The sequence below is a fragment of the Caulobacter sp. SLTY genome (assembly GCF_009905535.1).
GTDB lineage: Bacteria > Pseudomonadota > Alphaproteobacteria > Caulobacterales > Caulobacteraceae > Caulobacter.
In genome coordinates this window covers 1-57,013 of the sequence record NZ_JAAALA010000005.1, presented here as the reverse complement: position 1 = coordinate 57,013, position 57,013 = coordinate 1, and the positions used below count along the sequence as shown (strand labels likewise).

Sequence of the window (57,013 nt, the reverse complement as noted above, 5' to 3'; positions counted from 1 at the left end):
TCGCCGGCGCCGCCGTCGAGGGTATCGTCGCCGCCTTCACCGATCAGCAGGTCGTTGCCGCCGAGGCCGGTCAGGACGTTGTTGTTGTGGTCGCCGTCCAGGGTGTCGGAGATCTGCGAGCCGATGACGTTCTCGACGCCGGTAATGATGTCGGAGCCGCCGTCACCCTGGCTGCGGTTCACGTTCTCCGGCCGCAGCAGGTAGACGCCCACCCCGATGCCGTTGGCGACCGAGATGTCTTCGTAGGAGACGGTGTCGATCCCGTCGCCGCCACGGATGGTGTCGTTGCCAAGACCACCCAGCAGAAGGTCGTCCCCGCCGCCGCCTTCCAGGATGTCGCTGCCCGCGCCGCCGCGCAGGATGTCGTTGCCCGAGACCGCGCCGAGTTCCGGATCGGACGCCAGGTCCGCCGTGAAGGTGATCGGGCCCGAGCCTCCCTGGTCGCTGGTCATCCAGACGATGCCGTCGCCGTAGAGGGTGTCATTGCCCTCGCCGCCGACCAGTTCGTCGTTACCCTCGGCCCCGGCCAGGACGTTGTTTCCGGTGTCGCCGGTCAGCACGTCGTTGAAGGTCGAGCCCGACAGGTTCTCGATGCCGTTCAGGGTCACCGTGCCGCCGGAGGTCGCCTGGGCGACGCCCTGCAGCAGCAGGGAGGCGACCACGCCGCTGGTGAAGTCGTTGTTGTTGAAGAAGCTGGCGGTATCGACGCCGTTGCCGCCATTCAGCACGTTGGCGCCGGCCGAGCCGGTCTCCAGCAGGTCATTGCCGTCGGCGCCGTTCAGGGTGTCGCCGCCGCCGATGCCCCATAGCCAGTTGTCGCCGCTGTTGCCGCTCAGGGTGTCGCCGAAGCTGGTGCCCGAGACGTGCTCGACGCTGATGAAGGTGTCCAGCCCATGGCCGGTGTCCTGCTGGCCGACGATGCTCAGATCGACGGTCGCGCCGGTCTGGGGGTCGGTCGGGATAAGGAACATGCTGGCCCGGTCGATGCCGTCGCCGCCATCAAAGGTGTCGTTGCCCTCGCCGCCGGACAGGAAGTCGTTGTCGGCGCCGCCCTGCATGACGTCATTGCCGTCACGGCCGCGCAGGAAGTCTTCGCCCGAGCCGCCGATCAGGGTGTCGTCGCCGCCCTCGCCGATCAGCAGGTCGTTGCCGCCCAGGCCGGTCAGGACGTTGTTGTTGTGGTCGCCGTCCAGGGTGTCGGACAGTTGTGAGCCGATGACGTTCTCGACGCCGATGATGAGGTCCGCGCCGCCATCGCCCTGGCTGCGGGCCACATTCTCCGGCCGCAGCAGATAGACGCCGACCCCGATGCCGTTCACCACCGAGATGTCCTCGTAGGAGACGGTGTCGATCCCGGCGCCGCCGTTGATCGTATCGTTGCCCAGGCCGCCGAGCAGCAGGTCGTCGCCGCCGGAGCCGATCAGGGTGTCGATGCCCGCCCCGCCGCGCAGGATGTCATTGCCGCTGTTGCTGGGGTTGTTGAAGAAGGTGGCGACGTCCTCGATCTGGGTGATCGGGCCTGAGCCGCCCTGGCTGCTGGTCATCCGGATGGCGCCGTCGCCGAGCAGGATGTCGTCGCCCTCGCCCCCGTCCAGGGTGTCAGCGCCGCTGTTGCCGGCCAAGACGTTGCCCCCGGCGTCGCCCGTCAGGACGTCATTGAAGGCCGAACCCGACAGGTTTTCGATGCCGGTCAGGGTGACCGTGCCGCCGGAGGTCGCCTGGGCCACGCCCTGCAGCAGCAGGGAGGCCACCACGCCGCTGGTGAAGTCGTTGTTGTTGAAGAAGTTGGCGGTGTCGATGCCGTCGCCGCCGTTGAGGACGTTGGCGCCAGCCGAGCCGGTCTCCAGATTGTCGTTGCCGTCCCCACCGTTCAGGGTGTCGCCCCCACCGACGCCCCACAGCCAGTTGTCGCCACTGTTGCCGGTCAGGGTGTCGCCGAAGTTGGTGCCCGAGACGTGCTCGACGCTGATGAAGGTGTCCAGGCCGTGGCCGGTGTCCTGCTGGCCGACGATGTTCAGATCGACGGTCGCGCCGGTCTGGGGATCGGTCGCGATCAGGAACAGGCTGGCGCGGTCGAAGCCATCGCCGCCATCGAAGGTGTCATTGCCTTCGCCGCCCTGCAGGAAGTCGTTGTCGGCGCCGCCCTGCATAAGGTCGTCGCCGTCCCGGCCGCGCAGGAAGTCCTCGCCGGCGCCGCCGACCAGGGTGTCGTTGCCGCCGTGGCCGACCAGGGCGTCGTTGCCGCCGAGGCCGGTCAGCACGTTGTCGCCGCCGTCCCCTTCCAGGGTGTCGGAGACCTGCGAGCCGATGACGTTCTCGACCCCGGTGATGATGTCGAAACCACCGTCGCCCTGGCTGCGGTTCTGGTTCTCCGCCCGCCAGAGGTAGACGCCCGTGCCGATGCCGTTCGCCACCGAGATGTCCTCATAGGACACGGTGTCGATCCCGGCGCCGCCGCGGATGGTGTCGTTGCCGATGCCGCCCAGCAGCAGGTCGTCGCCCGCGCCGCCCTCGAGGATGTCGCTGCCCTCACCACCGTACAGGGTGTCGTTGCCGGGAACCGCGCCGATGCCCAACGCGTCGAGGTCGACCGTCGTGGTAATCGGGCCGGAGCCGCCGGTCGTTGAATACATCCAGACGATGCCGTCGCCGTAGAGGGTGTCGTTGCCCTGGCCGCCCGACAGGATGTCGGCGCCCTCGGCGCCCGACAGGACGTTGTCGCCCGCATCGCCGGTCAGGGTGTCGTTGAAGGTCGAGCCGGAGAGGTTTTCGAACCCGGTGGCGAAGACGCCGCCGCCGACCGCCTGGTTGGTCCCCTGCAGCAGCAGGGAGAAGACCACGCCGCTGGTGAAGTCGTTGTTGTTGAAGAACGACAGGGTATCGGTCCCGCCGTCGCCGCCGACCAGCTGGGCGCCCGCCGAACCGATCTCGATCAGGTCATCCCCGCCGCCGCCATTGATGGTGTCGCCACCGCCCTGGCCCCACAGCCAGTTGGCGCCGGCGTCGCCGGTCAGGGTGTCGGCCAGGGTGGTGCCCGAGACGTGCTCGATGTTCACCAGGGTGTCCATGCCGTGGCCGGTGTCCTGGGCCACGCCCTGGATGTTCAGATCCACGGTCGCGCCGACCTGGGCGTCGGTCGGCAGGCTGAGGAAGAAGTTGGCGCGGTCGAAGCCATCGCCGCCATCCATCAGGTCGTTGCCTTCGCCGCCCTGCAGGAAGTCGTTGCCGATCCCGCCGTAGAGGTTGTCGTTGTCATTGCGGCCGCGGAGGATGTCGTCTCCGTCCTCGCCGTAGAGCGTATCGTCGCCGTTCTGGCCGATCAGCACATCCTGGCCGCCGCGGCCCCAGATGACGTTGGCCTGGTTGTCGCCGACGAGCTGGTCGTTGAAGTTCGAGCCGATCAGGTTCTCAATGCTGATCAGGGTGTCGGTTTCGTCGCCCGACAGGCTCTGGACACTGAAGACGTTCCCCACCACGCCTTCGTCGCTGTCGATGAAGGTGGCGGTGTCCGTGCCGTTGCCGCCGTTGAGGGTGTCATTGCCGGTGCCGCCGTTCAGCGTATCGTTGCCCTCGCCCCCCTCCAGGACGTCGTTGCCGCCCAGGCCGGTGATGGTGTCGTCATCCACGGTGCCGGGCAGGGTGTTCGGATCGTTGTCGCCGACGATATTGGCCATGTTGGTAGTCCCCCCAAAATAGTTCAGCCTACGCCGCTAACGCATTTCAAAGTTCTCCGAAAGTGAAAAAACATGGGTCAATTTCTGCGGGAAAAACTCGCGCAACCCTCACGCTGCAAGGCGTTGGACCAACTTCTCCCGCGAGGCGAACCGACGAGTTCTACAGCAGCCAGCGCCCGCTCTCGCCGGTGACGTTTCCGTTTATCTTCAACAGGTAGTCGGCCTTTGCGTCGCCGTCGGTATCGAGCGACAGGGTGGTGACCCCGCCGGCGAACTTCAGGGTCATCTGCCCCACCGAGCCGTCGAAGGCCGACGCCAGGCTGAAGGCCCCGTCCTGGCTGCCGGAGTCGATGGCCGACAGGTCGATGATGTCGATCCCGATCGCGTAGTCGCTGATGCTGTCCATCTCGACCGTCCGCCCCGCCGGCTCCCGGCTGGAATAGATCGATGCCGCCTCGACCACGAAGCTGTCGGCCCCGCCGCCGCCGGTCAGGATATCGTTGCCCGTGCCGCCGATGAGCCGGTCGTCGCCCAGCCCGCCGTTGATGATGTCGTTGAGGGCCGCCCCATCGAGGGTGTTGGCGCCGCTGTTGCCGGTGATCTGGTTGGCCAGGCCGTTGCCCGTCCCGTCCAGGTCGCCGTTTCCCTCAAGGATGAGCCGTTCCAGATTGGATCCCAGGGTCCAGCTGACCGTCGCGCGGACGATGTCGGTCCCTTCGTTGATGTACTCGGTGATGGTGTCGCCGAGGCTGTCGACGAAGAAGGTGTCGTCACCCTCACCGCCCATCATGCTGTCGTTTCCGATCCCGCCGTTGAGGATGTCGTTGCCCTCGTCCCCCCACAGGCTGTCGTTGTCGGCCCCGCCGTTCAGCTGGTCATTGCCAAAGCCGCCAGTCAGGGTGTCGTCGCCCGCATCGCCGTCGAGGATGTCGATGCCGCCTTCGCCGTAGAGCCCGTCGACGCCATTGCCGCCCTGCAGGCGGTCATTGTCGTCCCCACCCCAGATGTAGTCGTCGCCCTCGCCGCCCAGCAGCTGGTCGGCGCCGGCCTGGCCGTAGAGGAAGTCGGCGCCGTCCATGCCGCGGACGATGTCGGCGCCGCCGCCGGCGAAGAGGTTGTTGGCGCCGCTGTTGCCGTCGATCTGGTTGGCCAGTTCGTTGCCGATGCCGTTGATGTCGGCCGTGCCGATCAGCTGCAGGTTTTCCTGGAAGGCGCCCAGGCTGAACTGGACGCTGATGCGGATCCGGTCGGAGCCGCCGCCGGCAAGTTCGGTGACCACGTCGCCCGCATCATCGACGACATAGATGTCGTCGCCCGCTCCGCCGGCCAGGGCGTCGGCCCCGAGGCCCCCGTCGAGGAAGTCGGAGCCCAGGCCGCCAACCAGGTCGTCCGCGCCCAGGCCGCCGAACAGCCGGTCGTTTCCGGCGCCGCCGTCCAGCAGGTTGGCCCCGTCGTTGCCTGTGATGATATTGGCCAGGCCGTTGCCCACGCCGTCCAGGTCGGCCGCGCCGGTCAGGGTGAGGTGCTCGACGAAGTCGGCCAGGGTCCAGGTCAGCGAGGCGATGACCGTGTCCGTCCCCTCGCCGTCGGCCTCCTCGGTCGTGTCACCAGCGTCATCGACATAGAAGGTGTCGGACCCCAGGCCGCCGGTCAGGCGGTCGGCGCCCAGGCCCCCGTCGAGGATGTCGTCCCCGCCGCCGCCGCTAAGCCGGTCGTCGAGATCCGCGCCGGTCAGGCTGTCCACCCCGGCCCCGCCCGTTTCCACGATCGGCGCTTCGAAGCGGCCGTAGACCACATAGGCGCGGCCCAAGGCGCTGGTGGCGCCGACGAAGATGTCGTCGATGCCGTCGCCGTTGATGTCGCCGACCGCCATGCCGCCTCGGCCGGTGGACCATGAGCCGGTCATGGCGAAGCCGTTGACGCCGTTGAGGCTGGAGACGTTAAGGACGCCCGAGGAGAAGCTCTCCGAACCGTAGATCACATAGACCGCGCCGCCGTAGGTCGGCCCGAAGTTCGGGGCGGCGACGAGGATATCGGCCAAGCCGTCGCCGTTGATGTCGCCTGCCGAGGCGAGCTGCTCGCCCAGCCGGTGACCGTCGGCCGCGGCCCCGATGGCGAAACCGTTCGAGCCGTCCAGGGTGGCGAGGTTTACCCCCCCGGCAAAGCCGTCGGCCCGCCCGAAGACGACATAGGCCGCCCCCCCGTTGTTGCCGCCGGCCTCGCCGTAGGCGGCGCGGAGCACGAAGTCGTCGATGCCGTCCCCGTTGACGTCGCCCAGCGAGGCCACGCTGGAGCCGAGGGCGTCGCCGCCCGACACGCCCTGGATGCGGAAGCCCTGCGCCGCGTTCAGGGTCCCCAGGTCCAGGTCGCCCCCCAGGCCGCCCTCGCTGCCGTAGACCACGTAGACGAAGCCGGCATAGCCGCTGGTCGTCCCCGCCTTGGCGCCGATGAACAGGTCGTCCACCCCGTCGCCGTTGATGTCGCCGGCCGAGGACACGGCGATGCCGCTGTACTCGTAGTTGGTCGCGCCGTTGATCCGCACGCCCTGGGCGGCGGTCAGGCTGCCGACATCCAGCGACGTACCGAACGCCTGGCCTCCGTAGACGATGAAGGTCGCGCCGTTGAAGCTGACGAAGTCGGTTGAGGTCTGCTCCACCCCGACCGCGAAGTCGCCCACGCCATCGCCGTTGACGTCGCCAACGCCGGCGACGTTCATGAAACCGCGGCTGGGGAGCGGAATATTGATCTCGAAGCCCTGCTCCGCGGTCAGGGCGCCGATGTACTGCGTGCCCTCGAAATCCTCCTGGCCGTACAGGACGAATGCCGAGCCCCAGGTCTGGCCATTGAGCTCGAGGTAGGGCTGGGTGACGAGGAGGTCGTCGCGGCCATCGCCGTTGATGTCGCCCAGTGAGGTGATGTCCGTGCCAAGGCGGGCCATCGACCAGAATCCGTCGAACCGGGCCACGCCGTCGCCGATCGTCGGGGTGGCCGGGGCGGTGTAGCTCGCCGGCAGGCCACTGCGGCCATAGACGATGTAGACCGAACCGGAACTGGAGCCGACATAGTTGGAGCCGGGCGAGCCGAGGATCATGTCCATCAGCCCGTCGCCGTTGAAGTCGGCCAGGGCGACCAGGCCAAAGGCGCCGGCGTTGTCCGGAGAGTTGAGCCGGACCCCGTCCGTCCCGTTCAGGGTGTTGAGATTGTAGACTGCCGGGAACGCATCAGCCATCGAACGGTGCTCCTCACTCGGGACCGTCGATCACCCAATTTGGTGAGGGTCCCCCCGGATGGCGTCCTGCCGCAACCCGAAGGCGATGTCCTCATTTTAGTGACTTTTTGGAGTGAGCGTTTCTCAAACCACCGTTCTCCCAAAGAGCGGCGACACGGTCAGAGCAGCCAGCGGCCGCTTTCGCCGGTCACGTCACCGTTGATCTTCAGCAGGTAGTCGGCCTTGGAATCGCCATCGACATCCAGCGACAGGGTCGTCACCCCGCCAGCGAACTTCAGGGTCATCCGGCCCGCCACGCCGTCGAAGTTCGACACCAGGTTGAAGGCGCCGTCCGCGTCGCCCGACACGATGGCCGAAAGGTCGATGATGTCCACACCGATCTGGTAGTCGGCGATGGTGTCGACCTCCACAACCCGCCCCTGGGGCGCCAGGCTGGAATAGACCGACTCCTGCCGCACCACGAAGGTGTCCATCCCGCCTCCGCCGGTCAGGATATCGTTGCCCGTCCCGCCGATGAGCTGGTCGGCGCCCAGGCCGCCGTTGATGTTATCGTTGCCGGCCGCCCCATCGAGGGTGTTGGCGCCGCCATTGCCGGTGATCTGGTTGGCCAGCGCGTTGCCCGTGCCGACGAAGTCGCCCGTCCCCTCCAGGACCAGCCGCTCGAGCTGGGCGCCCAGCGTCCAGCTGAGACCGGCCCGAACCGTATCGATCCCCTCGCCGCTGTTCTCAAGGACGGTGTCGCCGAGGGTAACGATGTAGATATCGTCCTCCGTCCCGCCGGCCATCTGGTCGGCTCCATCGCCGCCGTTCAGGACGTCGTTGCCAGAATTGCCCACCAGGTCATCAGCCCCCGCCCCGCCGTTGATCTGGTCGTTGCCGCCATTGCCACGGAGGATGTCGTCCCCATCGCCCCCGTCGATAAGGTCCAGGCCCAGCCCGCCGAGAATGTCATCGGCGCCCGCGCCGCCCTCGATGCGGTCATTGCCGTCCGATCCGTTGATGGCGTCGATGCCGTCCCCGCCGAGGATCAGGTCGTCACCTTCTTCTCCGAAGAGGAAATCATTGCCCGCGCCGGCCTTGAGGATGTCGTTCCCACCGCCGCCTCTGATGAAGTTGGAGCCGCCGTTGCCGTCGATCTGGTTGGCCAGCCCGTTGCCCGTGCCGTTGTTGTCGCCCGACCCGGTGAGCTGCAGGTTCTCCACGTTGGCGCCCAGGATGAAGTCGACGCTGCTGCGCACCCGGTCCTGGCCCTGGTTCAGGCCCTCGGTCACCTGATCGGCGAAGTCATCCACCACATAGGTGTCGTCCCCCAGGCCCCCGGCCATCTGGTCCGCGCCGGTCCCGCCATCCAGCAGGTCGCCTCCGGCGCCGCCCAGAATATCGTCCGCGCCCTCGTCGCCGAAGAGCCGGTCGGCGCCGTCTCCGCCGTCGATGATATCGTCACCGCCCGCGCCGCTGAGAGTGTCCGAACTTCCCAGGCCATTGACGGTGTCGCCCAGCGTCCCGCCCTCGAAGACGTCGGCGTCCGCCGTGCCGGCGAAGTTCTTGAAGCTGGCTTCGCCGTAGATGATGTAGACCGACGCGATACGGGATGCGTTGTTGCCGGTCCGGGGGGCGACGACCATGAGGTCGTCAAAGCCGTCACCGTTCGCATCGCCGATGAAGCGGGGCGCAAGGCCGAACAGGTCGCCTTCCTCCGCGCCGTCGATCCGGAAACCGTTGCTGCCATCGAGAGTCGACAGATCGATGGTGGCGGCAAAACCTTCCGCACGGCCGAACAGGACATAGGCCGTTCCGGACTGCGCCCCGTTGAAGGCGGCGCCTCGGGCGCTGACGATCAGGTCCTGGTATCCATCCCCGTTGAAGTCGCCGCCGCCCGAAAGGCCGAGGCCCAGTGCGGTGTTCGGGGCGCTGCCGACGATCCGGAACCCGTTGGCGCCGTTCAGCTCGGAGGGACGAAGGTCCGTGTCCACCCCCGAGGTCGCGCCAAACACCACATAGACCTCGCCGCTGGAGTTGGGCGTGAAGGCGCTGGCGACCAGGTCGTCCAGACCGTCTCCGTTGATGTCGGCGAAGGCGACCCCCATCCCGACGCCGCCGCCGACAACCTCGCCGGCAATCCGGATACCCTCGCCTGGCGGCAAGGCCGCCAGGTCCGTCGACTCGAAGCCATCCTCGTCGCCCAGTAGCAGGTAGACCTCTCCGGCGCCGGCCGGCAGAGTGTTGCCGTCGTCGGATTGCAGCGTTCCGACCGCGATATCGGGCCTTCCGTCGCCGTTGAAGTCCCCGACCGCGACGTCAAAGAGAGGCTCATTGGCGTAGGTGATCGCGAACCCTTCGGCGGGGTCCAGCGCGTCCAGGTCCAGGTCAGCGCCATCCCCCTGGCGCCCATAGACGACGTAGATGATGTCGTCTTCGTCCCGGACCAGGATCATGTCGGCCAGGCCGTCGCCGTTGAGATCATCGATAATGTTGGCCTGCCGAATGGGCCGCGAAGAGCTCATGGCGAACCCGTCTTCGGGACCCATGTCGTTCGCGTCGACCACCGCGTCGAACGGCTCGGTCTTGCCGAAAAGGACGTAGACGTTGGTGTAGACCCCGCTGAACCGGCCATCGCCATCGCTGATGATCAGGTCATCGATGCCATCTCCGTTGACGTCACCGGCGTTTGTCCCGGTGTAGCCCACGCCGTTGGCGATCATCGCGCTGTCGCCGGCTGTGAAGCGGAAGCCGTTGGAGCCGTTCAGGGTCGCCAGGTCGATGCCGACCGGCAGGCCCGCCGCCGTGCCGAAGACGATGTAGGCCGCGACCTCCCCGAGGGCGTCGATCTTCGTTGAAAACAGATAGTCCTCGAAGCCATCGCCGTTCACGTCGCCGACGCTGTTTCCGAAGGTCAGCTGGTCGGCGGGGGCGGCCCCGGTGATCTCCACCCCGTCCGTCGGGGTGAGCGTCGAGAGGTCGAGGACGGCGGAGACGGGCATGGGGACGCTCTTCAAACAGGCGGCTGGTGCGCGCCGCGGCAGAAAAGCAGAGTTCCGAAATCCAGACCTTCTCAGGAGAGTTGTTTCGCCTAGTTTATCCTCATTATGGTGAACCGCTGCGGAGTGAGGTGAGCGTGGCGAAGGCGGGCGGCGAGGTTCGGTCCCAGGATTTGCGCGTGGCCGCGCCCTTTGCATTCTGGTCCGACGCGGCGCTTTCGCGGCTGGCGGCGTTGAGCAGCATGGTCTGGCATAACCCCGGCGAGGTGATCGCCCGGTCGCAGGAGCCGCCCCAATACCTGTGGATCGTCGCCGAGGGATGCCTGGAGGTGGCGATTACCGTGTCGAACGGCGACCGCTTCCTGGCGGACCTGTTGACCGCGCCGCAGGTGATGGGGCTGACACCGGCTCTGGATGACCGGGCGCAGCTGTTCACCGCCACCGCCCGCGGACGCACCCGGCTGGTCCGCATCCCGGCGGCCGCCTTCCGCGCCGAACTGGAGGCCGACGCCGCGCTGCTGGTCAAGATGCTGCGGCTGGTCTGTCTGCGCGCACGCATGGAGCACGACCGGACCTATATGAACGTCATCAACGACAACAACGCCCGGGTGGCCAAGGCCATCACCTACCTTGGCCGCCGGCCCAGCCTGCTCGAAGGGGCCGAGACCCCTCTGCCGGCGCCAATCACGTATGACGACATCGCCGACTTTCTGGGGCTGTCGTATTCGGCTGTGGTGCGGTCGGTGCAGGAGCTGATCGCCGCCGGGGCGGTGAAGAAGCAGTATCGCGGCTTCATCATCGCTGACCCCGCCGCCCTCCTGCGGGTCGTCGAGTCGCTGAATCCCCTCCACGCCACCGCCAGGGACTACCTGGCGCAGGCGCCGCGCGGCTGATGGCGGTCTGCTTCGCTACAGCAGCCAGCGGCCGCTTTCGCCGGTGACGTCGCCGTTGATCTTCAGCAGGTAGTCGGCCTTGGAGTCGCCATCGACATCGAGCGAAAGGGTGGTGGTCCCGCCGGCGAACTTCAGGGTCATCCGGCCCGCCACGCCGTCGAAGTTCGACACCAGGTTGAAGGCGCCGTCCGCGTCGCCCGACGCGATTGCCGACAGGTCGATGATGTCCACGCCGATCTGGTAGTCGGCGATGGTGTCGACCTCCAGGAGCCGCCCCTGCGGCGAGCGGCTGGAATAGACCGACTCCCCTCGCACCGCGAAGGTGTCGATGCCGCCGCCGCCGGTCAGGATGTCATTGCCCGTCCCGCCGATGATCCGGTCGGCGCCCAGGCCGCCGCCTATGATGTCGATGCCGGCCGCCCCATCGAGGATGTTGGCGCCGCTGTTGCCGGTGATCTGGTTGGCCAGCGCGTTGCCGGTCCCCGCGACGTTCCCGGAGCCCTCCAGGATCAGCCGCTCCACTTCGTCGGACAGCACCCAGGCTCCGGTGCTCCGGACCGTATCGACGCCGTCGTTTGCATACTCCTCGACGACATCCCCGGCCGCGACGATGTAGACGTCGTCCCCGGCGCCGCCGTTCATCTGATCAGCCCCGGCGCCGCCGGTAAGGATGTCATTGCCATCCCCGCCCTCCAGATAGTCGTTTCCATCCCCGCCGTTCAGCTGGTCGGCGCCCGAGTCCCCGAACAGCGCGTCGCCGTCCGCCCCGCCGTCCAGAACATCGGCGCCGTCGCCGCCCTGGAGCTGGTCAACCCCCGCCTCGCCCTGGAGGCGGTCCATCCCCGCGTCGCCGTAGAGCACATCGTCGCCAAGCCCGCCGAGGACCTGGTCGTCTCCATCGTCTCCGCTGAGGGTGTCCTCGCCCTCGCCGCCGCGGACCAGGTCATTTCCACCGTTGCCGTTGATGAGGTTGTCGCCGCTGTTGCCGTCGATCTGGTTGGCGAAGGCGTTGCCCGAGGCGTCGATGTCGCGTGTTCCGGTCAGTTGCAGGTTCTCGAGCGCGTCGCTCAGGCTGAACTCGACGCTGCTGCGCACCCGGTCCTGGCCCTGGCCAGCGAGCTCGATGACCACGTCGTCCACGCTGTCGACCACATAGGTGTCGTCGCCCAGCCCACCGGCCATCTGGTCCGCCCCCGTGCCGCCGTCCAGCAGGTCGCCACCGGAGCCGCCGATCAGGTCGTCCGCACCGGCGCCGCCGTAGAGGTAGTCCTTTGCGTCGCCTCCGTCGAGGATGTCATCCCCGCCCAGGCCGTTCAGGGTGTCCTCGCCGCCAAAGCCGTTGAGCGTGTCGGCGGTCGACCCGCCACTGGCGGTGTCGTTCCCCGCCGTGCCGTCGAACGCGGCCCGAACCGGTTCGCCAGGGATGAGGGCCCGGGCTTGCGGTTGTTCGCCGCCTTCCTCGGGGAGGGTCCGGAGGCTGAGGCGTTGGGCGTTGATGGCCTCGAGGGCGGTGGCTTTGCGAGTGGCGGTGAAGGCCATGGTCGGTCTTTCAGATTGCGCGCGCGCCGACGGATCGGCGAGGCAGGGCTTGGGGGCTCATCGCGGTGGGGATCGGCCGGCGCCGAGGCGTGGGCTCAGAGCAGCCAGCGGCCGCTTTCACCGGTGACGTCGCCGTTGATCTTCAGCAGGTAGTCGGCCTTGGAGTCGCCATCGACATCGAGCGAAAGGGTGGTTGTCCCGCCGGCGAACTTCAGGGTCATCCGGCCTGCCACGCCGTCGAAGTTCGACACCAGATTGAAGGCGCCGTCCGCATCGCCTGACGCGATCGCCGACAGGTCGATGATGTCCACGCCGATCTGGTAGTCGGCGATGGTGTCGACCTCCAGGACCCGGCCCTGCGGCGCCAGGCTCGAATAGACCGACTCCTGCCGCACCACGAAGGTGTCGATGCCGCCGCCGCCGGTCAGGATATCGTTGCCCGTCCCGCCGATGATCCGGTCGACGCCCAGGCCGCCGTTGATGTTGTCGTTGCCGGCCGCCCCATCGAGGATGTTGGCGCCGCTGTTGCCGGTGATCTGGTTGGCCAGCGCGTTGCCGGTCCCGGCGAAGTCGCCCGCCCCGTCCAGCACCAGCCGTTCGAAATTTTCGCGCAGGACCCAGTCGCCGGCGCTGCGAATCGTATCGACGCCTTCGTTGGCGCTTTCCCCGGCCACGTTTCCCGCCGCCACGAAATAGGTGTCGTCCCCCCCGCCGCCACGCAGTTCGTCGACCCCGGCGCCGCCGTTGAGGACGTCGTTTCCGTCGCCGGCGAGGAGGATGTCGTTTCCGTCGCCCCCGTTCAGCTGGTCGGCGCCGATATCTCCATAGATCACGTCGTTGTCAGAACCGCCGTCGATGATGTCGTTCCCATCATCGCCGCTCAGGAGGTCGGCCCCCGCCCCGCCTTCGAGCCGGTCGGCGCCCACGCCGCCGCGAATGTTGTCGGCCCCGTCGCCGCCGAGGATCTGGTCGTCCCCGTCGTTGCCGCGTAGGACATCGTCGCCCCCATGGCCCCGGATCAGGTCGGCGCCGCCGTTGCCGCTGATGTTGTTGACGCCGCTGTTTCCGTCGATCTGGTTGCCCAGCTCATTTCCCGAGCCGTTGATGTCGGCCGAGCCGATCAGCTGCAGGTTTTCCAGGGTGGCGCCGAGCGTGAAGGTCACGCTGCTCCTCACCCGGTCCTGGCCCTCGCCCGCCGCTTCGGTGACGACGTCACCCAGGCTGTCGACCACATAGTTGTCGTCGCCCAGGCCTCCGGCCATCTGGTCGGCGCCGGTTCCGCCGTCCAGCAGGTCGCCGCCCGCGCCGCCGAACAGGGTGTCAGCCCCTTCACCGCCGTAGAGGAAGTCCTTGGCGTCCCCGCCATCCAGCAGGTCGTCCCCGCCGAGGCCGGTCAGGGTGTCACTGCCGCCGAGGCCGCTGAGCCGGTCGTCGCCGGAGCCGCCGTCGAAGATGTCCGCGCCGGCCGTGCCGGTCTCGACCACCGCCGCCATGGCCTGGCCATAGATGACATAGGCCGCGCCGGTGGAGACGCCGTTCACGAACGCGCCCCAGGCCCCGACGATCAGGTCGTCCAGGCCATCCTGATTGACATCGCCGGCCCCATCGACCGACCAGCCGCTGATTTCCTGGGCCGTCGCGCCGACAATGCGGAAACCGTTGGTCCCGTCCAGGCTGGAGACCTGCACCACGGCCGCGAACCCGCCGGCGGCGCCGAACACCACGTAGCTGGACCCCGACTGGCTGCCGTTGCTGTCGGCGCCGGAGGCCCCGACGATCACGTCGTCGAAGCCATCGCCATTGATGTCACCCGCCGAGGCGACCGACCGGCCGGCGTAGTCCCCCGCCGCCCCGCCGCTGATGCGAAAGCCGTTCGTTCCGTCCAGGGCCGCGAGGTCGAGATCGGCCGCGAAGCCGTCGGCGGCGCCGAACACCACGAAGGCGGCGCCGGCGTTGCTGCCGTTTCCGTCGACCTGAGTGGCCCCGATGATCACATCGTCGAAGCCATCGCCGTTGACGTCTCCCGCCGAGGAGACGGACCCGCCGGTCCAGTCGTTCCACCCCACCCCGGAGAGGCTGAAGCCGTTGTCCCCGTCGAGGGCGGAGAGGTCCAGGTCGGCGCCGAAGCCCCCGGCGTCGCCGAACACCACATAGGCGCCGCCGTAATTGGCATTGGCGAAGCGCGCCCCGATGATCAGGTCGCCGACGCCGTCCCCATTGACGTCGCCGGCCGAGGCGACCGCATAACCGCTGCCGTACGCCTCGGCGCCACTGATGCGGAAGCCGTCGGGCCCGTCGAGCGCCGAAAGGTCGACCGTGGCGGAAAAGCCCTCTTCGGTCCCGAACACCACATAGCTTTCGCCTGAACCGCCCCCGTTGAGGATGGCGTTGTGGGCGCCGATGATCATGTCATCCAGGCCATCGCCGTTGACATCACCGGCCGAAGAGACGGACCGGCCGGTCTGGTCGCCCCCGCCGATCATGCGGAAGCCGTTGCTTCCGTTCAGGCTGGAGAGGTTGAGGTTGGCCGAAAAGCCGCCGTCGGCGCCGAACACAACGAAGCCTGAGTTGCGGCCGCCGATGAACAGGTCGGCGTAGCCATCGCCGTTGACGTCCCCCGCCGAGGAGACCGATCGGCCGGTATAGTCGCTCTCCGCCGTGCCGCTGATCCTGAAGCCGTTGGTCCCGTCGAGGTCGGCGAGGTCGATGCTGGCCGGGCGGGCAGAGGCGCTGCCGAACACCACATAGCTGGCGCCGGAGTTCTGGCCGTTCGGGTCCGCGACCCGGGCTCCGATGATCAGGTCGTCGATCCCGTCACCGTTGACGTCCCCCGCCGAGGCGACCGAGTAGCCGGCCTGGTCGATCTCGGCCACGCCGGTGATGCGAAAGCCGTTGGCGCCGTCGAGGTCGGCGAGATTGAGGGTGGCGGAGAAGGGCATGGATGGCTCCGGACGCGGGGATAACCGGAGCACCCAAGCAGGTTTCGCAAAACCGGATCGGGTCTGCTGACACGATTGGGCGCATTTTGAGGGGCGCCCAACCGGGTACTAGAGCAGGGCGCGATTTGATGAAATCAAATCACGCTGCTCTAGAGTCTTTGTGGTCGCGCGTTTGGTCCGATTACCGGTTCCCACTAATCGGAACGCGCTCTAGAGCAGCCAGCGGCCGCTTTCGCCGGTGACGTCGCCGTTGATCTTCAGCAGGTAGTCAGCCTTGGAGTCGCCATCGACATCCAGTGACAGGGTGGTCGTCCCGCCGGCGAACTTCAGGGTCATCCGGCCCGCCACGCCGTCGAAGTTCGAGACCAGATTGAAGGCGCCGTCCGCGTCGCGCGACACGATGGCCGACAGGTCGATGATGTCCACGCCGATCTGGTAGTCGGCGATGGTGTCGACCTCCAAGGACCGCCCCTGCGGAGAGCGGCTCGAATAGACCGACTCCTGCCGCACTGCGAAGGTGTCGATCCCGCCGCCACCGGTCAGGATGTCGTTGCCCGTCCCGCCGATGATCCGGTCGGCGCCGAGACCGCCATTGATGTTGTCGTTGCCGGCCGCCCCATCGAGAGTGTTGGCGCCGGCATTGCCGGTCAGCTGGTTGGCCAGCGCGTTGCCGGTTCCGTTGATGTCGGCCGACCCCTCCAGGATCAGCCGTTCGAAATTATTGCCAAGAACCCAGGCGCCCGCACTGCGAATCGTGTCGGTACCCTCGTTGGAGAATTCCAGGACGGTGTCTCCCGCCGCTACGACATAGGTGTCGTCCCCCGACTGCCCGTACATCTCATCGGCGCCGGCGCCGCCGGTGAGGACGTCGTTTCCCTCGCCCCCCAAAAGCTCATCGTCTCCATCGTCCCCGTACAGTTGGTCGTTGCCCGTCCCGCCGATGATCACGTCGTTGTCGGACCCGCCGTTGAGGATGTCGTTCCCATCATCTCCGCCGATGTTGTCAGTCCCTGCCCCGCCCTCGATCCGGTCAGCGCCCGCGTTGCCGGAAAGTCGGTCATTCCCATCGCCGCCGAGGACCTGGTCGTCCCCGTCGTTGCCGCGGAGGGTGTCGTCGCCCCCCTGGCCGCGGATGAGGTCGTTCCCGCCGTTGCCGCTGATGTTGTTGGCGCCGCTGTTGCCGTCGATCTGGTTGCCCAGCTCATTGCCGAACCCATTGATGTCGGCAGATCCGGTCAGCTGCAGGTTTTCCAGGTTGGCAATCAGAGTGAAGTTTACGCTGCTCCTCACCCGGTCCTGGCCTTCGTTCGCGGCCTCGGTGGCCCGGTCAAGGAACTCATCCACCACATAGGTGTCGTCCCCCAGGCCGCCGGCCATCTCGTCCACACCGCTCCCACCATCCAGCAGGTCGCCGCCGGCGCCGCCGATCAGGGTGTCCGCCCCTTCGCCGCCATAGAGGAAGTCCTTGGCGTCCCCGCCATTCAGCAGGTCGTCGCCGCCCAGGCCGTTCAGGACGTCCGAGCCGCCAAGGCCGCTGAGCTGGTCGTCCAGGATGCCGCCGTTGGCCGTGTCGTCGGCCGGCGTGCCGGCGAAGACGATCTGGTCCGCCTGGCCGAAGATGACGTAGGCGGCGCCGGAATTGGCGGCGCTGATGTCAGAGCTATAGGCCCCGACGATGAAATCATCGACGCCGTCACGATTGACGTCGCCGACCCCGGCCACGGCGAATCCGAAGTAACCATCGATCTGCAGACCGTTGATCCGGAAGCCTGTCTCGCCATCCAGCGTCGTCAGGTCGAGATTGGCGGCGAAGGGACCGGACCGTCCAAAGAGGATATAGGCCGAGCCGGAGTTGGCCCCGTTCGCGTCCGAATATTGCGCCCCGATGATCAGGTCGTTGAAGCCATCGCCGTTGATGTCCCCGGCCGAGGCGACCGAGCCGCCGACGTAGTCGCCCGCCGCCCCGCCCGAAATCCGGAAGCCGTTCGTCCCATCCAGGCTGGACAGGTCGAGATCGGCCGCGAAGCCGCCGCTGGCGCCGAAGACCACATAGCTGGCGCCGGAGTTGGATCCGGTGGCGTCCGCGTTGGTGGCTCCGATGATCAGATCGGCGATGCCGTCGCCATTCACATCGCCTGCCGACCCGAGGACTCGACCCGCCCTGTCGCCGGCTGCTGCGCCGACGATCCTGAACCCATTGGTCCCATCAAGGCTGGAGAGCGGGATATCGGCCGGAAACCCGGCGTCTCCGCCAAAGATCACATAGGCGGCGCCGGAGTTGAGACCGTTGGCGTCGGCCGTGACGGCGCCGACGAGCAGGTCGTCGAACCCGTCCGCATTGACATCACCCACCGAGGCCACCGACCAGCCGCTGTAATCCAAGACTCCCACGCCGCTGATCCGGAAGCCGTTGGCGCCATCGAGAGCGGACAGCTCGATCGCGGCATCGAACGGGTCCTCGCTGCCGAAAACAACATAGCTGGCGCCGCTGCGATCGGCGCCGGGGTCGGCGCCCCGGGCCCCGACGATGAGGTCGTCGACGCCATCTCCATTGACGTCCCCGGCCGAGGACACGGACCAGCCGACGTAATCCCCGGCCGCGGCGCCGTTGATCGCAAAACCGCTCGTTCCATCCAGCGTGGTCAGGTCAAGATCCGCGTCGAACCCCGCCGTGCTGCCGAACACGACATAGGCCGCGCCTGACCTGGCGCCGTTCGGCGCGACGCCGAACGCGCCGACCACCAGATCGTCGATGCCGTCTCCGTTGATATCGCCGGCGCTGGATACCGACTGGCCGGCGTAGCCCCGGTCCGGCAGCCCGGTGAGCCGGAAGCCGTTGCTTCCGTCCAGGGCGGCGAGATCCAGGCTGGCGCTGAATCCCCCGGCCCGGCCGAACACCACATAGGCGGCTCCGGTGTTGAAGCCCGGCGCGTCGGCAATGTAGGCGCCGATAAGGATATCCGCGATCCCGTCGCCGTTAATGTCCCCGGCCGAGGTCACCGTTCGGCCGGCCAGATCACCGGCTTGGGCGCCGACCAGCCGGAAGCCGTTGGTTCCGTCAAGGGTGGTGAGGTCAAACAGGGCGGGGAAAGCCATGGGCGTCTCTCGATCTTTGCGCAGGGGCGCTTCTCATTTGGCGGGGGTCGGGGGTCGGCTCAGAGAAGCCAGCGGCCGCTTTCGCCGGTGACGTCGCCGTTGATCTTCAGCAGGTAGTCGGCCTTGGAGTCGCCATCGACATCCAGCGAGAGGCTGGTCACGCCGCCTGCGAACTTCAGGGTCATCCGGCCCGCGACACCGTCGAAATTCGACACCAGATTGAAGGCGCCGTCCGCGTCGCCGGACGCGATCGCCGACAGGTCGATGATGTCCACGCCGATCTGGTAGTCGGCGATGGTGTCGACCTCCAGGACCCGGCCCTGCGGCGAGAGACTCGAATAGACCGACTCCTGCCGCACCGCGAAGGTGTCGATCCCGCCGCCGCCGGTCAGGATGTCGTTGCCCGTCCCGCCGATGATCCGGTCGGCGCCGAGACCGCCATTGATGTTGTCGTTGCCGGCCGCCCCATCGAGGATGTTGGCGCCGCTGTTGCCGGTCAGTTGGTTGGCCAGTTCGTTGCCGGTCCCGTCGGTATCGCCCGCCCCTTCCAGGACAAGCCGCTCGAAATTGGCGCCCAGAACCCAGTCATCGATGCTGCGGACCGTGTCGACGCCGGCGTTCGCTCGTTCCCTGAGGTCATCCCCTGCCGCCGCGAAATAGGTGTCGTCCCCCGCGTCCCCGTGCATCTCATCGACCCCGCCGCCGCCGGTAAGGATGTCGTTTCCGTCACCCGCCCGCATGAGGTCGTCTCCATCGCCCCCGTTCAGCTGGTCGTTTCCCGTCAAGCCGAAGATCACATCGTTGTCGGACCCGCCGTCGAGGATGTCGTTCCCATCGTCCCCGCTGATCTCATCAGCCCCTGCCCCGCCCTCGATGCGGTCGGCGCCCACGCCGCCGGAGAGTCTGTCAGCCCCGTCGCCGCCGAGGACCTGATCATCCCCCTGGTCCCCGTTCAGGAAATCGTCGCCCCCATTGCCCCGGATGAGGTCGTTCCCGCCGTTGCCGCTGATGTTGTTGGCGCCGCTGTTGCCGTCGATCTGGTTGGCCAGCGCATTGCCGGAGCCGTTGACGGCGCCGGCGCCGGTCAGCTGCAGGTTCTCCAGGGTGGCGCCGAGCGTGAAGGTCACGCTGCTCCTCACCCTGTCCTGGCCCTCGCCGGCCGCCTCGGTGAAGATGTCATCCAGGCTGTCGACCACATAGGTGTCGTCGCCCAGGCCGCCGGCCATCTGGTCAGCGCCCGTGCCGCCGTCAAGCAGGTCACCGCCGGCGCCGCCGATGAGGGTGTCCGCCCCTTCGCCGCCATAGAGGACGTCCTTGGCGTCCCCGCCGTCCAGCAGATCGTCGCCGCCCAGGCCGTTCAGGACGTCACTGCCGCCAAGGCCGCTGAGCTGATCCTCGCCTGCCGCGCCATCGACGGTGTCGGCGCCCGCCGTGCCCGCGAAGACGACCGGGTTGGCCTGGCCGAACAGAACAAAGACGGCGCCGGGCTCGCCGGTGGCCGCAATGGCGGGGGCTGAGATGAACAGGTCATCGACCCCGTCTCCATTGACGTCACCGGCCGCCGCGACCGAATACCCCGTCAGATGGCGCTCCCCATTCCCATCGATGCGGAAGCCGTTCGTTCCATCCAGGCTGGAGAGCTCCAGCTCGGCCGCGAAGGCGGAGGCGGACCCGAACACCACATAGGTCGAGCCGGACCGGAAGCCGTCGGGGCTCGCGCCCCAGGCTCCGACAAGCAGGTCGTCGAGGCCGTCGCCGTTGATGTCACCGGCGGAGGAAACGGACGCGCCGGCGCGGTCGCCCGTCGCCGCGCCATTGATGCGAAAGCCGTTCGTCCCGTCCAGCGTCCCGAGGTCCAGATCGGCGGCGAACCCGCCCGCCGCACCGAACACCACATAGGCCGCGCCTGATTTGTCGCCGTTTGTGTCAGCGTAGTAGGCCCCGACGATCATGTCGGCATAGCCATCGCCATTGATGTCACCTGCGGAAGCGACCGAGTTGCCCGTAGCGGCGAAGTCGCCCACCCCGACCATGCGAAACCCGTTGGTCCCATCCAGATCCGACAACGCGAAGCCGGGGGCGAAGCCCCCCGCGGCGCCGAACACCACATAGGCGGCGCCCGGATAATCGTCGCCCGGACCGCCCAACCTGAGCCCGATGATCACATCGTCGAAGCCGTCGTTGTTCACATCGCCGGCCGAAGCCACCTCATGGCCGGGCGTATGGGGCGTCGACTCGCCGATGATTTGGAAGCCGTCGCTGCCGTCGAGGGACGCCAGATCCAGGTTGGCGGGGAAGCCCGCGTCTGTTCCGAACACCAGATAGAAGTCGTCGTCCGCAAAGCCGATGATCATGTCGACCAGGCCATCGCCGTTGAAATCGCCGGCCGAGGCCAGGGACGGGCGCGTCCGTAGCGGGTGGGCAAACTGAAAGCCGTTGGTCCCGTCCAGGCTGGAAAGGTCGAGGTCGGCCGCGAACCCGCCCGCCGCGCCGAAGACAACATGGGCCAAGCGGGCGCCGCCGATGGCCAGATCGTCATAGCCATCGGCGTTGATGTCCCCCACCGAGGCGACCATGAAACCGCTGGCGTCGTTCGCCATCTCGCCGACGATGCGGAACCCGTTGGCTCCATCGAGGTCGGCGAGGTCAAAGATGGCCGGAAACCCCGCGGGCCCGCCGAACACGACGTAGGTGGCGCCGGCGTTGGATCCGTTTGTATCGGCGGCGTTCGCGCCGATAATCAGGTCGACATAGCCGTCTCCGTTGACGTCCGCGGCGTCGACCGAGCGGCCGGTGCTGTCCCCCGGGCCGACTCCGTTGATCCGGACACCGTTGGTTCCATTGAGGCTGGAGAGGTTGAGGACGGCGGGGAAGGGCATGGCGAACTCCGGACGCGGCGTAGCCGGAGCAGCCAAGCAGGTTTCGCAAAGACGGATCGGGTCTGCAGACACGATTGAGCGCATTTTGAGCCCCCGCGCCCCTCGCTCCCGATTGCCCAATCTGGTTAATGTCGCGGGCAAGGGTCGGGACGGGCCCGTTGTGGCGTAAGGGATCGCGGCGTGGACAAGGATAACGGCCGGCAGGCGGTGCGACCGGAGGATCTGCGCAAGGCCGCGCCCCTGTCGTTCTGGCCTGACGCGGCGCTGGAGCGGCTGGCGGCGGTGAGCACCCTGGGCTGGTACGAGGCCGGCGCGATGCTGGCCCGGGCATCCGAGCCGGCCACCGAGATGTGGATCGTCGTCGAGGGTTGCCTGGAAGCGGTGACCATCACTGCCGACGGGGTTCGCTACCTGGCCGACCTGATGGCCCCGCCGCAGGTGGTGGGGCTGGTGCCGGTGATCGATGACCGGGGCGTGCTGTTCGACACCGTGGTGCGGGTCCGCTCAAAGCTGATCAGGGTTCCCGCGGAAGCGATGCGGACCGAGCTGTTCGGCGATCCGCGGCTGTTGGCCGGCATGCTGCAGCTGATCTGTTTCCGCGCCCGGATGGAGCACGACCGATCGGTGATCAACGTCGTGGATTCCCACAGCGCCCGCGTGGCCAAGGCGATCACCTACCTGGGCCGCCGGCCCGACCTGCTGGAGGGGGCCAACATGCCGCTGCCGGCGCCGGTGACCTATGAGGACATCGCCGAGTTCCTGGGGTTGTCGCGCTCGGCCGTTGTCCGGGTGGTTCGCGACCTGATCGCCGCCGGGGCGGTGAAGAAGCAGTACCGCGGCCTGATCATCGCCGACCCGGCCGCGCTGATGCGGTTCGTGGAAGCGGTCAGCCCGATCCACCGCAACGCCCGAGACTATCTGTCCCTACTGCCGCGCGGTTGATCAGAAGCCGTAGAGGGCCTTGAACTCAGGGTCCCGCGCCGCGATCTGGCGGGCGCAGTCGACCATCACCTTGGCCTGTTTCCAGGTGGCGTCGTCCTGCATCTTGCCGTCCAGCATGACCACCCCGGTGCCGTCGGGCATGGCGTCGAGGATTCGGACCGCGAACTTCACCTCGTCCGGGTCGGGGCTGAACACCCGCTTGGCGATGTCGATCTGGCTGGGGTGCAGGCTCCAGGCGCCGGCGCAGCCGAGCAGGAAGGCGTTGCGGAACTGCTGTTCGCAGGCGTCGGGATCGTCGATGGCGCCGAACGGGCCGTAGAAGGCCTTGATGCCGTAGGCGGCGCAGGCGTCGACCATCTTGGCGAAGGTGTAGTGCCAGATGTCCTGCTGGGCGGCGATGCGGGGCTGGCCGTCGGCGCGGGGATCCTCGATCACCTTGTAGAAGGGATGGCCGCCGCCGACGCGGGTGGTCTTCATGCCGCGGCTGGCGGCGAGGTCGGCGGGGCCCAGGCTGATGCCGTGCATGCGGGGTGAGGCGGCGCAGATGGCTTCGACGTTGTTGACCCCCTCGGCGGTCTCCAGGATGGCGTGCAGCAGGATCGGCTTCTTCAGCCCATGCCGCGCCTCGAGGATGGCCAGGAACTGGTCCATGTAGTGGATGTCCCACGGCCCCTCGACCTTGGGGATCATCATCACGTCCAGCCGGTCGCCGACGCCCTCGACGATCTTGGTCACGTCGTCGAAGTGCCAGGGGCTGTTGAGGCAGTTGATGCGCGTCCAGAGGCCGACGCCGAGCGCGGCGAAGTCGGTCTCATAGGCCATCTGGATGAAGCCGGCGCGGGCCGCGTCCTTGGCGTCGGCGGGGATGGCGTCTTCCAGGTTTCCCAGGATCACGTCGGCCTGTTTGGCCATCTCCGGAACCTTGGCCCGCACCTTGTCCAGATGCGGCGGCACGAAGTGGATCATCCGCTCGACCCGCACCGGCAGTTCGCGCGGCGGCGTCGGGGCGCCGATGGCCAGCGGCTTGAAAAATCCTCGCGGCGTCTTCATGGCGGGTCCCCGGTTCGATCCGCGGGTGGTTTGGATTGTGCGGTGCAGCGCGTCAAGCCGGGTACGTGCTTCGACACGCGGCCTGCGGCCGCTGCTCAGCATGACGGGCTATTTCGAACCCGCTCCCTGTTCGTCATCCTGAGCAGCCCGCGCAGCGGGCGTGTCGAAGGACGCACGCCCCAGCGGATGCTTGCTCTGCACCACCTCGCGCAGCCGGTCGCCAGCGACATGGGTGTAGATCTGTGTGGTGGCGATGTCGCTGTGGCCCAGCAGGGTCTGGACCACCCGCAGGTCCGCCCCGCCTTCCAGCAGGTGGGTGGCGAAGGCGTGGCGCAGGACGTGGGGGCTGACCCGGGCCGGGTCGATGCCGGCGCCGGCCGCCGCCTCTTCCAGCAGCTGGCCGAAGCGGCGGGGGGTCAGCCGGCCGGCCTTGCCGCGCGAGGGGAACAGCCAGGGGCTTTCCTTGACCCCCTTGGGCAGGAAGGCGGAGCGGACCTCCAGCCAGGCCTTCACCGCCAGCCGGGCCGGCGGGTTGAGCGGGGCCAGCCGCTCCTTGCCGCCCTTGCCCTTGACGATGAGGTAGGCCGGGTCCCGCGCCAGGGCGGCGAGCGGAAGGGCCACCAGCTCCGACACCCGTAGGCCCGAGGCGTAGGTCAACTCGATCAGGCAGGCCAACCGCAAGCCCTGCCCGCCATCCCGCGCCGAGGCGGCCGTCAGCAGCGCCTCGACCTCGGCCCGGCTGAGCACCTTGGGCAGGGGCCGTCCCTGCTTGGGCGCCGCCACCCGCCGCGAGGGATCGTCCGTCCGCCAGCCCTCGCCGAGGACGAACCGGTAGAACTGCCGCGCCGCCGCCCGCCGCCGGGCCGCCGTGGAGGGTGACAGACCGCGGTCTGACAGGTCGACGAACCAGGCCTCGACATCCTCCGCCGCCGCATCGCCGAAGGACCGGCCGCGGCTCTTGAGGAATCCGCCCAGGTCCTCCAGGTCCTTGCCGTAGGCGGTCAGGGTGTTGCGCGCCGCGCCCCGCTCGACCGCCATCATCTCCAGGAAGGCCTCGGGCCAGGCGCCGCCCCTGGTCACTCGAAGGCGCCTTCCGTGGCCAGCCCCCGGGCGTCCTGGACCAGGCCGACCTTGACCAGGGCCCGGATCACCGCGGCGCGGTCGTGGGGCGGCAGGCCCGTCTTCGGCGCGTCCTGCAGGATGGCGACCGCGATCAGCCCGGTCTCCCCGACCAGACCCCGATCCGCCGCGACCTGCAGCGCCGCGAGCCGGCCCGGCGCGGCGGCCGACTTTCCCGTGCCGTCGAACAGGCCAAGACGGGCCTCGCCGCTCACCGGCTGCCCGAGCGCCGCGGCCAGCAGGTCGCACGACCGGCCCGCGCATTGCAGCCCCGCCTCATTGACCAGCACCAGGGGCAGGTCGGCCGAGGCCGGTATCGGCAGGGTAAGACCGAGCCGCCGTGACAGGGCCGTGTCCAGCCCGTTACGGGCCGACGGGTCGCCGGGCTCGGCCTGGACGAGAAGCGCGGTCATCAACCGGCCGAAGACGGGGTCGCGGGCCTTTTCCTGCGCCAGGGTGACGGTCAGCTGGGCCGCGTCGGTCTGGCCGGCGATCGCCTGGCAATAGGCCCGCAGCCGCAGCCAGTAGACCTCGCCCCGGCCGATGGCGACCGCCTGTTCGGTCTGGCAGGCGCGGTCGTCGGCGCCGGTGAGCAGCGCCGTTTCGGCGACCACCTCGGCCAGGGCCGGGTCCGCCGCCGCGTTTGGGATCCGCTCCACCGAGGCATTGGCGGCCAGCGGCTCGCCCAGGGCCAGCAGCCGGCCGGCGGGGCTGAGCGGTTTGCCGCCGATGGTCGGCATGATCCGCCGCGCCAGCTCGGCCGACGAGCCCTTCCAGAGGTCTTCGCCCAGCCCGGTGTCGCGCGATCCGCCCGAGAACACGTCCGGCGCGGCCAGTGGCGCGACCTCCACCCCCTGGGCGAATGCGGTAGTTGCGAACAGGGCGGCGGCGAGGACGGGCAGCAGACGACGCATGGCGCCACCTTACCCGTCATCCCGGCCCCAGCGAAGCGCGCCCGGATGACGGAATTGTTGAGCCGCCGGGGCGCCCCGTGTATCGCCTTTCGCCGTGACCCCGCCCGACCCCCGCCTGCGCGACCGCACCATCGCCCTCGTCGGCCTGATGGGCGTGGGCAAATCGAGCGTCGGCCGCCGCCTGGCCACCGCCCTGGACCTGCCGTTCCGCGACGCCGACACCGAGGTCGAGACCGCCGCCGGCCGCTCCATCCCCGAGATCTTCGAGGCGTTCGGCGAAGAGGGATTCCGCGATGGCGAGCGGCGGGTGATCGCCCGGCTGCTGGACGAGGGGCCGATGGTGCTGGCCACTGGCGGGGGGGCCTTCATGAACGAGGCGACCCGCGCCCTGATGGTCGACAAGGCGGTGACCGTCTGGCTGAAGGCCGATGTCGAGATCCTGGCCCGCCGAGTGGCCCGCAAGGACAACCGCCCCCTGGTGCGCGGCAAGGACCCGCTGGAGGTGCTCCAGCAACTGGCCGCCGTCCGCTACCCGGTCTACGCGACAGCCGACCTGACCGTCGAACTGGGCGAGACGCCGCACACCGATTCCGTTTCCGCCATCCTTCAGGCCCTGCACGGCCGCCTCGCCGAACAGAGCGCCCCATGAGCCACATTGTCCCCGTCGCGCTGGCCGGCCGGTCGTACGAAGTGGTGATCGGCCCCGGCTTGCTGGGCCAGGCGGGCGCTCGCATCGCCCCCTTCCTCAAGCGCGGCCGCACCGCCGTGGTCGCCGACGAGACGGTCGCCGCCCTGCACGCCGGAACCCTGATCGCCAGCCTGGCCGCCGCCGGTATCGAAGCCCAGCTCATCACCATCCCCCCCGGCGAAGCCAGCAAGAGTTTCGAGGGTCTGGCCGACCTGTCCGACCGGCTGCTGGCCCTGGAGCTGGATCGGGGAGACATGATCGTGGCGTTGGGCGGCGGCGTGGTCGGCGATCTCGCCGGGTTCGCCGCGGCCATCTACAAGCGGGGCATCGACTTCATCCAGATTCCCACCACCCTGCTGGCCCAGGTCGACAGCAGCGTCGGCGGCAAGACGGCCATCGACACGCCGCGCGGCAAGAACCTGGTCGGCGCCTTCCACCAGCCCCGGCTGGTGCTGGCCGACCTGGATGTCCTGAACACCCTGCCCGACCGCGAGATGGCCTGCGGCATGGCCGAGGTGATCAAGTATGGCCTTTTGGGCGACGCCGGCTTCTTCTCCTGGCTGGAAGCCCACGCCGCCGCCGCCCTCGCCCGCGAGCCCGCCGCCCTGGCCGTAGCCGTCCGCCGGTCCGTGGAAATGAAGGCCGAGATCGTCATCGAAGACGAGCGTGAGGCCGGCCGCCGCGCCCTGCTCAACCTCGGCCACACCTTCGGACACGCCCTGGAGGCCGAGAACGGCTACGGCGACCAGCTCAAGCACGGGGAGGCGGTCGCCGCCGGCTGCGCCCTGGCCTTCCGCTTCGCCGCCGCCCAAGGCCTGTGCCCGCCCGCCGACGCCGACCGCGCCGAGGCCCTGCTGGCGGCCGCGGGCCTGCCGACCCGTCTGGACCAGGTCCCCGGCCATCCTTTCGACGCCGCCGCCCTGGCGGCTCACATGGCGCAGGACAAGAAGGCCGAAGGCGGGGCCATCACCCTGGTCCTGCCCACGGCCCTGGGCGACACCCGGGTGGTGCGGGCCGTCGATCCGGGGGCGCTGGCGGCGTTCCTGGTCGCCGAGGGCGCGCGGAAATAAAAATCTCGGATCACCGGAACCGAACGCAGCGGACATCGTTACTGCACGGTAGACGACGGGACCGTTCGGGCGGTCACCGCGATCATTTGTATTCAGGCGTTGTTTTGGTTGGCCGGCCACCGTCGGCGCCAGGCGTCCGGGCGGAGGGGTCAGTTGATGCAAGTCGGCGAGGGGCTGGGCGGCCTCAGGGTTTTGGTCGTGGAAGACGAGATGCTCGTCTCCATGCTGGTTGAAGACATGCTGACCGAGTTCGGCTGTAACATCGTCGGCCCCGCCCCGGATCTGGACCAGGCCCTGGCCCTGGCCAAGGACGCCGAGCTCGACGCGGCCATCCTCGACGTCAACGTCGGCGGCCGCCAGATTTTCCCCGTTGCCGACACGCTGAAGAGCCGCGGCGTCCCCTTCGCCTTCGCCAGCGGCTACGGCGAGGCAGGCCTTGTCGACGATCACCGCGGCACGCCGGTGTTGCAGAAGCCGTTCCGTCAGGGCGACCTTGAGAAGGTTCTGCGGGAACTGGCGGCGGGGCGGGTTTCTGGCTGAACGATCAAGGCTGTGGTAGTCTTACTTTCAGGAGTAAGACACTGATGCGCATTACCGCCAAAGGACAGGTGACGATCCCAGGCGACATCCGACGCCAAGCCGGGTTCGTGCCCGGAACGGATGTCGAGTTCGTCGTCGAGGGCGGCGCGATCCGCATCGTCAAGGCCAAGGCTCCGGCAGGCCGGGCCAGCAAGGGCGAGCGACTGGTCACCCGCCTGCGCGGCGCAGCCCAGGTGAAGCTGACCACAGACGAGGTGATGGCCATGACGCGCGGGTGGGACAGGGAACCGCCCGGTGTTCTTGATTGACTCCAATGTCCTGATTGATGTGCTGGAGGACGACCCGGTCTGGGCGGACTGGTCCGCAAACGCCCTTTCCGACGCTGCCGACGCCGGCATCATTGCGATCAACCCGATCATCTACGGCGAAGTTGCGACGGTCTATATCGACCATGCGGCGCTGGAGGCGGCGCTCGCGCCCCTCACCTTCCAACGCCTCGATCTGCCTTACGAGGCGGCTTTCCTGGCGTCGCGAGCGTTCGCGGACTACCGTCGACGCGGCGGCCTGAAGCGCTCGCCCCTGCCGGATTTTTTCATCGGCGCCCACGCGGCGGTCCTGGGCCTTACCCTGGTGACGCGCGATCCAAGGCCCTGTCGCACCTATTTCCCGGCCGTTCCCGTCATTGCGCCGCCCGCCGCCTAGAGCAGGTCGCGCGTTTGATCCCGATTACCGGTTCCCACTAATCGGAATGCGCTCTAGCCCTACTCCCCCGGCGCCGTCGCCCTCACCGACAGGGCGTGAACCGGCCCCGCCAGTTCCTCGGCCAGCGCCGCATAGACCTGTCGCTGCCGCGCCACCCGGTTGACCCCGGCGAAGGCCGCACTCTCGATCTCGACGTTGAAATGGCTCTCGCCGCCCTCGCGGTGGCCGCCGTGGCCCCGGTGGCGTTCGCTGTCGTCCACCACCTCCAGGCGGGAGGGCGTGAAGGCGGCCGTCAGCTTGTCGCGGATGGCGGTCATTATGGGGCCTGAAACGGTCATGTTCAATTCTGGAAATGGTCGGGTTCGAGGCCCATACTTCGTCCCATGAGCCGCTCGTTTCAATACCGTCCCAGGTTCGTGGACATCCGCGTTCGCCCTCCCAAGGAGGGCGAAGACGAGGCGGCCAACGACGTCCATGCCCTGAAACCGGGCGAGAAGCCCTGCGACCACGCCGGTTGCCGCGCCGCCGCCACCACCCGCGCGCCCAAATCGCCGCAGCTGATGCACGAGCACTACTGGTTCTGCCAGGCCCACGCGGCCGCCTACAACAAGCAGTGGAACTTCTTCGCCGGCATGAGCGACGAGCAGGTGGCCGAGGTCCAGGCCGCCCGCGTCACCGGCGAGCGCCCGACCTGGAGCTTCAAGGCCTCCAACCGCAGCCGCGAGGCCAAGGCGGGATCGGGCGACGCCGGCGCCTTCGCCGATCCGTTCAGCCTGTTCGGCATGGGCGCGCCTGACGCGTCCCAGTCACAGAAGCGCAACGACGGCCGCCAGCTGGGCAAGATGGAGCGCGACGCCCTGGCCGACCTCGACCTGCGCGAAACCGCCGAGCCCAAGGAAATCAAGGCCCGCTACCACGAGCTGCTGAAACGCTGCCACCCCGACAGCAACGGCGGCGACCGCTCGGCCGAACACAAGCTGCAGCGGGTAATCCAGGCGTGGAAGACGCTGAAGAAGGCGAAGCTGGCTTAGCGAGGTCACCCCTGCGGCGCGTGCTCCACATCCGCGCGCCACCACCTCTCCGCCGCCCACACCACCAGCCAGCAGAACATTGCCCAGGCCGCCCCGACGCACCATCCGGCCAGCACGTCACTGGGCCAGTGGACGCCCAGATACACCCGGCTGACCCCCACCATCAGGGTCAGCACCACCCCCATGATCATGCCGAAGATCTTCACCCGCGTGCGGTTGGCGAACCGGGCCATCAACACGCCGAAGGTCAGGTAGATCACCGCCGACATCATGGCGTGGCCGCTAGGAAAGCTGGTGTGGATCGCCTCGACCAGGCGCAGCGACTCCTCTGGCCGCTCCCGCCCGAAGATGCCCTTCAGCGTCTGGCCCAGCACCGTGCCGCCGATGGCCGCCGCCGCCAGCAGGGCCGCCTCTCGCCACCGCCTGAGGCTGACCAGGAACCCGACCAGCAGGACCACGAACAGGGTCAGCACCGTCCAGCCGCCCAGGGCGGTGATGTCCCCCACCGCCTCACGCACCCAGCGGCCGCCCAGCGGCGTCTCCGGATCGCCGGCCGTGCGGAACATGAGCAGGATGGCCCGGTCGATTCGCCGGGTGTCTCCCTCCTGCACATCGTCTGCGATCTCGATGAACGACAGCACGCTGATCGCCAGGACCAGCAATGCGCCCGTCGCCGCCAGCTCGGCCCGCGCCGACAGCACCATTCGCTTCACCAGAGCCGGCCCGCCGGCCAGCCACCGGCGCCAATGCATCGATTCACCCAACGTCATGCACCCATTCCAGCCCAACACCTGTTTGCCCAACGCTTCAAACGCGCTATCGAACCCATGACATGGCCGACCTGACCGACACCCCCTCCGCCGCCGATCCCCTGCTGACCCTGGTCCCCGACAAGCAGGTTTCCGTCCGTGACGTCTTCGGCGTCGACAGCGACATGATGGTCCCGGCCTTCAGCCATCGCGACAGCCATGTGCCGGACCTGGACGAGGCCTACAAGTTCGATCCCCAGACCACCCTGGCCATCGTCGCGGGCCTCGCCTTCGACCGCCGGGTCATGGTGCAGGGCTATCACGGCACCGGCAAGTCGACCCACATCGAGCAGGTCTGCGCCCGGCTCAACTGGCCGATGGTGCGGGTCAACCTCGACAGCCACGTCAGCCGCATCGATCTGGTCGGCAAGGACGCCATCGTCCTGAAGGACGGCAAGCAGGTCACCGAGTTCCGCGAAGGCATCCTGCCCTGGTGCCTGCAGCGGCCGATGGCCCTGGTGTTCGACGAATACGACGCCGGCCGCCCGGACGTGATGTTCGTCATCCAGCGGGTGCTGGAGGCCGGCGGCAAGCTGACCCTGCTCGACCAGAACAAGGTGATCCGCGCCAACCCCTATTTCCGCCTGTTCTCGACGACCAACACCATCGGTCTGGGCGACACCACCGGCCTCTACCACGGCACCCAGCAGATCAACCAAGGCCAGATGGACCGCTGGTCGATCGTCACCACGCTCAACTACCTCGACCATGACGTCGAGGCCGAGATCGTGCTGGCCAAGAACCCCCGCTACGCCACCGCCGAGGGCCGCCGCACCCTGGCCGCCATGGTCCGCGTCGCCGACATGACCCGCAACGCCTTCATGAACGGCGACATCAGCACCGTCATGAGCCCCCGCACGGTCATCACCTGGGCCCAGAACGCCGAGATCTTCGGCGGGGATGTCGGGCTGGCGTTCCGGATGACGTTCCTGAACAAATGCGACGAGCTGGAACGGCCGACGGTGGCGGAGTTCTACCAGCGGGCGTTTGGGGAGGATTTGCCGGAGAGTGCGGCGCGGGTGAAGGTGGCTTAGGGCTTTCAGGCCCCCGAACCTCCCCCAACGTTTGGGGGTGATTCGGCGCCTTCATTCGCTCACGCAGGGGCCCGATCCGTTCGCGCCTGCAATATGCTCAGCATAAGTTCCGGCCGGGTCAGCGAAGTCACCTCTTCGGCGCCTCCACCGGCCTCCCGTCGATCCCCACATCCTCCTCGACATATGCCAGCCGCTTCACCACGCGCGTTGTGTCGATCTCCGACCGCAGCCGCTTTGCCATCTCCAGGTCTCGCGCCTGCTGGTCCCGCACCTCCAGCCCCATGCGGCCGCCCGAATCCCCACAGCCTGCGACCCGGAAAATCTCGCCGATATAGACAGTCTCCCCTGCCTTGACGCTGAATCGCCCCCGGCCCAAGACGCGATATGAAGCGGCGTTCAGGGAGTGAGGATAGAACTGATACTCCCCTTCCGGCAGCACGTTCACATTGATGAACCCGTGGTGGCCCTCGAACTCGCTTTTGACCGTGTAGTTATCGAGCACCAGACTGATCTTCACGTCCCAGATACTCGCCTTCCCCACCGGCGAGATGTGAAGCTGGCTGGCCTTGACCACGCACTTCCTCGGTGCGCCCGATGACGAGATGACCACCCCATGGCCGGCCGGGGCCGGCAGCTTGGCCTTGGCCGGGGTGTTGTGATTGGGGAAAGCCGAAGCCGGCGGTCCCCAGAACAGCAGGGTGAGGGCAAGGGGTGCAATCAGCCAGCGGGACAGTTTCATCCGGCCAACCTACGGCCCTCGGCAGCCGCCAACCAGCCCCTCAAGCCTGCGACAGGCTCAGCACATTGCCATCCGGATCGGTAAACCAGGCCACCTTCGCCTTGCCGTCCGGGGCGGTCCAGATGCCCAGGGCGTCCTGGCCCATGCCGTCGTAGATGGTGAAGGTCACGCCCCGGTCGCGCAGGGCGGTCACCGCCGCCACCATGTCCTCGACGTTCCAGCCCAGCATCGGATAGGGGCCGGCCTTGTAGTCGGGCAGGGCCGTCAGCCGGATCAGGGCGGACCCGAACTCCAGGAAATCGCCGAACGGATCGCTGCTGCGCAGGCCCAGCCCCAGCTTGTCGCGATAGAAGCCCAGCGCCTGCTCGCGGTCGCTGACGTTGACGAAGGCGACCGGGGTGCCGGTCTGTTGGAAGGTCATGGCGTGTCTCCCTTGGCGCGCTGGCCGACTGATGGACGCCAGCCTAGGCCGCCGCCGGGCGGAGAGCCATCGCCCGAAAGGGTGAGATCGCCGCTGTCGCCCGTTCCGGCGAGGCGATCGGGACAGGCGCTGCATTCCACGCTAGCCTCGCCCTGATGACTTTGCTCGGCGTCGGACCCGAAACCGCCTCCCTGCTGCCGCCTCTGCGCCGGCGGCAGATCAGCGAGCGGCTGACCTGGGCCATCCTGCTGTTCGGGCCGATTTTCGTCTGGTTCCTGCTTCGGCCGGGCTACAGCGGCAGGCTCCGGATCGCCGGCTTTCTCTACGGCCTCGGCCCCTTGGCCATCACCTTCTGCCAAGCCCTCGCGAGCGGATCCTGAGCCGGACGCCTGACCCATGTGCAACAACTACGCAAACCACATTCCGCCCGCCGAGCTCTTCGAGATCTTCAGCGAGAGCCGCTTCCCGCTGATCTTTCCGGACGGGCCGCCGAATCTCGAGCCGACCGACGACATCCGCCCTACCGATGCGGCGCCGGTCATCCTGCCGGCCACGGATCATTCGATACTGGTCCGTATGAAATGGCGACTGGCCCCCAGCCAGCCCAAGCGGCCGCCGGTGATCAACATGCGTTCCGAAGGCCGCCGGTTCGAGCGAGGGCGCTGCCTGGTCCCGGCCTCCAGCTTCTTCGAGTTTACCGGCGATAAGTATCCCAAGACCCGCTGGCGGTTCACCCGCACGGATGGGGCGTGGTTCTGTTTCGCCGGCTTCCAGAACGGGGGAGACGACCCCCGCTTCACCCTGCTGACCGTCGATCCCGGCCCGGACATCGCCCCGACCCACGACCGCCAGCCGGTGGTGCTGGCCCGCGCCGACTGGGACCGCTGGCTGGCCGGGGAGGACGGCCTGCTGACCCCCTCCCCCGCCGGAACCTGGACGGTGGCGGAGGCGCCGCGCGAGGCGCAGGGGACGCTACTCTAGCGGAACAGCTGGAGGAGCAGCTGCGGCTGCTGGTTGGCGATGCTGAGGGCCTGGATGGCCAGCTGCTGTTTGACCTGCAGCGCCTGGAAGCGGGCGCTTTCCTTGGCCAGGTCGGCGTCGACCAGCCGGCCGATGGAGGCCTCCAGGGTGTCGGACAGCTTGCCGATGAAGGTCTCGTGCCGCTCCAGCGCCTTGGCCCCGGTGCCCAGCTTGGCGACCGCCCCGTTCACCCCCTTGAGTGCATTGTCGAGGTTGGTCAGGTCGGCGGCGGTCACCGTGGTCAGGTCGGCCAGGGTGCCGCTGATCAGGCCGCCGGTGGTCGACAGGTCCACATGGTCAACATTGATGGTGTCGGTCCCGGCCGCGTTGGCCAGGGCGCGGACGTTGCCCGTCGAGCCGGAGGAAATCAGGCTCACTCCGCCGAAGGTGGCGTTGGAGGCGATGCGGTCGATCTGGCTGCGCAGGGCCACATAGTCGGCGCTGAGGGCGGAGCGTTCGGTGGCGTTGAGGCTGGCGTCGGAGGCGGCCAGCATCTTTTCCTTCATCTGGGTGAGAAGGTCGCTGATCTCCTCGCCGCCGTTCAGGGCCACGTCGACGATGGACTGGCCCCGCTGCAGGGAACTGGTCACTGCGCTGAGGCCGCGAACCTCGGCCCGCTGGCCCTGGGCGATGGCCCAGACCGCGCCGTTATCCTTGGGGGATGAGATTTTGAGCCCGGTGCTGATCCGGCGCTGCACCTCGAACAGCTCGCGGTTGACGAGGTTCAGGCTCTGGAGCGCGATCATCGCGCCCACATTGGTGTTTATGCTGAACATCAGCCCGGCCCGTTCTGAGGTCCACCTGGGTGGAAGGGCGTTTTGCCCCGCCGTTTTCCTATCGGCCTCGGATTATCAAGCGGTGAACGGCCAGAAGAAGGCGATCAGGGCCGGGGCGACAAGCAGGATGATCAGCGACAGCGGCGCCCCAAGTCGGGCGTAGTCGCCGAACTTGTAGCCGCCAGGCCCCATCACCAGGGTGTTGCACTGGTGGCCGACCGGGGTGAGGAAGTCGCAGCCGGCGCCGACCGCCACGGCCATCAGGAAGGGGTCGGGACTGAGGCCCAACTGCTTGGCCAGCCCCATGCCGATCGGGGCGACAATCAGCACCGTGGCGGCGTTGTTGAGGAAGGGGGTGGCGATCATGGCCACCAGCATCATGGCCGTCAGGGTGACCAGCGGCGGCAGGCCGTTGAACGCCCCGGCCAGGGCGGCGGAGATCAGGTCGGCCCCGCCGCTGGACTGCACCGTGGCGCTGACCGGGATCAGGGCCGCCACCAGGATCAGCACCGGGGCGTCGAGGGCGGCGTAGGCCTCCCGCATCCGCAGGGCGCCCACCGCCACCACCAGCACCGCGGCGGTGAAGAAGGCGGCGGCCACCTCCATGACGCCCGTGGCGACCAGCACCATGGCGCCGGCCAGGATGACCGCCGGGGCGATGGCGTGGCGGATGCCGCCCAGCCGCACTTCCCGCTCGGCCAACGGCAGCAGCCCCAGCGCCTGCAGCGCCTCGGGCAGGCTGCGCTCGCTGCCCTGCAAGACGAGGATGTCGCCGCTGCGCAGCCGCGTCGCGGACAGGGCCCCGCGCATGCGATAGCCGCTGCGGCTGACCCCGATCAGGTTGACCCCGTGCGCGTCGTGGAGGGCGAAGCTCTTGGCGCTCTGGCCGATCAGGTCGCTGGCCGCCCCGATCACCGCCTCGACCACCCGCACCTCGTCGGTCGGTTCGGACAACACCACCGGCCGATCGGCCAGGCTGAGCTTGAACCCAGCGCGCACGATCAGCTCGTTCAGTTCCTGCTCCTCGCCCTCGAGCAGCAGGACGTCGCCGGGCTGAATCTTGCGGTTGGAGTGGGGCTGAGCAATCCGCTGGCGGCCGCGCTGGATGGCCACCACCTTGGTGCTGCCGTCGCCGAAGCTGTTGATCTCCGCCACCCGGCCGCTCTTGAAGACCCAGCCCTCCGGAACCTCCGCCTCGGTCATGTAGGCGTTGGCGGCCAGGGCCGCGTCCACGTCGATGGCCGCCTTGCGGTCCTTGGGCAGCAGCCGATAGGCGAAGGTCAGGTAGACGATGGCGATCACCGTCAGGATCCCGCCGACCGGCATGTAGTCGAACATCCCGAACGGCTCGCCGCCGCCCTCGGCCCGCACCTCGGCCACAATGATGTTGGGAGACGTCCCGACCAGCACCGCCAGCCCGCCGACCAGGCTGGCGAAGCTCATCGGCATCAGCAGGCGGGAGGCGGGAACACCGGTCCGCTTGGCGATCTGCAAGGCGCTGGGCATCATCAGGGCCAGGGCCCCGACATTCTTGCTGGCCATCGACAGCAGGGCCGTGGCGGCGGCGAACACCGGCACCTGACTCTTCTCGGTCTTCAGCCGGGGAACCAGCGGCGCCATCAGCGTGTCCACAAGCCCCGATCGGGCCACCGCCGCGCTCAGCACCAGGGCGCTGGCAATGATTATAACGATGTCGTTGGCGAACCCTTCGAAGGCGCTCTTGATCGGGATCACCCCGATGGCCACCCCCAACGCCAAGGCGCCGAGCGCGATCAGGTCATATCGCCACCGCCCCCAGATGAAGGCGATCACGGTCAGGCCGACGAGCGCGAAGGACAGCGCCTGCTGGGTCGTCATTCAGCGCTGTCCATGAATAAGGGCCCCACCTGGACGAAGAACGCCAGTTCGGGGCTTTGGTTCAACCCGCCGCCGGGGCCGCGACGGTCGGCGCCGCGCCCAGTTCCGCCTTGCGCTGCTTCCATGTCTTGCCGCGCCGGTTCAGCACCCAGCCGGCGAACCCGCCGAGGTCCTCGACCGTGGTGAACATCACCGGCACGAACAGCAGGCTGAGCAGGGTGGAGGTGATCAGGCCGCCGAGCACGGCGATGGCCATCGGCTGGCGGAACTCGACGTCCGCGCCCCAGCCGGCGGCGACCGGCAGCATCCCGGCGCCCATGGCCACGGTGGTCATCAGAATCGGCCGCGCCCGCTTGTGGGCGGCGTCCATCAGGGCGTCGTAGCGGGTCATGCCGGCGATCCGCGCCTCGATGGCGTACTCGACCAGCAGGATCGAGTTCTTGGCCGCGATCCCCATCAGCATCAGCAGGCCGATCAGGGCCGGCATGGACAGGTTGGTGCTGGAGATCAGCAGGGCGAAGAAGGCCCCGCCCAGGGCCAGCGGCAGGGCCATCTGGATGGTGATCGGGTGGATGAAGCTGCGGAACAGCAGCACCAGAACCGCATACATCAGCAGGATGCCCGTCACGAAGGCGGTCAGGAAGCCGATGCCCAGCTCGGCGAACGCCTCGACGTCGCCGGAGGGCTGCACCTTTACCCCCGGAGGCAGGTTATTCATCGCCGGCAGTTTCTTGACCTGCTGGTCCGCCTCGCCCAGGGCGATCCCGGCCAGCTCGGCATTGATGGTGGCGTTGCGGCTGCGGTCCAGCCGCTCGATCTGGCTGGGGCCGGCGCCGTAGGTGATGTTGGCCACCGCCGACAGCGGCACGGACACGCCGGAAGCCGTGGGCACCCGCAGGTTCTCGATCACCGAGATGTCCTCGCGCGCCTCCTCGGTCAGGCGGAGGCGGATCGGGATCTGGCGGTCGCCCAGGTTGAACTTGGGCAGCAGCTGGTCGATGTCGCCCAGGGTCGCCACGCGAACCGCCTGGCTGATGTCGTTGGCCGACACCCCCATGCGGGCGGCGACGTCCGGCTTGGGCGCGACCAGGATTTCCGGCCGGGCGATGTCGGCGGTGTTGACCACATTGGCCAGGCCCGGAAGGCCCCGCATCTGGGTCTCCACGTCCCGCGCCGCCTTCAGCAGGGCCGCGCCATCATCGCTGGCCAGGGTGACGTTATAGAGCGGCTGGCTGCCGTCCACGCCGAAGCGGATCCGGACGCCGGGGATGGCCGCGAACTGCTGGGCCATCTCCCGCTCGAATTCCTGCTGGGAGAGCTTGCGGTCGCCCTTGTCGACCAGGTTGGCGGTTACCGCCGCGCGGCGGACATCGCTCATGGCCGAGCCCGAGCCGCCCGGACCCGTGGCGGCGAGACCGGCGCCGACGCCGCCGTAGACGCTCTTAACCTCGGGGCGGGCCTTCAGCATCTCCGAGATACGCATGACCACCGCGTCGGTCTCCTCCAGGGTCGCCCCCGGCGGCAGCTCGACGCTCATGGCGCTGTAGCCCTGGTCCCCGGCCGGGATGAACTCGGCCGGCACCTGGCTGGCCACCACGCCCGACAGGATCAGGAAGGCGGTCCCCGCCGCGAACGAGGTCTTGCGATGGCGCATGCCCCAGGCCAGGGCCCGGAGGTAGCCGTCCATCCAGAACGGGTCCTTGTGCTCCTTGGGGCCGCTGTCGGCCTTCAGCATGTACGCGGCCATCAGCGGGGTGAGCATCCGCGCCACCACCAGGCTGAACAGCACCGAGACACAGGCGGCCAGGGCGAAACTCTTGAAGAACTGCCCGACCACGCCCGGCATGAAGCCGACCGGCGCGAACACCGCCACGATGGTCGCCGTGGTCGCCACCACCGCCAGGCCGATCTCGTCGGCCGCCTCCATCGACGCCTCGTAGGGCTTCAGCTTATGCTGCTGCATATGCCGGACGATGTTCTCGATCTCCACGATCGCATCGTCGACGAGAATGCCGATCGTCAGGCTGAGCGCCAGCAGGGTGACGACGTTGAAGCTCTGGCCCAGCGGGGCAAGGATGGCGAAGGTGGGGATCAGCGACAGCGGCATGGCCACCGCGGTGATGAAGGTCGCCCGCCAGTCCCTCAGGAACAGCCAGACCACGACGACCGCCAGCAGGGCGCCCAGCAGCAGGGCCTCGACCGAGGCGAAATAGCTCTCCTCGACGTATTGGACCGTGGAGGTGACCTCCTCGATCTGCAAGTCCTTGCGTTCCTCGTCGAGCTTGGCGACCGCCTCGCGCACCGCCTTGCCGGCCTTGACCTCACTGCCGTCGCGGGTGCGCAGCATGGAGAAGCTGACGACTTCCTCGCCGTTGAAGCGGGCGCGGATGCGCGGTTCGGTCCAGCTGTCCCTGACCTCGCCCAGGTCGCCCAGCCGCACGCTGCGGCCACCACCGAGCGCGATCCGCTTATCGGCCAGCTGTTCGACCGTGTCGGCGCCGCCCAGGGTGCGGATCGCCCGCTCCTCGCCGCCGAGGGTGGCCCGGCCGCCGGGAAGGTCGGCGTTGATCTGTTTCAGGGTCTGGCTGACCTGGGCGGCCGTGACGCCCTGCGCCGCCAGCTTGCTGGGATCCAGCTGGACGCGGATCTCGCGGCTCACCCCGCCTTCACGCGTAACCTGGGCGATGCCGTCGATGGCCAGCAGCCGCTTGGAGACATCGTTGTCGACGAACCAGCTCAGCTCCTCGGGATTGAGCGCGCCGGACCGCACCACGTAGGTGATCAGCGGCTGTCCGGAGATGTCGATGCGGGTGACGATCGGCTCGGGAATATCCTGCGGCAGGTCGGCCCGAATGGAGGCGACGGCGTTGCGCACGTCGTTGGTTGCCTTTTCCAGGTCGGTGCCGATCTCGAACTCGATCGAGGTGCTGCTGGAGCCGTCGCCGACGACCGAGCGAACGTGGCGCACACCCTGGAGTCCGGTCATGGCATCCTCGACGATGCGGGTGACCTGGGTCTCCAGTTCCGGCGGCGCGGCGCCGGGCTGGCCGGCGCTGACCACGACCAGCGGGAAGTCGATGTCGGGGAAGTTGTTCACCCGCATCTGCAGGAAGCCCTGGATCCCCGCCACCGTGAGGATGACGAACAGCAGGACGACCGGGATCGGGTTCTTGATCGACCAGGCGGAGATGTTGCGGAACATCGGCTTCGCCTAGGGTTGGGGTTTGGGTTGGGCGGCGACCACCCGGACATGGTCCCCGTCGGCCAGGAAGCCCGCGCCGCTGACCACCACCCGCTCGCCCTCGCGCAGGCCCGAGACGATCTCCACCTGGGTCCCGACCCGGGCGCCGGTGGCCACCTCGCGGAAGCGGGCGTCACCCTTGGCGTCGATCACATAGACGCCGGGCTTGCCGGACCGGAAGACCACCGCGCTCTGCGGCGTGACCAGCGCCGGCTGGTCGCCGACATCGATGCTGGCCTTGGCGAACATCCCCGGCCGGAAGCTGCCGGGAGAGCCGAGGCTGACCCGCGCCAGGCCGACCCGGGTCTGGGCGTCGACGCGGGGCGTGACCAGGCGGACGACCCCGGAGGTCTCCCCGCCCTCATCGCCGGTGATGGTCGCCGGCATGCCGGACCGCACCAGGTTCAGCTGCGCCTCGGGCAGTTCGCCGGCCAGCTCCAGCCGGCCGTCGCGGACCAGGCGGAGGAGCTCCGCGCCGGGCTGGACGATCTGGCCCTTGACCACCGTGCGGCTGGACACCCGGCCGCTGACCGGGGCGCGTAGGTTGGTCTGTTCCAACTGGGCCGCCGCCGAGGCCCGCGCGGCCTCCGCCTGCGCCAGACCGGCCGAGGCCGTGCGCTGCCGGGCCAGGGCCTGGTCCAGCGCCGCCTGGGAGAGATAACCCTGGGCCTTGAGTTGCTGCGAGCGGCCGAGCGCCGCCTCGGCTTCGGCCAGGGTGGCCCGCGCCGACTGCACCTGGGCGTCCGCCTGGCGCAGCGCGGCCCGCTGTAGGGTGTCGTTCAGCTTGACGATCAGCTGGCCCTGGCGAACCCAGTCACCCTCGTCGACCAGCACCTGCACGGCGGTCAAGCCCCCGGTCTCGGCCCCGACGATCACCTCGTTCCAGGCGGTGACCGTGCCGGTCACCTCCACCCGCCGCGGCAGGGTCTGGGGCGTGGCCGTCGCGACCGTCACGGTCATTGCCGGCTTCGACTTGGGGGCCTCTTCCTTCTTGCCGCAGGCAGCCAGAGGGGCCGCCGCAATGACCAGGGCGAGCAGGACGATCCGGGCCCGGCTGTGCCGGTCGGTGAAGACGCGCACGTTGAACTCCCCAGTCTGTGCAGTCGTGGGCGTATCTAGGCCTTCGTCGGGCTTTCGCAACTGCGAAAGACCCCACTCATGGTCCAAGGACGCAGGCTGTTGCGACAATCCGACAGCAGGGCCGGGAAAACCTGCCCCACAAGCGCGGTCTCGCACGCGCGGCGTTTTGTGCTAGACGCGCCCCACCATGACCACCCCGCCCATCGACAAGATCCGCAACTTCTCCATCGTGGCCCACATCGACCACGGCAAGAGCACCCTCTCCGACCGTCTGATCCAGCAGACCGGCGGCCTGACCGCGCGCGAAATGACCGAGCAGGTCCTCGATAACATGGAGATCGAGAAGGAGCGCGGGATCACCATCAAGGCCCAGACCGTCCGCCTGGAATACAAGGCCAAGGATGGCGAGACCTACATCCTGAACCTGATGGACACGCCCGGGCACGTCGACTTCGCCTACGAAGTCAGCCGCAGCCTGGCCGCCTGCGAGGGCTCGATCCTGGTGGTCGACGCCAGCCAGGGGGTGGAGGCCCAGACCCTGGCCAACGTCTACCAGGCCATCGACAACAACCACGAGATCGTGCCGGTCCTCAACAAGATCGACCTGCCGGCCGCCGAGCCCGAGCGGGTCAAGGCGCAGATCGAGGACGTCATCGGGCTGGACGCCAGCGACGCGGTCGAGTGCTCGGCCAAGACCGGCATCGGCATCACCGAGGTGCTCGAGGCGATCGTCACCCGCCTGCCTGCCCCCAAGGGCGACCCGAACGCGCCGCTGAAGGCGCTGCTGGTCGATGCCTGGTACGACGCCTACCTGGGCGTCATCGTGCTGGTGCGGATCTTCGACGGCACGCTGAAGGCCGGCCAGCGGATCAAGATGATGAACGCCGGCGCCAGCCATCTGGTCGACCGGGTCGGCGTCTTCCTGCCCAAGAACACCCCGGTCGAGAGCCTGGGTCCCGGCGAGGTCGGGTTCTTCACCGCCCAGATCAAGGAGGTGGCCGACGCCGCCGTCGGCGACACCATCACCGACGAGAAGAAGCCCACCGCCGCCGCCCTGACCGGGTTCAAGGAAGTGCAGCCGGTGGTGTTCTGCGGCCTGTTCCCGGTGGACGCCGCGGACTTCGAGGATCTGCGCGCCGCCATCGGCCGGCTGCGCCTCAACGACGCCAGCTTCAGCTACGAGATGGAGACCAGCGCCGCCCTCGGCTTCGGCTTCCGCTGCGGGTTCCTGGGGCTGCTGCACCTGGAGATCATCCAGGAACGGCTGAGCCGCGAGTTCGACCTCGACCTGATCGCGACGGCGCCCAGCGTGGTCTACAGGATCGCCCTGACCCACGGGGGCGGCGAGATCGAGCTGCACAACCCCGCCGACCTGCCCGATCCAACCAAGATCGAGACGATCAGCGAGCCCTGGATCAAGGCCACCATCCTGACGCCCGACGAGTACCTGGGCGGGGTGATCAAGCTGTGCCAGGACCGGCGCGGGGAGCAGCGGGAGCTGAGCTACGTCGGCAGCCGGGCCATGCTGGTCTACGACCTGCCGCTCAACGAAGTGGTGTTCGACTTCTACGACCGACTGAAGTCTATCTCCAAGGGCTACGCCAGCTTCGACTACCAGATCGAGGGCTACCGGGCCGGCGACCTGGTGAAGATGCAGATCCTGGTCAACGCCGAGCCGGTCGACGCCCTGGCCATGCTGGTCCACCGGGCTCGCGCCGAGCAGCGCGGCCGGGGCATGGTCGAGAAGATGAAGGAGCTGATCCCCCAGCACATGTTCGTCATCCCGATCCAGGCGGCCATCGGCGGCCGGATCATCGCGCGGGAGACCGTGCGGGCCCTGCGCAAGGACGTGACGGCCAAGTGCTACGGCGGGGACGCCTCGCGCAAGCGCAAGCTGCTGGACAAGCAGAAGGCCGGCAAGAAGCGCATGCGCCAGTTCGGCAAGGTCGAGATCCCGCAGGAAGCGTTCATCGCCGCGCTGAAGATGGACGATAACTGATGCTGCCGCAGGAACTCGACGGCGTCACGGTGCTGGTCGATGTTCCGGACGCCGGCGTGAGGGCGGGCGAAGCCGGCGTCATCATGGCGATCCGACGAGCAGCCGATGGCCGCCTGCTTTACAGCATCGAGCTGGCTCGGCCCGACGACCTTGGCGGCATGGCCGGCGGTGTGTTGGTCGATCTGGACAGCTCCCAGTTCGGTCTCGACTGACCTACCGCGCCGCCAGCGTCCGACGCACGGCCTCTGCCCGCGCCTTGGCGGTTGGATCCTTCGTCCCGTTCAGACCGGCCTCGGCCACGGCCAAGGATCGCGCCGCCGCCGGCCGGTCGCCCCGCGCCAGGGCGACCTCCGCCAGCGCCAGATCGACCATCGCGGCGTACTCGGGCCGGCCGGTCAGTTCGACGAACTTGCGGCGGTCCACGGCCCCCAACAGCGCCCCGGCCTCTGGATGGCGGCGGTTGGCGATCAGGCATTCGGCGGTGAAGTAGCGGAGGGTATGGGTCAGGGGGTGGTCGGCGCCGAAGGCCCGCATGCCCGTCGCCAGCGCATCCTGGGCGACGGCCGCTCCCTTCACGCGCCGCTCGGTCAGGCAGAGGGCGGAGGCGTAGTCGATCTGCCCGACCAGGGCCTGGTGCGAGGCCGGCCCGATCTGGGCCGAGGCGCCGCGCCAGACCTGCTCCGCCTCGCGGGCCGCCTCGCCGTGGCGGCCGAGGGCAGCGTAGCTCTCGAACCGGGTCGAGCGCAGCGCCAGGGTGAACCGGTGTTGCGGACCGAAGCGGGCCTGCATGGCGGTCAGCAGCGGGGTGCTGGCGCTCAGGGCCTCCTCATGGCGGCCGAGCATGGAAAGGCTGTTCAGCCAGTGCTGGCGGGTGACCAGGGTGTCGGGATGGTCGGCTCCGCGGACCTGCTCCGACTGGGTGATGACCGCCCGGGCGAGAGGCTCGGCCTCCTTGGCCCGGCCGAGCCGCATCAGGGTCAGGACCCGCGAAGACTTGGCCTTGAGCAGCTGGCCAGGCGACACGCCCGATGCCGGCGCCTCGCCGATCCGCACGGCGCGGGCGAAGGCGCGCTCCGACGCCTCGATGTCGGTCATGTAGGCCTGGGCGCCCTCGGCCTGGGCGAGCGCGAAGCCGACCCTGCCCGCCTCGCCGCGCTCGCCGAGCCGCTGGCGTTCCTGCGCCAGCAGGCGGGCGGCCTCCGCTATTCGATCCGGCTGGCCTGTGGTCGCCTCCATATGGATGCGGTTCAGCCGGCCGAGCGCCGCATCGTCACTGTCCTCCTCGCCGGACTGGGCGAACAGCCGGTCAGCGCGGGCGTATTCTGCGCGGGCGGTGTCGAAGTCGCCCCGCTGGTGGAAGGCGCGGGCGACGGACAGGTGCAGCCGGGCGGCGATGGCGGGGGAGCCGGCGAAGCGCTGATCGATGTTGCCGCTGGCCCGCTTGATGGCCTCCAGCACCGTCTCCTCGGCGCTGGATTTGGTGGGGTCTGGGCTGGCCAGGATGTCTTCGGCGATGAAGCTGTAGCCGGTGTCGGCCAGCGCGCGGGCCGCCACGGCGCGGTCGCGCTGGACCCAGGCGTAGATGGCCAAGCTAGTCGAGGCGACCAGGCCGATGGCCAGGCTGGCCGCGGCGGCGCGGACCCAGGGGCGGCGCTGGCGCCGTTGCTCAGCCAGGCGGGTCTGCTGCGCCAGGAAGGCGGCCTGGGCGGCGGCGGTTTCCGCAGCGGCGCGGCGCTCGTCCAACCTGGCGATGCGGTCGGCCAGTTCCCCGGCGCTGCCCAGCCGGCGGGCCGCATCTCCCTCGGCGGCCAAGCGGATGTCCTCGGCCAGCAGCGGGTCGGCGACCGCCGCCTCCCAGCCGGGAGCCAGGGTCTTGTCGAAGTCGCCAGCGGCCAGCTGGCAGAGGATCAGGCCGAGCGCATAGATGTCACTCTTGATCGTCGGGGCGGCGTCACCGGTCAGTTCCGGCGCGCGGTAGGCGCGGGTGCCGGAGCGGGGTTCGTCCTTGCCCAGGTCACTGTCCAGGGACCCCGGGTCGGTGATCCGAAAGCTCTCGAGAACCGCGTCGTCCAGCAGCCGGCCGCTGCCGAAATCGGCCAGTCGGACCCGCTCATCGTCCCCGATCAGGATGTTGGCGGGCTTGAGGTCCTTGTGCAGCACGCCCAGGCCATGGACGTCGGCCACGGCGCGGCAAAGGTCGGCCGCCACGGCCAGGCGCCGATCCAGTGGAATGGCCGCCAACCCGCCGGCGTCCGCCGCCCAGGCCAGCAGGTCGCGACCGCCGTAGGCGTACTCCAGGAAATAGGGCGAGGCGTTGAAGTTCCATTCCAGCAGGGCGGGCAGCGGCGCCTTGGGGCCGAGCCCGGCGAAAAGCACCCGGGACAGGGCCGCCTCGCGCTTGAGCGCCCGCAGCCGGTCGGGGGCGTCGGCGAACTTGAAGACGCGTGGCTCGCCGGTCTTGCCGTGGCGGGCCAGCCAGACATCGTCGGCCCCGGTATCCCCCAGAGGCCGATCCAGCACCCACTGCGCCCGCCCGGGGACGCCGTCGCCGGAACTGAAGCTGAAGCGGGGGCTGAGCGGGGCGTCGATGCTGTCGATGCGAACGGGCGCTGTCAGGCGGTAGCCGACCCGCGGCACGGTCTCGATGACCTCGCCATGCTCGCCGCCCAGGGCCTTGCGCAGCTTGGAGATGGCGGTGGGCAGCGAGCCCTCGACGACCGAGACGCCGGCCCAGACCGCGTCGAGCAGCTCGTCCTTGGTGACCACCTCGCCGGCGCGGAGCAGCAGTTCATGCAGCAGTTCGAGCGGCTTGCCCTCAAGGGCCACCGGCCGGCCATCGACCCGAAGGGTCCAGCCGGCCTCGTCGAACTCGGCCCCGGCGAAGGTCCAGCGCCGGCGGCGGCGGCGCGATGAGCTACTGTTACGCATGACACTCCCCATCGCCATCGGCTTTAGAAATTCTTGAGAACCTCATCAAGACTTGCAGAGCCGCGTTCGGTCTTCCTGCCGACATAAGGTGGCGATCCGGTTCGGGCGGCCGCCGTTCAGCGCGGAGGGCGAAGGGCCATGGGCAAGGTCGGCAAGATCAGACGTTTCGAAGAGCTGGGCATCTTCACCAAGACCGGCACGGTGGTCGGCAACCAGGGCCGGACCGCCACATCCACGACCGCGTCGACCAGCACATCGGGTGGCAACTACTATGTGGCCCCAACCACCCGCACGACGGTCTCAACCTCCTCCACCCACCTGCAGCGCCTGTTCGTTCAGCAGGCGGACGGCGAGGAATTCGACGCCGAATTTCCCGACATCGACTTCGGGGTGCGCGAGGGCCACAGCGTCGCGGTCGTCTATGCCGGGCCACAGCGTACCGGCCGGGGTTATCCGATGGCGCTGGTCAACCTGACCAGCGGCAAGCATCAGGTCTTTCCGCAGCGCGTGAAACTGATCCTGTCGCATTTCATCAAGATCGGGCTGATCGCCTGGATCGCCCTGCTGGTGCTGATGCTGTTCACCACCCGGGATGGGCTCGGCTGGTTTGGGACGCTGCTGTGGATGGGCGGCGCGGGTGTGCTGGGTTGGGAAATCTGGCGCTGGCTGAGCCTGTATCGGCAGGTGCGGCTGGAGATCGACGGCGCGGCCCGGGCCCTGCTCAACAATCGCGGCGCCAACCTGACGCCACCATAGGCCGCGGGGGGAGGACCGCCCAAGCGCCATCCGGCGCAGGGCAGGAAGGATGAGGCCGCGGACGGGCGCTGGGTCGCCCTTCACTCCCCTTTCGGGTCGCCCCTTTGGTTCGCGACCGGTCCCCCCGCGCCGGCCTATTCCAACAGCAGTTTGCGCAGCTCGGCTTTGGCCACCTTCTCCAGGGTGGCGCGCGGGAAGCTGTCGACGAAGCGGACCTCGTGCGGTTGTTTGAAGCTGGCCAGCTGACCCGTGCAGGCGGCCAGGATCGCCGCCTCGAGCCCCTCTGTGCCAGCGGGGGCGATCACGAAGGCAACCGGGACCTCGTCGAGCATCGGGTGGCGCTTGGCGACCACCGCCACCTCCCCCACACCAGGCACACCGGCGATCACCCGCTCGATCTCCGAGGCGGCGACATTCTCGCCGCCGACCTTGAGCATGTCCTTGGAGCGGTCGGCGAAGTAGAGGTAGCCGTCCTCGCCCAGCCGCACCCGGTCGCCGGTGACAAACAGGCCGTCCGGGGTGAAGGCCTTGGCGGTGGCCTCCGGATCGGAGGCGTATTCCAGGAACAGCGACACGCCTCGGACGCCGCCGACCAAGAGGTCGCCGGTCTCGCCGGGTTTCACCGGGGCGCCGTCCTCAGCCACCACATGGATGTCGTAGGCGGGCGAGGGGCGGCCCATCGACATCGGGGCGTCGGGGATGGTGGGGGAGCCGACCGTGCCGTGGGTCATGGTCTCGGTCATGCCCCACCAGCCGACCGTCTTCACCCCGAATAGCTTGTCCGTCGCCGGGTCGCAGATGCCGTTGCCGAAGTTGCGGTAGCTGTGGGCCGGCACCGGCTGGCCGGCGATGGCCTTCAGGCAGAAGGGGACCATCGAGGTCCAGGTACAGCCGTGCTTGAGCGAGACTGGCCAGAAGCGACTGGCCGAGAACTTGGGCATCAGCACGGCCGTGGCCCCGGCCCAGAAGGCGGCCAGGACGCTGTAGACCTGGGCGTTGGTGTGGAACAGCGGCAGGTAGACCAGATGGACGTCGGAGGAGACCAACCCCTCGTTGGCGGCGCACAGCTTGCCTCCCCAGAGGGCGTTGGCGTGGGTCCACAGCACCGCCTTGGGCCGGGCGGTGGTGCCGGAGGTGTACTGGATGCCGAAGTGGGCCCAAGGGTCGTGCGGCCGGTCGGCCAGTGCTGAGGGATCGGCGTTCAGGGCGGCGAAGGGCTCGAACCCTTCAGCGGTGGCGGGATCGCCGCTGTCGTTATCTGTGACCACGATCCAGGCCAGGTCCGGCGCGGCCTCGCGGACGAGGGTCGCCAGCATCGGCTGGGTGATGGCCCCGACCGCACCGCTGTGCTGGGCGAAGTATCGCACCTCGTCGAGGCTGGACTTGGTGTTGGTGGTCACCGGCACGGCGCCGGCGTAGGCGCAGCCCAGCCAGGCGATGACCGACTCCGGGCAGTTCTCCAGATGTACGATGACCCGGTCGCCGACGCCGACGCCCCGCGCCTGCAGTCCCGCCGCCAGTCGGCGCACGGCCCCACGGAACTGCGAATAGGACCAGGTCCGCCCCTCGCCCTCGAACGGCTCCCAGACCAGGAACGGGTGGTCGCCGCGCCAGGCGGCGCGGGCGTCGATCAGGCTGCGGATGTCCATGCCTTCAAAAGGCGTGAGGGGTTGGGGGGCGGTCATGGCGCCAGGGTCGCCCGGCGACGGCCGCACCGTAAAGGGCGCCGTTGCGTCAGAGCCGGCCTTTTGCGCCAAGGCGGCTTGGGGCATCGTGGGGCATGACCGCCGCACCGACCCCCGCCAAGCGCAATCCGACTCGCGAGCGCCTGATCGAGGCGGCTTTTGCCGTGGTCGCCCGCGAGGGTCTGGAGGCGGCGAGCGTCAAGACCATCGCCGCCGAAGCCGGGATCACGCCGGGGCTGATGCACTACCACTTCCCGACCAAGGACGCCCTTCTGGAGGCGGCCCTGCGCCGCTCGCTCGAGGCCTATCGTGAGCGGGTGCGCAGCCGGCGCGCCGTCACCCCGCCGGGCGGCCAGCTTGCCGCCTTCTTCGCCGACGCCCGGAGCGGGGTGGAGGCGGACGCCGACTTCTTTCGCGTGCGCCTGGCCTTCGCCGCCCAGGCTTTGACCCACCCGGGCCTCGCCGCTGTCCTGCGGGACCTGAACGCCGCCGCCACCGAGGAAACCGCCCTGACCTTCGCCGCCGCCGCCGGCCGGTCGACCCCGAATGACCGCGACCAGGCGCTGGCCGCCACGCTGAAGGCGGCGTTCGACGGCGTGATGCTGGCCTGGCTGAACGACCCGGCCTTCCCGCTCGACGCGGCCGGCGCGATCCTGGAGGACGCGGCCCAGCGCTGGCTTGCCCCCTTGCCCTGAAACCGGCGCCGCCTTATTTGGTTGGTTGACCAACCTATGGAGCGGACTATGCGGATCTTGATGACGGGCGGGACGGCGGGCATCGGCCTGGTCGCCGCCAGGCGGCTGCTGAAGGACAGGGCGCTGTTGGCCATCGGAGCGCGCCGGCCGGACAGGGCGCCCGCCGACTTCAGCGGCCGGGTCGATCTCAAGCCGCTCGACCTGGCCGATCTCGATCAGGTGCGCGCCTTCGCCGCCCGCATCGCGGAGGGGCCGCCGATCGACGTCCTGCTGTTGAACGCCGGGCTGCAGAACGTCAGTGGAGGCCGCAGCCGTCAGGGCTATGAGCTGACCTTCGCCGCCAATCACCTGGCTCACCATCTTCTCCTTCGCCTGCTGCTGCCGCGCATGGCGCCAGATGGCCGCATCATCCTGACCGCCAGCGGGACCCACGATCCCGCCGAGCAGACCGGCATGCCCCCGCCCAGGCACGCCGACGCCCGCCGACTGGCTCACCCGGAGACCGATCCGGACCTCGACCGGTCAGCCGGCGTGGCGGGCCGCCGCGCTTACTCGACGTCCAAGCTCTGCAACGTCATGACCGCGCGGGAACTGGCGCGGCGCCTGGCGGGCGAGCGACCGGACCTGATGGTGGCCGCCTTCGACCCGGGCTTCACCCCCGGCACCGGTCTGGCCCGGGACTATCCCTTCCCCCTGTCCCTGGTCTTCCGCTTCGTCCTGCCGTTGGTGGTGCGTGGCAAGCGGGTCAGCACGCCGGCCAACTCCGGCCGGCTTCTGGCCCAACTGGCGGTCGACCCCCGCTGGGCTGGCGCCCGGGGCGATTACATCGCTGTGCGTGGCAGGGGTCTGGAGAGCGTGCCGCCCTCGGCCCTGGCCCAGGATGACGAGGCCTGCGCTCGCCTGTGGACCGACAGCGAGGCCCTGACCGGCCCCGTCTGACCTCGACAGCACCCGAGACAGGCGCCATCTCTCCGCCCATGACGCCGGAAACCACCGAACTGCTCGAGCCCTACCACCAGGAGATCGGGCGCCTGGCCCTGGAGGCCGCCGACGAGACCGCGACGAAGCTGCTGGTCTATGCCGAGATGGACGCCGACGGCCTGACCGCCGACCTGTTCTTCGACGACCCGGAGGCGCCGGACGACATCCGCTATCGCCTGTGCCCGCCGATGCTGGAGAGCATCATCGAGGCCCATTGGGACGCGGCCCGGCAAATCGACCCGAAGGGCGAATGGGCGACCCTGGCCTATGTCATTGAGGACGGCGGCTTCAAGGTGACGCTGCGCTATCCCGAAGAGATCGACGAGATGCCGGACGAGGACATCAGCGACCGCCGGCCGGTGGTTGTGGCCTCGGTGTTCGGGCCGGGCCTCATCGACTATTCGCGGCCCTAGCGCTGGGCGTCGCAGCGCGGGTCGCGCGGGCTGTTGCTCATCAGGGTGGCCATCAACGGGACCGGGCCATTGGGGGCGCCGATGCTGATCAACACCGTGTCCTGCAGGCCATCCTTGGGACTGCACAGGACGTCGCGGCGGGCGTAGGCGCCTGACGGGAATTTGTGGACCGACGGGGTGAGCGGAACCCGCCAGGCCTCCAGCGTCTTGCCGAGCGCAGCGCGCAGTTTGTCGGGATTGCCGCTGGTGCTTCGCAGGGTGCAGGTCCTGGCGCCGCGCGGGCTGATAGCCAGGGCTACCGTCAGGTCCGGCTTGCCGACCCAGAAGGCCTCGCCGCCGGCGGCCCAGGCCGGCTGGGACGAGGCCTTGACCACGCCGGGGCGGTCGGTCAGCGCGGCGATGTCCGCCGTTCCCGCCAGCCAGGGCGCGCACAGTTCCTTGACCGCGAAGTCGAGGTCGACGCTGAGCAGGTTGGGGTTCCGCTTGGGATCCGGCTGGCCAGCCGGGGCGAAGGCGGTCGCGGCCAGGGCGGCCAGCGCCAGCAACACTTTAGGACGCATTGTTCGCTCCCTGAACTTGTCGCCGAGCATGGCCCGGCCGGCTGATAAAAGCCACCCTATCCGCAGTTCCCGGTTGAAGGGGCGCCAGGCTTGGTAGAAGCTTGTTCGCCCAACGTCGGGCGCTGGGGACTTTGCGATGACCGACCTGACCCGCCGCAGCCTGCTGGCCGCCGCCTCCGCAGCCGCCTTCATTCCGGCCGGCGCCGCGTTCGCCTTCGCCGGAAAGGCGCCGCCGCCGGCCAAGCTGACGCCTGCCACCGACACCGCCTTCGGCATCTCCCTGACCGACCCCTACCGCTGGATGGAGGCCAAGGAGAAGGATCCCGACTGGGAGCCCTACATGAAGGCCCACAACGCCTATGCCCGGTCGGTGTTCGACGCCATTCCCGGCCGGGACGCGCTAGCCAAGCGGGTCGGCGAGCTGACCGGAGAGATGGCGGCGACCCGCAGCCTGGCGATCGCCGGACCCTGGGTGTTCATCTACGAACGGCCCGTGGGGGCCAACAGCTTCCGCCTCGTCGTGCGCGAGGGCATGACCGGCACGGACCGGGTGCTGATCGACCCCAACACCGAGAAACAGGACGGCGTCCACATCTCGCTGGACTGGTGGAAGCCGTCGGACGACGGCAAGCACCTAGTCTACGGGATCAGCAAGGCCGGCAGCGAGGACAGCGTCATCCATGTGATGGAGACCGCCAGCGGCAAGGTTTCAGACCTGCGCATCCCGCGCGCCCAGTACGCCAGCCCGGCCTGGCTGCCCGACGGCTCAGGCTTCATCTACAACCAGCTGGGCCGCGAAGGCCTGCCCCCCAGCGACCCCACCTACTTCCTGCGCAGCCGCTGCCTGCTGCACCGGCTGGGGACCGACCCCAAGACCGATACGCCCGTCCTGGGCCAGGGACTGCAGGCCGACCTGGCGGTGCAGGACCAGGAATTTCCGACCGTGGTCCTGTTCCCGGGCTCCGACTGGGCGTTGGGCCTTCTGATCCCCGGCGTGGCCCCGGAGACCGAGGTCTGGACCACGAAGGTGTCCGACCTGGCCACCGGCAAGCCGAAGTGGAGCCTGCTGTTCAAGCGCGACGCCTGCGTCACCAGCATGGCCGTGAACGGGGACGACGCCTACCTCCTGACCTTCAAGGACGCCCCCCGCTACAAGGTGGTGAAGACCAGCCTGAAGGCGCCCGACGTGGCCAAGGCGAAGGTGGTCGTGCCCCAGGGACAGCGGGTCGTCCAAGGCATCTACTGGGCCACCGACGGCCTGTACGTGATCGACATGGACGGCGGCATCGGCCGCGTCCGCCTGCTGGGCAAGGACGGAAAGCTGGGCGACATCGCCATGCCGATCGAGGGCACGGTGACGCCGATCTTCGCCGATCCGCGCCAGGAAGGCCTGTTCATCGCCACCCAGAACTATGTGAGCCCGGTCAGCATCTACAGGATTTCCGGCGGCAAGGCGGTGGATACCAAACTGACCGCGCCCGCGCCGTTCGACCTGTCCGGCTTCCGCCAGACCCGGATGACCGCCACGGCCCGCGACGGGACCAAGGTGCCGCTGACGGTGCTGCACCGGCCGGACGCGAAGAAGAGCGGCGACAACGTGGTGCTTCTCGACGCCTACGGCTCCTACGGGATCAACAGCGATCCCTACTTCTCGCCCCGGCTGCTACCCTTCGTCGAACAGGGCGGGATGCTGGTCACCGTGCATGCGCGCGGCGGCGGGGAGTATGGCCGCGAATGGCACCTGGGCGGCCAGAAGGCGACCAAGGCCAACACCTGGCGGGACGTGATCGACAGCGCCGAGTTCCTGATCAAGGAGGGGTGGACCAAGCCCGGAAAGATCAGCGTCGAGGGCACCTCCGCCGGCGGGATCATGGCCGTCAACTGCATGACCGAGCGCCCGGACCTGTGGGCGGTGATCTTCGACCGGGTCGGCAGCTCCAACCCCTACCGCATGAGCTTCACCCCCGGCGGCCCGGCCAACTTCGACGAGTTCGGCGATCCCAACACCGAGGCCGGCTTCAAGGCGCTGGCCGGGATGGACGGCTACTACCGCGTCAAGGACGGGGTGAAGTATCCGGCCATGCTGGCCACCGCCGGCATGACCGACCCCCGCGTGCCGCCCTGGCAGGCGGCGAAAATCAGCGAGCGGACGCGGGTGGCCTCCAGCTCCGGCAAGCCGGTGCTGCTGCGCGTCGAGTTCGAGGCCGGCCACGGCATCGGCAGCACCCGCAAGCAGGCGGATGATGAGTACGCCGACGCCTTCGCCTTCATCTTCTGGCAGTCGGGGGATGCGCGGTACGCGGTCAAGGGCTGAGCCGGCCGCCTATCGAAGCGACCAACATCGTAACCCGACCCACCCGCCGCCAGAGCCCATCGCGGCGGGTGTTTGGCTATGGCGCCAGGGGTTAGCGTGCCTTGGGGGGTGGTAGACGGGGGAGCGAAAGTGCGGGGAGCCGCCGCCCCATCGGCCGCGCCCCGCCATCCCCCTAAGGCGGCCGACGATTGCGCCGGCCGCCCTGGTCCCTGTTCGCCTTCAGGGCCGGCCGACCGTGCGCCGGACCGGGCGCGGACGGCATCCCCATTTGCGGTATGTCGTTGCGCGCGCGGGGGTCGTCAGTTGCCCCAGAACAGGTCCTGCGGCCCGCTGACCGCCCTCTGCCAGACCGCCGACCACCGCATCGGACCGGCGCCGAGCTGGAAGGGGATGGCCTGCAGGAGGGCGTACCCCTCGTTCGCGAAGGCCTGCTGGCGGGCGAGCATGTCCTTATGGTCGAGAACCCAGGCCTGCCATCCATGCCGGCCGGCGGGGCGGTAGAGGTTGGCGAAGCGCACCTGGCCGCCGGCCAGATAGGGGACCGAACGGGCGAGGCGGAACCCCTTGGCCGCCATGGCCTGAGTGAGCGCGGTCAGGTCGCTTTCCTTGAGCCCGTGCCGGGCTTCCCAGGCGGTGGCGGAGCGCCGCAGCAGGGTGGTGAAGCGCGGCGCGCCGCCGTGGTTGTCGATGCTAATCGAGACCGGCTCCAGCCCGCCGCGGGCGGCGGCGGCGACCAGGGCCTGGTATTCCGCATCGGTCTGGCGGAAATGCCAGCTTTCCGCGCCGGGCCGGCCGCCATCCTCGACCAGGGCCATCAGCCCGCCCTTGCCGTCCTGGGCGCACAGGGCCCTCAGGCGCGCCGTCGTCCCCTTGGCCTTGGCCAGAAGCTCGGTCATCTCGGGCACGGTGAGATTGAAGACACCGGCGCTGACCGCGTCCTCGGTCAGGCTGCAGACGGCGGTCGCGGAAGGGGTCCCGCCGACCGCCAGGTCGAGGCCGGTCAGGATGAATCCCTCATCATCATAGTCGATGAAGTCGGGCAGGTCGGTGAGCGGGTTGTAGTCCACCCGCTGTTCGAAACCGGCCGCCCGGGCCGGCGCGGCCACGGCCAGTCCCAGGCCGGCGAGACCGGCAAACATGGCGCGGCGGTCGATGCCCATCGGTTCAGCTCCCCCTTCGGTCGGCCATGGATTGCAGCGCGGCGGGGGCGGGGCAATCCCCATTTGCGGGCGGTGGCGCGGCTCTCGGCTCAGCCCGGCGCCAGCAGCGCCACCCCGGGCACCATGGCTGCGCAGCCGGCCAGGCGCACCGGCCCGCTGCCCCGCGCCACCGGATAGACCACCGACAGGGCGGCGACGCCGTAGCCCTGTTGCAGGGTCAGGGTGTAGGCGAGGGCGTTGGTCACCGCGCTGAGCGCCAGGCAGCCCGGCGCCGCCCAGCTCCATACCCCTGCCTCGCGCAGCATCTGCCAGAGGGCCCAGGGGGCGTAGGCGACGCAGATCACCGCGTTGGTCACCGCGATGAAGGCCGGGCCGGCCTCAGGTTCCAGACCGCGTGGATGACCGCCGCCAGCACCGCCAGCCCGACCGCCGCCGCGCTCATTCCCCGGCCGGCTCTTGGTCGATCAATGCGCGGCAGTGGCCGTTCTCGACGATGAAGCGCCACTCCAGCCGGAGGCCGGGGGTGACGTAGCCGACCGGGCAGGACACCGGCGGCCGGTCAGCGAAGGAGACCAGGATCTCGCCGCTCCCCTCGCAGCCTGCGCCGTGGGCGGCGACGAAGCGGTCGCCGTCTCGGCGGAGGGTGAGTTCGGCGCTGCGACAGACCTTCAGCACGGCGCCGGTTGCGCCGGGGTCCCGCACCTCGACCTCGAAGCTGTTGGCGTCCGCGCCGCAGGCCGCCAGGCCGAGGGCCGCCGTCAGCGTTGCTCGTGTGATCAACTTCACCCCGGCCTCCCCGCGAAATGGACCCTGACGCTGGCCCGCGAGGCACGGGCCGGCAAGAGGCGTCGGGGCGGTCGCGCCCGGCGGGGAGCAGGTTTGACGGAATGAGGGTGCGGCCTGCTTGGCTCCTGCACGGGTGGCCGCCTTCATCTTCTGGCAGTCGACGGGCGCTAGACAGCCGTCGTGGCAGGCGCGTGTTGCGGGGTTTCGATGACCAGGGCTTGGAGCGTTGGCGGCGTGCTTTTCGCCTGTGTTCTGCTCGTCCCGGCGGCCGGTTGCGACCGGCGATCGGAGGCGCGGGGCTGCGAGGCGATGCCGGCGGTTCCGGTGAAGGTCGGCGCGGTGGTCTATGAGGTCCCGGCGGCGCTTCGGCCGACCCTGGGGCTCTCTGATGGAAAGGCGCCGCAATATCCATCGCAGGGGCGGCAGGCCGGGCTGGCCATCGTCTGCCTGGGTGGACAGCGCCATCTTACGGCGTCGGAGACTGGGATATCGATCCATGGCTTGGCGTTGACGAGCCAGGCTTCGGACGGCGGGGGGCCGGCCCAGATCACCTGGCTGAACATCGACGCCGACCGGCTGAATCGGTGGCGATTTCCGTCGACGGGCGCCTATCCATGGAAAGGGCTCATGAGGGTCGATCGCGGCAGCCAGTACCACGCGTTCGGCGATCCCCGGACGGCGCCGACCTTCATCGCCCGGTGCACGCGGTTGCAGGGGGGCGACAGCTGCCGACTGTTCGTCCAGACGGCCGACCCGGACACGCTGATGATGCTGGACATCGCGCCTGGCCAATCGCCGGAAACCTGGCCCGCGACCGCCAAGGCCGCCGAGGCGTTGCGCGTCAGCATGCGGCGGCCCTGACACCGGCTCCGCTTGGCGACAGGCGGCGACTATCGATAGGGTGTCCGGACGCTGTGGCAGGGGCGCGGGGTCAATGGGCGATACGGGTTTCACGATCCGGCTGGCGGAGTCGGGCGCGGACTACGAGGGCTTCGGCGCGGTCTGCCGGCTGTATGTCGACTGGTGTCGTGAGCGGTATGCCGACATGCCCTGGTTCGTCGAGGAGGTGTTCGGGTATCAGGCGCTGGACGAGGAGCTGAAGGTTCTGGCCGTGAAGTACGGCCCGCCGAATGGGCGGACGATGGTGGTGGAGATGGATGGCCGGATCGTCGCCGGGGGCGCCCTGCGGCGGCTGTCCGACGGGGTGTGCGAGCTCAAGCGCCTCTACGTGGGCGACGCCGCGAGGGGGCTCGGGCTCGGCCGCAAGCTATCGGAGGCGCTGATCGCCCTGGCCCGGCAGGAGGGCTATGGGCTGATGCGGCTGGATACGGGGGACAGGCTGGTCGAGGCGATCTCGATGTATGAGTCGATGGGGTTCAGCCATATCGCGCCGTATCAGGAATACCCCGAGCGGTTGATGCCGCATCTAGTGTCCATGGAGATGGCGCTCTAGCGGCGGGGTTGGGGGCGGCCGTTCAGGCGCTACAGTCGCCGAATGAACGAGGACCCCCGCTACCTTCGCAACCAGAGCCGCGCGATCCACCGGCTCTATCGGCGCAACGTGATGTTCGGCCGGTGGTTCATGGTGCTGTGGCTGCTGTTCGTCGGCACCTGGATCGGGGCGGGCCTGATCGATGTCCTTGCCGGGCTTGGCTGGGGCTATCGGGCCGGGGACCTCTGGGCCGGGCTGTGGCTGGCGGCGGGCGGGTGCGCGGTCTGGCTGTTTACGACGGTGATCGGCCGTGTGCTGCTGGGCTATGCGCGGCGGCGATACGGGCCGGAGCCGGAGGGGCCTGTGGAGGGGTAGGGCTGTGGGCGGCGCCGCCAAGGGGTCGTCGCGCAAGCGCTGTGGGGACTGGTTCGCCGCGCCCGCTGCGTGAGGGGGGTCGCGTCGGCGTCGGGCGGCGTACCTGTCCCCGATGGGCTCAGGCGGCGGGGGCGAGGCGGTCCGGGCCGACGGTGTGGATCGGGGACAGGTACGCCGTTCGACTGTCGGGGACGGTCGGTCGGGTTGGGGGCGCGGCGAACCAGTCCCCTGCTAGCTGAAACCGGCGCGCCAGGTTTCGGTTTCCAGACGGACGTGGTCGGTCAGGGGCGGGGTCAGTTCAAACATGCGGGGGGCGGCGGCGAAGTCGTAGACGCGGGCCAGGCGGAACTCGTCCGGGCGTTCGCGGGCGAAGGCCTCTTCGTTGCGGGTCAGGAAGAAGGGGGTGGTGGCGACGCCGGTGGTGGTCTTGACCTCGATGAGGCGGCGGCGGCCGTCGGGCTCGAAGGAGAGGATGTCGTAGCCGGCCCCGTCCCCATCCAGGTCGGCGACCCAGCGGACCTCATCGGCCAGCCGGCCGGCGCCGGCGTCGGTCAGGCGGCGGCGCTCGGTGTTGAGGACCAACTCCTCCCCGGCCCGGCCGAGGGCGCGGTTGCGGAAGTCGCGCTCCACGGGGTCGAACTTGCGGACCAGCCGCTCCAGGCCTTCGGG

General features: G+C 68.9%; 46 protein-coding genes (1 of these 46 cut by a window edge). 21 read left to right on the top strand and 25 right to left on the bottom strand.

Features of this window, described 5'->3' with window-relative positions; all coding sequences use genetic code 11:
- From GVN21_RS21125 to GVN21_RS04025, 3 genes are all read right to left on the bottom strand, one after another.
- Window positions 1-3,674, bottom strand: partial view of a hypothetical protein gene (locus tag GVN21_RS21125; protein WP_166573434.1) — the 5' portion only. It extends 5,809 nt beyond the left edge of the window; 3,674 of the gene's 9,483 nt are visible here — the first part of the coding sequence; it begins with the start codon at window positions 3,672-3,674; its stop codon lies beyond the left edge, outside the window.
- Window positions 3,675-3,834: 160 nt separating this feature from the next.
- On the bottom strand, window positions 3,835-6,903 hold the full coding sequence (locus tag GVN21_RS21120) for an FG-GAP-like repeat-containing protein (protein WP_166573433.1): 3,069 nt from the start codon (window positions 6,901-6,903) through the stop codon (window positions 3,835-3,837).
- Window positions 6,904-7,061: 158 nt separating this feature from the next.
- On the bottom strand, window positions 7,062-9,884 hold the full coding sequence (locus GVN21_RS04025; RefSeq protein WP_166573432.1) for an FG-GAP-like repeat-containing protein: 2,823 nt from the start codon (window positions 9,882-9,884) through the stop codon (window positions 7,062-7,064).
- Between the two features lie 176 nt (window positions 9,885-10,060).
- Between GVN21_RS04025 and GVN21_RS04020 the strand changes: the two genes are divergently transcribed.
- Window positions 10,061-10,774, top strand: coding sequence for a Crp/Fnr family transcriptional regulator (locus GVN21_RS04020; protein ID WP_166573431.1), 714 nt, complete (start codon window positions 10,061-10,063; stop codon window positions 10,772-10,774).
- Between the two features lie 15 nt (window positions 10,775-10,789).
- Here the strand turns inward: GVN21_RS04020 and GVN21_RS04015 are convergent, their stop codons facing one another.
- The 4 genes from GVN21_RS04015 to GVN21_RS04000 all read right to left on the bottom strand — a co-directional run bounded on the left by GVN21_RS04015 (window position 10,790) and on the right by GVN21_RS04000 (window position 21,227).
- On the bottom strand, window positions 10,790-12,313 hold the full coding sequence (locus GVN21_RS04015; protein ID WP_166573430.1) for a calcium-binding protein: 1,524 nt from the start codon (window positions 12,311-12,313) through the stop codon (window positions 10,790-10,792).
- A gap of 95 nt (window positions 12,314-12,408) precedes the next feature.
- Window positions 12,409-15,252, bottom strand: a complete 2,844-nt coding sequence (locus GVN21_RS21115; protein ID WP_166573429.1) for an FG-GAP repeat protein — start codon at window positions 15,250-15,252, stop codon at window positions 12,409-12,411.
- Between the two features lie 210 nt (window positions 15,253-15,462).
- Window positions 15,463-18,348: an FG-GAP repeat protein gene (locus GVN21_RS04005; protein ID WP_166573428.1), complete on the bottom strand. Its 2,886-nt coding sequence runs from the start codon at window positions 18,346-18,348 to the stop codon at window positions 15,463-15,465.
- Between the two features lie 59 nt (window positions 18,349-18,407).
- On the bottom strand, window positions 18,408-21,227 hold the full coding sequence (locus GVN21_RS04000) for an FG-GAP repeat protein (protein WP_166573427.1): 2,820 nt from the start codon (window positions 21,225-21,227) through the stop codon (window positions 18,408-18,410).
- 180 nt (window positions 21,228-21,407) lie between these two features.
- On the opposite strand from GVN21_RS04000, the gene GVN21_RS03995 reads away from it, so the two are divergent.
- Entirely contained in the window at window positions 21,408-22,169 is a 762-nt protein-coding gene (locus GVN21_RS03995) for a Crp/Fnr family transcriptional regulator (protein WP_166573426.1), read from the top strand.
- On the opposite strand, the gene GVN21_RS03990 is transcribed toward GVN21_RS03995, so the two are convergent.
- The 3 genes from GVN21_RS03990 to GVN21_RS03980 form a co-directional block, all read right to left on the bottom strand.
- Window positions 22,170-23,219: a CoA ester lyase gene (locus tag GVN21_RS03990; protein WP_166573425.1), complete on the bottom strand. Its 1,050-nt coding sequence runs from the start codon at window positions 23,217-23,219 to the stop codon at window positions 22,170-22,172.
- A gap of 108 nt (window positions 23,220-23,327) precedes the next feature.
- Window positions 23,328-24,299 (bottom strand): site-specific tyrosine recombinase XerD, encoded by a 972-nt coding sequence (locus GVN21_RS03985; RefSeq protein ID WP_166573424.1) that lies wholly within the window; start codon window positions 24,297-24,299, stop codon window positions 23,328-23,330.
- A complete protein-coding gene (locus tag GVN21_RS03980; protein WP_166573423.1) occupies window positions 24,296-25,252 on the bottom strand; it encodes a hypothetical protein in 957 nt (318 codons plus the stop codon). The genes GVN21_RS03985 and GVN21_RS03980 overlap by 4 nt, the downstream gene beginning before the upstream one ends.
- 94 nt (window positions 25,253-25,346) lie before the next feature.
- Between GVN21_RS03980 and GVN21_RS03975 the strand changes: the two genes are divergently transcribed.
- The 5 genes from GVN21_RS03975 (at window position 25,347) to GVN21_RS03955 (ending at window position 28,252) form a co-directional block, all read left to right on the top strand.
- Window positions 25,347-25,901 (top strand): shikimate kinase, encoded by a 555-nt coding sequence (locus GVN21_RS03975; RefSeq protein WP_346764218.1) that lies wholly within the window; start codon window positions 25,347-25,349, stop codon window positions 25,899-25,901.
- Window positions 25,898-27,010: a 3-dehydroquinate synthase gene (gene aroB / locus GVN21_RS03970; RefSeq protein ID WP_166573422.1), complete on the top strand. Its 1,113-nt coding sequence runs from the start codon at window positions 25,898-25,900 to the stop codon at window positions 27,008-27,010. The genes GVN21_RS03975 and aroB overlap by 4 nt, the downstream gene beginning before the upstream one ends.
- 156 nt (window positions 27,011-27,166) lie before the next feature.
- A complete protein-coding gene (locus GVN21_RS03965) occupies window positions 27,167-27,550 on the top strand; it encodes a response regulator (RefSeq protein ID WP_166573421.1) in 384 nt (127 codons plus the stop codon).
- Between the two features lie 44 nt (window positions 27,551-27,594).
- Window positions 27,595-27,858 (top strand): AbrB/MazE/SpoVT family DNA-binding domain-containing protein, encoded by a 264-nt coding sequence (locus GVN21_RS03960; protein ID WP_166573420.1) that lies wholly within the window; start codon window positions 27,595-27,597, stop codon window positions 27,856-27,858.
- Between the two features lie 19 nt (window positions 27,859-27,877).
- A complete protein-coding gene (locus tag GVN21_RS03955) occupies window positions 27,878-28,252 on the top strand; it encodes a type II toxin-antitoxin system VapC family toxin (RefSeq protein WP_346764217.1) in 375 nt (124 codons plus the stop codon).
- 59 nt (window positions 28,253-28,311) lie between these two features.
- On the opposite strand, the gene GVN21_RS03950 is transcribed toward GVN21_RS03955, so the two are convergent.
- The gene (locus GVN21_RS03950; protein ID WP_166573418.1) at window positions 28,312-28,590 is read right to left on the bottom strand and encodes a BolA family protein; all 279 of its coding nucleotides are present in this window, start codon (window positions 28,588-28,590) and stop codon (window positions 28,312-28,314) included.
- Between the two features lie 45 nt (window positions 28,591-28,635).
- Here GVN21_RS03950 and GVN21_RS03945 point away from each other — a divergent pair, with 45 nt between their 5' ends.
- The gene (locus GVN21_RS03945) at window positions 28,636-29,283 is read left to right on the top strand and encodes a J domain-containing protein (protein WP_166573417.1); all 648 of its coding nucleotides are present in this window, start codon (window positions 28,636-28,638) and stop codon (window positions 29,281-29,283) included.
- 5 nt (window positions 29,284-29,288) lie between these two features.
- Here the strand turns inward: GVN21_RS03945 and GVN21_RS03940 are convergent, their stop codons facing one another.
- Window positions 29,289-30,035, bottom strand: a complete 747-nt coding sequence (locus GVN21_RS03940) for a phosphatase PAP2 family protein (RefSeq protein ID WP_166573416.1) — start codon at window positions 30,033-30,035, stop codon at window positions 29,289-29,291.
- An 80-nt stretch (window positions 30,036-30,115) separates the two neighbouring features.
- On the opposite strand from GVN21_RS03940, the gene cobS reads away from it, so the two are divergent.
- Window positions 30,116-31,126 (top strand): cobaltochelatase subunit CobS, encoded by a 1,011-nt coding sequence (gene cobS / locus GVN21_RS03935; RefSeq protein WP_166573415.1) that lies wholly within the window; start codon window positions 30,116-30,118, stop codon window positions 31,124-31,126.
- A 127-nt stretch (window positions 31,127-31,253) separates the two neighbouring features.
- Here the strand turns inward: cobS and GVN21_RS03930 are convergent, their stop codons facing one another.
- Window positions 31,254-31,865 carry a hypothetical protein gene (locus GVN21_RS03930; protein ID WP_166573414.1) on the bottom strand — a complete coding sequence of 204 codons (612 nt, stop codon included), beginning with the start codon at window positions 31,863-31,865 and terminating at the stop codon, window positions 31,254-31,256.
- A gap of 40 nt (window positions 31,866-31,905) precedes the next feature.
- Window positions 31,906-32,286: a VOC family protein gene (locus GVN21_RS03925; RefSeq protein ID WP_166573413.1), complete on the bottom strand. Its 381-nt coding sequence runs from the start codon at window positions 32,284-32,286 to the stop codon at window positions 31,906-31,908.
- A gap of 155 nt (window positions 32,287-32,441) precedes the next feature.
- Here GVN21_RS03925 and GVN21_RS03920 point away from each other — a divergent pair, with 155 nt between their 5' ends.
- Together GVN21_RS03920 and GVN21_RS03915 are read left to right on the top strand one after the other, a co-directional pair.
- Window positions 32,442-32,666: a hypothetical protein gene (locus GVN21_RS03920; RefSeq protein ID WP_166573412.1), complete on the top strand. Its 225-nt coding sequence runs from the start codon at window positions 32,442-32,444 to the stop codon at window positions 32,664-32,666.
- Window positions 32,667-32,682: 16 nt separating this feature from the next.
- On the top strand, window positions 32,683-33,267 hold the full coding sequence (locus GVN21_RS03915) for an SOS response-associated peptidase (RefSeq protein ID WP_166573411.1): 585 nt from the start codon (window positions 32,683-32,685) through the stop codon (window positions 33,265-33,267).
- On the opposite strand, the gene GVN21_RS03910 is transcribed toward GVN21_RS03915, so the two are convergent.
- The 4 genes from GVN21_RS03910 to GVN21_RS03895 form a co-directional block, all read right to left on the bottom strand.
- On the bottom strand, window positions 33,264-34,082 hold the full coding sequence (locus GVN21_RS03910) for a flagellin (RefSeq protein ID WP_166573410.1): 819 nt from the start codon (window positions 34,080-34,082) through the stop codon (window positions 33,264-33,266). The genes GVN21_RS03915 and GVN21_RS03910 overlap by 4 nt on opposite strands.
- A 75-nt stretch (window positions 34,083-34,157) precedes the next feature.
- Window positions 34,158-35,939 (bottom strand): SLC13 family permease, encoded by a 1,782-nt coding sequence (locus GVN21_RS03905; RefSeq protein ID WP_166573409.1) that lies wholly within the window; start codon window positions 35,937-35,939, stop codon window positions 34,158-34,160.
- Between the two features lie 61 nt (window positions 35,940-36,000).
- Window positions 36,001-39,141 (bottom strand): efflux RND transporter permease subunit, encoded by a 3,141-nt coding sequence (locus GVN21_RS03900; protein WP_166573408.1) that lies wholly within the window; start codon window positions 39,139-39,141, stop codon window positions 36,001-36,003.
- Between the two features lie 9 nt (window positions 39,142-39,150).
- Window positions 39,151-40,260 carry an efflux RND transporter periplasmic adaptor subunit gene (locus tag GVN21_RS03895; RefSeq protein WP_346764216.1) on the bottom strand — a complete coding sequence of 370 codons (1,110 nt, stop codon included), beginning with the start codon at window positions 40,258-40,260 and terminating at the stop codon, window positions 39,151-39,153.
- A 187-nt stretch (window positions 40,261-40,447) separates the two neighbouring features.
- Here GVN21_RS03895 and lepA point away from each other — a divergent pair, with 187 nt between their 5' ends.
- Entirely contained in the window at window positions 40,448-42,259 is a 1,812-nt protein-coding gene (gene lepA / locus GVN21_RS03890; protein ID WP_166573407.1) for a translation elongation factor 4, read from the top strand.
- Window positions 42,259-42,471 carry a hypothetical protein gene (locus GVN21_RS03885; RefSeq protein ID WP_166573406.1) on the top strand — a complete coding sequence of 71 codons (213 nt, stop codon included), beginning with the start codon at window positions 42,259-42,261 and terminating at the stop codon, window positions 42,469-42,471. Before lepA ends, GVN21_RS03885 begins: the two co-directional genes overlap by 1 nt.
- A gap of 1 nt (window position 42,472) precedes the next feature.
- On the opposite strand, the gene GVN21_RS03880 is transcribed toward GVN21_RS03885, so the two are convergent.
- The gene (locus GVN21_RS03880; RefSeq protein WP_166573405.1) at window positions 42,473-45,187 is read right to left on the bottom strand and encodes a winged helix-turn-helix domain-containing protein; all 2,715 of its coding nucleotides are present in this window, start codon (window positions 45,185-45,187) and stop codon (window positions 42,473-42,475) included.
- A 138-nt stretch (window positions 45,188-45,325) separates the two neighbouring features.
- Between GVN21_RS03880 and GVN21_RS03875 the strand changes: the two genes are divergently transcribed.
- Complete coding sequence (locus GVN21_RS03875) at window positions 45,326-45,943, top strand: hypothetical protein (RefSeq protein WP_166573404.1); 618 nt, start codon at window positions 45,326-45,328, stop codon at window positions 45,941-45,943.
- A 134-nt stretch (window positions 45,944-46,077) separates the two neighbouring features.
- Here the strand turns inward: GVN21_RS03875 and GVN21_RS03870 are convergent, their stop codons facing one another.
- Entirely contained in the window at window positions 46,078-47,628 is a 1,551-nt protein-coding gene (locus tag GVN21_RS03870; RefSeq protein ID WP_166573403.1) for an AMP-binding protein, read from the bottom strand.
- Between the two features lie 95 nt (window positions 47,629-47,723).
- On the opposite strand from GVN21_RS03870, the gene GVN21_RS03865 reads away from it, so the two are divergent.
- From GVN21_RS03865 to GVN21_RS03855, 3 genes are read left to right on the top strand one after another with little or no spacing between them, the layout of a single operon-like run.
- Window positions 47,724-48,323, top strand: a complete 600-nt coding sequence (locus GVN21_RS03865; RefSeq protein WP_166573402.1) for a TetR family transcriptional regulator — start codon at window positions 47,724-47,726, stop codon at window positions 48,321-48,323.
- Window positions 48,324-48,371: 48 nt separating this feature from the next.
- Window positions 48,372-49,262, top strand: a complete 891-nt coding sequence (locus GVN21_RS03860) for an SDR family NAD(P)-dependent oxidoreductase (protein ID WP_166573401.1) — start codon at window positions 48,372-48,374, stop codon at window positions 49,260-49,262.
- Between the two features lie 38 nt (window positions 49,263-49,300).
- Window positions 49,301-49,717, top strand: coding sequence for a hypothetical protein (locus tag GVN21_RS03855; protein WP_166573400.1), 417 nt, complete (start codon window positions 49,301-49,303; stop codon window positions 49,715-49,717).
- On the opposite strand, the gene GVN21_RS03850 is transcribed toward GVN21_RS03855, so the two are convergent.
- Window positions 49,714-50,277, bottom strand: coding sequence for a hypothetical protein (locus tag GVN21_RS03850; RefSeq protein ID WP_166573399.1), 564 nt, complete (start codon window positions 50,275-50,277; stop codon window positions 49,714-49,716). The genes GVN21_RS03855 and GVN21_RS03850 overlap by 4 nt on opposite strands.
- Window positions 50,278-50,413: 136 nt before the next feature.
- Here GVN21_RS03850 and GVN21_RS03845 point away from each other — a divergent pair, with 136 nt between their 5' ends.
- Window positions 50,414-52,591 carry a prolyl oligopeptidase family serine peptidase gene (locus tag GVN21_RS03845; RefSeq protein WP_166573398.1) on the top strand — a complete coding sequence of 726 codons (2,178 nt, stop codon included), beginning with the start codon at window positions 50,414-50,416 and terminating at the stop codon, window positions 52,589-52,591.
- A 299-nt stretch (window positions 52,592-52,890) separates the two neighbouring features.
- Here the strand turns inward: GVN21_RS03845 and GVN21_RS03840 are convergent, their stop codons facing one another.
- From GVN21_RS03840 to GVN21_RS03830, 3 genes are all read right to left on the bottom strand, one after another.
- On the bottom strand, window positions 52,891-53,751 hold the full coding sequence (locus GVN21_RS03840) for a hypothetical protein (RefSeq protein ID WP_166573397.1): 861 nt from the start codon (window positions 53,749-53,751) through the stop codon (window positions 52,891-52,893).
- Window positions 53,752-53,840: 89 nt separating this feature from the next.
- The gene (locus GVN21_RS03835) at window positions 53,841-54,107 is read right to left on the bottom strand and encodes a hypothetical protein (RefSeq protein WP_166573396.1); all 267 of its coding nucleotides are present in this window, start codon (window positions 54,105-54,107) and stop codon (window positions 53,841-53,843) included.
- An 82-nt stretch (window positions 54,108-54,189) separates the two neighbouring features.
- Entirely contained in the window at window positions 54,190-54,537 is a 348-nt protein-coding gene (locus GVN21_RS03830) for a hypothetical protein (RefSeq protein ID WP_166573395.1), read from the bottom strand.
- Window positions 54,538-54,771: 234 nt separating this feature from the next.
- Between GVN21_RS03830 and GVN21_RS03825 the strand changes: the two genes are divergently transcribed.
- The 3 genes from GVN21_RS03825 (at window position 54,772) to GVN21_RS03815 (ending at window position 56,344) form a co-directional block, all read left to right on the top strand.
- The gene (locus tag GVN21_RS03825; protein ID WP_166573394.1) at window positions 54,772-55,398 is read left to right on the top strand and encodes a hypothetical protein; all 627 of its coding nucleotides are present in this window, start codon (window positions 54,772-54,774) and stop codon (window positions 55,396-55,398) included.
- A 73-nt stretch (window positions 55,399-55,471) separates the two neighbouring features.
- Entirely contained in the window at window positions 55,472-55,990 is a 519-nt protein-coding gene (locus tag GVN21_RS03820) for a GNAT family N-acetyltransferase (RefSeq protein ID WP_166573393.1), read from the top strand.
- A gap of 42 nt (window positions 55,991-56,032) precedes the next feature.
- Window positions 56,033-56,344, top strand: coding sequence for a hypothetical protein (locus tag GVN21_RS03815; RefSeq protein ID WP_166573392.1), 312 nt, complete (start codon window positions 56,033-56,035; stop codon window positions 56,342-56,344).
- Window positions 56,345-56,575: 231 nt separating this feature from the next.
- On the opposite strand, the gene GVN21_RS03810 is transcribed toward GVN21_RS03815, so the two are convergent.
- A partial coding sequence (locus tag GVN21_RS03810; protein ID WP_166573391.1) for a DUF3883 domain-containing protein occupies window positions 56,576-57,013 on the bottom strand: 438 nt, incomplete at its 5' end.

What these genes read in the sequence shown, in the direction of transcription:
- GVN21_RS21120 (WP_166573433.1), bottom strand. Translation starts at nt 6,903, where the DNA reads ATGGCTGATGCGTTCCCGGCAGTCTACAATCTCAACACCCTGAACGGG.
- GVN21_RS04025 (WP_166573432.1), bottom strand. Translation starts at nt 9,884, where the DNA reads ATGCCCGTCTCCGCCGTCCTCGACCTCTCGACGCTCACCCCGACGGAC.
- GVN21_RS04015 (WP_166573430.1), bottom strand. Translation starts at nt 12,313, where the DNA reads ATGGCCTTCACCGCCACTCGCAAAGCCACCGCCCTCGAGGCCATCAAC.
- GVN21_RS21115 (WP_166573429.1), bottom strand. Translation starts at nt 15,252, where the DNA reads ATGCCCTTCTCCGCCACCCTCAATCTCGCCGACCTCGACGGCGCCAAC.
- GVN21_RS04005 (WP_166573428.1), bottom strand. Translation starts at nt 18,348, where the DNA reads ATGGCTTTCCCCGCCCTGTTTGACCTCACCACCCTTGACGGAACCAAC.
- GVN21_RS04000 (WP_166573427.1), bottom strand. Translation starts at nt 21,227, where the DNA reads ATGCCCTTCCCCGCCGTCCTCAACCTCTCCAGCCTCAATGGAACCAAC.
- GVN21_RS03990 (WP_166573425.1), bottom strand. Translation starts at nt 23,219, where the DNA reads ATGAAGACGCCGCGAGGATTTTTCAAGCCGCTGGCCATCGGCGCCCCG.
- GVN21_RS03980 (WP_166573423.1), bottom strand. Translation starts at nt 25,252, where the DNA reads ATGCGTCGTCTGCTGCCCGTCCTCGCCGCCGCCCTGTTCGCAACTACC.
- aroB (WP_166573422.1), top strand. Translation starts at nt 25,898, where the DNA reads ATGAGCCACATTGTCCCCGTCGCGCTGGCCGGCCGGTCGTACGAAGTG.
- GVN21_RS03965 (WP_166573421.1), top strand. Translation starts at nt 27,167, where the DNA reads ATGCAAGTCGGCGAGGGGCTGGGCGGCCTCAGGGTTTTGGTCGTGGAA.
- GVN21_RS03960 (WP_166573420.1), top strand. Translation starts at nt 27,595, where the DNA reads ATGCGCATTACCGCCAAAGGACAGGTGACGATCCCAGGCGACATCCGA.
- GVN21_RS03950 (WP_166573418.1), bottom strand. Translation starts at nt 28,590, where the DNA reads ATGACCGTTTCAGGCCCCATAATGACCGCCATCCGCGACAAGCTGACG.
- GVN21_RS03945 (WP_166573417.1), top strand. Translation starts at nt 28,636, where the DNA reads ATGAGCCGCTCGTTTCAATACCGTCCCAGGTTCGTGGACATCCGCGTT.
- GVN21_RS03940 (WP_166573416.1), bottom strand. Translation starts at nt 30,035, where the DNA reads ATGCATTGGCGCCGGTGGCTGGCCGGCGGGCCGGCTCTGGTGAAGCGA.
- cobS (WP_166573415.1), top strand. Translation starts at nt 30,116, where the DNA reads ATGGCCGACCTGACCGACACCCCCTCCGCCGCCGATCCCCTGCTGACC.
- GVN21_RS03930 (WP_166573414.1), bottom strand. Translation starts at nt 31,865, where the DNA reads ATGAAACTGTCCCGCTGGCTGATTGCACCCCTTGCCCTCACCCTGCTG.
- GVN21_RS03925 (WP_166573413.1), bottom strand. Translation starts at nt 32,286, where the DNA reads ATGACCTTCCAACAGACCGGCACCCCGGTCGCCTTCGTCAACGTCAGC.
- GVN21_RS03920 (WP_166573412.1), top strand. Translation starts at nt 32,442, where the DNA reads ATGACTTTGCTCGGCGTCGGACCCGAAACCGCCTCCCTGCTGCCGCCT.
- GVN21_RS03915 (WP_166573411.1), top strand. Translation starts at nt 32,683, where the DNA reads ATGTGCAACAACTACGCAAACCACATTCCGCCCGCCGAGCTCTTCGAG.
- GVN21_RS03910 (WP_166573410.1), bottom strand. Translation starts at nt 34,082, where the DNA reads ATGTTCAGCATAAACACCAATGTGGGCGCGATGATCGCGCTCCAGAGC.
- GVN21_RS03905 (WP_166573409.1), bottom strand. Translation starts at nt 35,939, where the DNA reads ATGACGACCCAGCAGGCGCTGTCCTTCGCGCTCGTCGGCCTGACCGTG.
- GVN21_RS03900 (WP_166573408.1), bottom strand. Translation starts at nt 39,141, where the DNA reads ATGTTCCGCAACATCTCCGCCTGGTCGATCAAGAACCCGATCCCGGTC.
- lepA (WP_166573407.1), top strand. Translation starts at nt 40,448, where the DNA reads ATGACCACCCCGCCCATCGACAAGATCCGCAACTTCTCCATCGTGGCC.
- GVN21_RS03885 (WP_166573406.1), top strand. Translation starts at nt 42,259, where the DNA reads ATGCTGCCGCAGGAACTCGACGGCGTCACGGTGCTGGTCGATGTTCCG.
- GVN21_RS03880 (WP_166573405.1), bottom strand. Translation starts at nt 45,187, where the DNA reads ATGCGTAACAGTAGCTCATCGCGCCGCCGCCGCCGGCGCTGGACCTTC.
- GVN21_RS03875 (WP_166573404.1), top strand. Translation starts at nt 45,326, where the DNA reads ATGGGCAAGGTCGGCAAGATCAGACGTTTCGAAGAGCTGGGCATCTTC.
- GVN21_RS03870 (WP_166573403.1), bottom strand. Translation starts at nt 47,628, where the DNA reads ATGACCGCCCCCCAACCCCTCACGCCTTTTGAAGGCATGGACATCCGC.
- GVN21_RS03865 (WP_166573402.1), top strand. Translation starts at nt 47,724, where the DNA reads ATGACCGCCGCACCGACCCCCGCCAAGCGCAATCCGACTCGCGAGCGC.
- GVN21_RS03860 (WP_166573401.1), top strand. Translation starts at nt 48,372, where the DNA reads ATGCGGATCTTGATGACGGGCGGGACGGCGGGCATCGGCCTGGTCGCC.
- GVN21_RS03855 (WP_166573400.1), top strand. Translation starts at nt 49,301, where the DNA reads ATGACGCCGGAAACCACCGAACTGCTCGAGCCCTACCACCAGGAGATC.
- GVN21_RS03850 (WP_166573399.1), bottom strand. Translation starts at nt 50,277, where the DNA reads ATGCGTCCTAAAGTGTTGCTGGCGCTGGCCGCCCTGGCCGCGACCGCC.
- GVN21_RS03845 (WP_166573398.1), top strand. Translation starts at nt 50,414, where the DNA reads ATGACCGACCTGACCCGCCGCAGCCTGCTGGCCGCCGCCTCCGCAGCC.
- GVN21_RS03840 (WP_166573397.1), bottom strand. Translation starts at nt 53,751, where the DNA reads ATGGGCATCGACCGCCGCGCCATGTTTGCCGGTCTCGCCGGCCTGGGA.
- GVN21_RS03820 (WP_166573393.1), top strand. Translation starts at nt 55,472, where the DNA reads ATGGGCGATACGGGTTTCACGATCCGGCTGGCGGAGTCGGGCGCGGAC.
- GVN21_RS03815 (WP_166573392.1), top strand. Translation starts at nt 56,033, where the DNA reads ATGAACGAGGACCCCCGCTACCTTCGCAACCAGAGCCGCGCGATCCAC.